The organism is Streptomyces sp. NPDC001219, from assembly GCF_053597915.1.
Map to the genome: position 1 here is coordinate 1 of NZ_JBSFJF010000048.1, position 56,889 is coordinate 56,889.

Annotated in this window: 50 protein-coding genes (1 of these 50 only partly in view); 39 read left to right on the plus strand and 11 right to left on the minus strand. The window is 72.8% G+C overall.

Features of this window, described 5'->3' with window-relative positions; translation table 11 throughout:
* The 13 genes from ACWC9R_RS26275 to ACWC9R_RS26335 all read left to right on the plus strand — a co-directional run.
* Positions 1–528: Hsp70 family protein (locus tag ACWC9R_RS26275; protein WP_450735083.1), on the plus strand; the 528-nt coding region annotated here is incomplete at its 5' end.
* Positions 525–1,160, plus strand: coding sequence for a nucleotide exchange factor GrpE (grpE, locus tag ACWC9R_RS26280; protein WP_450735084.1), 636 nt, complete (start codon positions 525–527; stop codon positions 1,158–1,160). The genes ACWC9R_RS26275 and grpE, both read left to right, overlap by 4 nt.
* Before the next feature lie 282 nt (positions 1,161–1,442).
* Positions 1,443–1,751 (plus strand): gas vesicle protein GvpO, encoded by a 309-nt coding sequence (locus ACWC9R_RS26285; protein ID WP_450735086.1) that lies wholly within the window; start codon positions 1,443–1,445, stop codon positions 1,749–1,751.
* Between the two features lie 78 nt (positions 1,752–1,829).
* Positions 1,830–2,270, plus strand: a complete 441-nt coding sequence (locus tag ACWC9R_RS26290) for a gas vesicle structural protein GvpA (protein ID WP_362615050.1) — start codon at positions 1,830–1,832, stop codon at positions 2,268–2,270.
* 3 nt (positions 2,271–2,273) lie between these two features.
* A complete protein-coding gene (locus tag ACWC9R_RS26295) occupies positions 2,274–2,987 on the plus strand; it encodes a GvpL/GvpF family gas vesicle protein (protein WP_450735088.1) in 714 nt (237 codons plus the stop codon).
* Between the two features lie 51 nt (positions 2,988–3,038).
* Positions 3,039–3,296 carry a gas vesicle protein GvpG gene (locus ACWC9R_RS26300; protein ID WP_450735089.1) on the plus strand — a complete coding sequence of 86 codons (258 nt, stop codon included), beginning with the start codon at positions 3,039–3,041 and terminating at the stop codon, positions 3,294–3,296.
* Positions 3,297–3,325: 29 nt separating this feature from the next.
* Positions 3,326–3,958, plus strand: a complete 633-nt coding sequence (locus tag ACWC9R_RS26305; protein ID WP_450735091.1) for a hypothetical protein — start codon at positions 3,326–3,328, stop codon at positions 3,956–3,958.
* Complete coding sequence (locus tag ACWC9R_RS26310) at positions 3,951–5,165, plus strand: SRPBCC family protein (RefSeq protein ID WP_450735093.1); 1,215 nt, start codon at positions 3,951–3,953, stop codon at positions 5,163–5,165. The genes ACWC9R_RS26305 and ACWC9R_RS26310 overlap by 8 nt, the downstream gene beginning before the upstream one ends.
* 30 nt (positions 5,166–5,195) lie before the next feature.
* A complete protein-coding gene (locus ACWC9R_RS26315; protein ID WP_450735094.1) occupies positions 5,196–5,621 on the plus strand; it encodes a gas vesicle protein in 426 nt (141 codons plus the stop codon).
* Positions 5,618–6,529, plus strand: a complete 912-nt coding sequence (locus ACWC9R_RS26320; RefSeq protein ID WP_450735096.1) for a GvpL/GvpF family gas vesicle protein — start codon at positions 5,618–5,620, stop codon at positions 6,527–6,529. Before ACWC9R_RS26315 ends, ACWC9R_RS26320 begins: the two co-directional genes overlap by 4 nt.
* A complete protein-coding gene (locus ACWC9R_RS26325; protein WP_450735098.1) occupies positions 6,519–6,758 on the plus strand; it encodes a gas vesicle protein in 240 nt (79 codons plus the stop codon). The genes ACWC9R_RS26320 and ACWC9R_RS26325 overlap by 11 nt, the downstream gene beginning before the upstream one ends.
* 114 nt (positions 6,759–6,872) lie before the next feature.
* Positions 6,873–7,307: a gas vesicle protein K gene (locus tag ACWC9R_RS26330; RefSeq protein WP_450735099.1), complete on the plus strand. Its 435-nt coding sequence runs from the start codon at positions 6,873–6,875 to the stop codon at positions 7,305–7,307.
* Positions 7,308–7,491: 184 nt separating this feature from the next.
* Positions 7,492–9,195: a cholesterol oxidase substrate-binding domain-containing protein gene (locus tag ACWC9R_RS26335; protein WP_450735101.1), complete on the plus strand. Its 1,704-nt coding sequence runs from the start codon at positions 7,492–7,494 to the stop codon at positions 9,193–9,195.
* Between the two features lie 117 nt (positions 9,196–9,312).
* Here ACWC9R_RS26335 and ACWC9R_RS26340 read toward each other — a convergent pair whose 3' ends face one another.
* A complete protein-coding gene (locus ACWC9R_RS26340) occupies positions 9,313–10,428 on the minus strand; it encodes a CapA family protein (protein WP_450735102.1) in 1,116 nt (371 codons plus the stop codon).
* 155 nt (positions 10,429–10,583) lie between these two features.
* Positions 10,584–11,600, minus strand: a complete 1,017-nt coding sequence (locus tag ACWC9R_RS26345) for an EamA family transporter (protein WP_450735104.1) — start codon at positions 11,598–11,600, stop codon at positions 10,584–10,586.
* Positions 11,601–11,670: 70 nt separating this feature from the next.
* Here ACWC9R_RS26345 and ACWC9R_RS26350 point away from each other — a divergent pair, with 70 nt between their 5' ends.
* Both ACWC9R_RS26350 and ACWC9R_RS26355 read left to right on the plus strand, forming a co-directional pair.
* The gene (locus ACWC9R_RS26350; protein ID WP_450735105.1) at positions 11,671–12,522 is read left to right on the plus strand and encodes a LysR family transcriptional regulator; all 852 of its coding nucleotides are present in this window, start codon (positions 11,671–11,673) and stop codon (positions 12,520–12,522) included.
* Positions 12,523–12,571: 49 nt separating this feature from the next.
* Positions 12,572–13,342, plus strand: a complete 771-nt coding sequence (locus tag ACWC9R_RS26355; protein ID WP_450735107.1) for a (2Fe-2S)-binding protein — start codon at positions 12,572–12,574, stop codon at positions 13,340–13,342.
* Positions 13,343–13,388: 46 nt separating this feature from the next.
* On the opposite strand, the gene ACWC9R_RS26360 is transcribed toward ACWC9R_RS26355, so the two are convergent.
* Both ACWC9R_RS26360 and ACWC9R_RS26365 read right to left on the minus strand, forming a co-directional pair.
* The gene (locus ACWC9R_RS26360) at positions 13,389–15,353 is read right to left on the minus strand and encodes an amino acid transporter (RefSeq protein ID WP_450735109.1); all 1,965 of its coding nucleotides are present in this window, start codon (positions 15,351–15,353) and stop codon (positions 13,389–13,391) included.
* Between the two features lie 139 nt (positions 15,354–15,492).
* Positions 15,493–16,269 carry a GNAT family N-acetyltransferase gene (locus ACWC9R_RS26365; protein WP_450735111.1) on the minus strand — a complete coding sequence of 259 codons (777 nt, stop codon included), beginning with the start codon at positions 16,267–16,269 and terminating at the stop codon, positions 15,493–15,495.
* 328 nt (positions 16,270–16,597) lie between these two features.
* Here ACWC9R_RS26365 and ACWC9R_RS26370 point away from each other — a divergent pair, with 328 nt between their 5' ends.
* The 3 genes from ACWC9R_RS26370 to ACWC9R_RS26380 all read left to right on the plus strand — a co-directional run bounded on the left by ACWC9R_RS26370 (position 16,598) and on the right by ACWC9R_RS26380 (position 21,129).
* A complete protein-coding gene (locus ACWC9R_RS26370; protein ID WP_450735113.1) occupies positions 16,598–18,781 on the plus strand; it encodes a SpoIIE family protein phosphatase in 2,184 nt (727 codons plus the stop codon).
* A gap of 105 nt (positions 18,782–18,886) precedes the next feature.
* Entirely contained in the window at positions 18,887–20,065 is a 1,179-nt protein-coding gene (locus ACWC9R_RS26375; RefSeq protein ID WP_450735115.1) for a MalY/PatB family protein, read from the plus strand.
* A 248-nt stretch (positions 20,066–20,313) separates the two neighbouring features.
* On the plus strand, positions 20,314–21,129 hold the full coding sequence (locus tag ACWC9R_RS26380) for an IclR family transcriptional regulator (RefSeq protein ID WP_450735117.1): 816 nt from the start codon (positions 20,314–20,316) through the stop codon (positions 21,127–21,129).
* Here the strand turns inward: ACWC9R_RS26380 and ACWC9R_RS26385 are convergent.
* Positions 21,108–21,983: a fumarylacetoacetate hydrolase family protein gene (locus ACWC9R_RS26385; protein WP_450735119.1), complete on the minus strand. Its 876-nt coding sequence runs from the start codon at positions 21,981–21,983 to the stop codon at positions 21,108–21,110. The genes ACWC9R_RS26380 and ACWC9R_RS26385 overlap by 22 nt on opposite strands.
* 478 nt (positions 21,984–22,461) lie before the next feature.
* Between ACWC9R_RS26385 and ACWC9R_RS26390 the strand changes: the two genes are divergently transcribed.
* On the plus strand, positions 22,462–23,736 hold the full coding sequence (locus ACWC9R_RS26390; protein ID WP_450735121.1) for a VWA domain-containing protein: 1,275 nt from the start codon (positions 22,462–22,464) through the stop codon (positions 23,734–23,736).
* The gene (locus ACWC9R_RS26395) at positions 23,736–24,557 is read left to right on the plus strand and encodes a hypothetical protein (RefSeq protein WP_450735123.1); all 822 of its coding nucleotides are present in this window, start codon (positions 23,736–23,738) and stop codon (positions 24,555–24,557) included. The genes ACWC9R_RS26390 and ACWC9R_RS26395 overlap by 1 nt, the downstream gene beginning before the upstream one ends.
* Positions 24,558–24,661: 104 nt before the next feature.
* On the opposite strand, the gene ACWC9R_RS26400 is transcribed toward ACWC9R_RS26395, so the two are convergent.
* The 3 genes from ACWC9R_RS26400 to ACWC9R_RS26410 all read right to left on the minus strand — a co-directional run bounded on the left by ACWC9R_RS26400 (position 24,662) and on the right by ACWC9R_RS26410 (position 28,617).
* Positions 24,662–25,996: a DUF5685 family protein gene (locus ACWC9R_RS26400; protein ID WP_450735125.1), complete on the minus strand. Its 1,335-nt coding sequence runs from the start codon at positions 25,994–25,996 to the stop codon at positions 24,662–24,664.
* Between the two features lie 351 nt (positions 25,997–26,347).
* Positions 26,348–27,643 (minus strand): PP2C family protein-serine/threonine phosphatase, encoded by a 1,296-nt coding sequence (locus ACWC9R_RS26405; protein WP_450735127.1) that lies wholly within the window; start codon positions 27,641–27,643, stop codon positions 26,348–26,350.
* Between the two features lie 140 nt (positions 27,644–27,783).
* Complete coding sequence (locus ACWC9R_RS26410; protein ID WP_450735128.1) at positions 27,784–28,617, minus strand: undecaprenyl-diphosphate phosphatase; 834 nt, start codon at positions 28,615–28,617, stop codon at positions 27,784–27,786.
* 438 nt (positions 28,618–29,055) lie between these two features.
* Here ACWC9R_RS26410 and ACWC9R_RS26415 point away from each other — a divergent pair, with 438 nt between their 5' ends.
* From ACWC9R_RS26415 to ACWC9R_RS26425, 3 genes are all read left to right on the plus strand, one after another.
* A complete protein-coding gene (locus ACWC9R_RS26415; protein WP_450735165.1) occupies positions 29,056–30,249 on the plus strand; it encodes an acyltransferase family protein in 1,194 nt (397 codons plus the stop codon).
* 216 nt (positions 30,250–30,465) lie between these two features.
* On the plus strand, positions 30,466–32,097 hold the full coding sequence (locus tag ACWC9R_RS26420) for a helix-turn-helix domain-containing protein (protein WP_450735129.1): 1,632 nt from the start codon (positions 30,466–30,468) through the stop codon (positions 32,095–32,097).
* A 160-nt stretch (positions 32,098–32,257) separates the two neighbouring features.
* Positions 32,258–34,735 carry a SpoIIE family protein phosphatase gene (locus tag ACWC9R_RS26425; RefSeq protein WP_450735131.1) on the plus strand — a complete coding sequence of 826 codons (2,478 nt, stop codon included), beginning with the start codon at positions 32,258–32,260 and terminating at the stop codon, positions 34,733–34,735.
* Positions 34,736–34,831: 96 nt separating this feature from the next.
* Here ACWC9R_RS26425 and ACWC9R_RS26430 read toward each other — a convergent pair whose 3' ends face one another.
* Positions 34,832–36,433, minus strand: coding sequence for an NAD-binding protein (locus tag ACWC9R_RS26430; protein ID WP_450735132.1), 1,602 nt, complete (start codon positions 36,431–36,433; stop codon positions 34,832–34,834).
* A gap of 562 nt (positions 36,434–36,995) precedes the next feature.
* Here ACWC9R_RS26430 and ACWC9R_RS26435 point away from each other — a divergent pair.
* The 15 genes from ACWC9R_RS26435 (at position 36,996) to ppk2 (ending at position 53,442) form a co-directional block, all read left to right on the plus strand.
* Entirely contained in the window at positions 36,996–38,459 is a 1,464-nt protein-coding gene (locus ACWC9R_RS26435) for an amino acid permease (protein WP_450735133.1), read from the plus strand.
* A gap of 127 nt (positions 38,460–38,586) precedes the next feature.
* Complete coding sequence (locus ACWC9R_RS26440; protein ID WP_450735135.1) at positions 38,587–39,561, plus strand: hypothetical protein; 975 nt, start codon at positions 38,587–38,589, stop codon at positions 39,559–39,561.
* Between the two features lie 176 nt (positions 39,562–39,737).
* Positions 39,738–40,178: a hypothetical protein gene (locus tag ACWC9R_RS26445; RefSeq protein ID WP_450735137.1), complete on the plus strand. Its 441-nt coding sequence runs from the start codon at positions 39,738–39,740 to the stop codon at positions 40,176–40,178.
* A gap of 104 nt (positions 40,179–40,282) precedes the next feature.
* A complete protein-coding gene (locus tag ACWC9R_RS26450) occupies positions 40,283–40,516 on the plus strand; it encodes a hypothetical protein (RefSeq protein ID WP_450735139.1) in 234 nt (77 codons plus the stop codon).
* A 119-nt stretch (positions 40,517–40,635) separates the two neighbouring features.
* Positions 40,636–41,664: a zinc-dependent alcohol dehydrogenase family protein gene (locus tag ACWC9R_RS26455; RefSeq protein WP_450735141.1), complete on the plus strand. Its 1,029-nt coding sequence runs from the start codon at positions 40,636–40,638 to the stop codon at positions 41,662–41,664.
* 193 nt (positions 41,665–41,857) lie between these two features.
* Positions 41,858–43,522 (plus strand): FAD-dependent oxidoreductase, encoded by a 1,665-nt coding sequence (locus tag ACWC9R_RS26460; RefSeq protein WP_450735142.1) that lies wholly within the window; start codon positions 41,858–41,860, stop codon positions 43,520–43,522.
* Positions 43,523–43,653: 131 nt separating this feature from the next.
* Positions 43,654–43,791, plus strand: a complete 138-nt coding sequence (locus ACWC9R_RS26465; RefSeq protein WP_450735143.1) for a hypothetical protein — start codon at positions 43,654–43,656, stop codon at positions 43,789–43,791.
* A gap of 264 nt (positions 43,792–44,055) precedes the next feature.
* On the plus strand, positions 44,056–46,461 hold the full coding sequence (locus ACWC9R_RS26470) for a SpoIIE family protein phosphatase (protein ID WP_450735167.1): 2,406 nt from the start codon (positions 44,056–44,058) through the stop codon (positions 46,459–46,461).
* 1 nt (position 46,462) lies between these two features.
* Positions 46,463–47,560, plus strand: coding sequence for a substrate-binding domain-containing protein (locus tag ACWC9R_RS26475; RefSeq protein WP_450735145.1), 1,098 nt, complete (start codon positions 46,463–46,465; stop codon positions 47,558–47,560).
* A gap of 11 nt (positions 47,561–47,571) precedes the next feature.
* Entirely contained in the window at positions 47,572–48,381 is an 810-nt protein-coding gene (locus ACWC9R_RS26480; protein ID WP_450735147.1) for an ATP-binding cassette domain-containing protein, read from the plus strand.
* Positions 48,378–49,646: a sugar ABC transporter permease gene (locus ACWC9R_RS26485; RefSeq protein ID WP_450735149.1), complete on the plus strand. Its 1,269-nt coding sequence runs from the start codon at positions 48,378–48,380 to the stop codon at positions 49,644–49,646. The genes ACWC9R_RS26480 and ACWC9R_RS26485 overlap by 4 nt, the downstream gene beginning before the upstream one ends.
* Before the next feature lie 159 nt (positions 49,647–49,805).
* Positions 49,806–50,681 (plus strand): universal stress protein, encoded by an 876-nt coding sequence (locus tag ACWC9R_RS26490; protein ID WP_450735151.1) that lies wholly within the window; start codon positions 49,806–49,808, stop codon positions 50,679–50,681.
* A 188-nt stretch (positions 50,682–50,869) separates the two neighbouring features.
* Positions 50,870–51,169, plus strand: a complete 300-nt coding sequence (locus tag ACWC9R_RS26495; protein WP_362609262.1) for a dsRBD fold-containing protein — start codon at positions 50,870–50,872, stop codon at positions 51,167–51,169.
* 62 nt (positions 51,170–51,231) lie between these two features.
* The gene (locus tag ACWC9R_RS26500; RefSeq protein ID WP_450735153.1) at positions 51,232–52,578 is read left to right on the plus strand and encodes a nicotinate phosphoribosyltransferase; all 1,347 of its coding nucleotides are present in this window, start codon (positions 51,232–51,234) and stop codon (positions 52,576–52,578) included.
* A gap of 42 nt (positions 52,579–52,620) precedes the next feature.
* A complete protein-coding gene (gene ppk2, locus ACWC9R_RS26505; RefSeq protein ID WP_450735155.1) occupies positions 52,621–53,442 on the plus strand; it encodes a polyphosphate kinase 2 in 822 nt (273 codons plus the stop codon).
* 18 nt (positions 53,443–53,460) lie between these two features.
* On the opposite strand, the gene ACWC9R_RS26510 is transcribed toward ppk2, so the two are convergent.
* Positions 53,461–54,336 (minus strand): universal stress protein, encoded by an 876-nt coding sequence (locus tag ACWC9R_RS26510; RefSeq protein ID WP_450735156.1) that lies wholly within the window; start codon positions 54,334–54,336, stop codon positions 53,461–53,463.
* A 220-nt stretch (positions 54,337–54,556) separates the two neighbouring features.
* Between ACWC9R_RS26510 and ACWC9R_RS26515 the strand changes: the two genes are divergently transcribed.
* Positions 54,557–56,281: a sensor histidine kinase gene (locus ACWC9R_RS26515; protein ID WP_450735158.1), complete on the plus strand. Its 1,725-nt coding sequence runs from the start codon at positions 54,557–54,559 to the stop codon at positions 56,279–56,281.
* Between the two features lie 8 nt (positions 56,282–56,289).
* On the opposite strand, the gene ACWC9R_RS26520 is transcribed toward ACWC9R_RS26515, so the two are convergent.
* Positions 56,290–56,889: the 3' portion of a response regulator gene (locus tag ACWC9R_RS26520; protein WP_450735160.1), read on the minus strand. Its footprint extends 105 nt past the window's final position; the window shows 600 of its 705 coding nt (coding positions 106–705); its start codon lies off the right edge, out of view; it ends in the stop codon at positions 56,290–56,292.

The following is a 56,889-nucleotide window of genomic DNA, read 5'->3' on the forward strand; positions in this document are numbered from 1 at the left end:
GCCAACGGCATCATGCACGTGACCGCGAAGGACCTGGGCACGGGCAAGGAGCAGAAGATGACCGTCACCGGCGGCTCCTCGCTGCCGAAGGACGACATCGACCGGATGGTCCGTGACGCCGAGCACCATGCCGAGGAGGACCGCCGCAGGCGGGAGGCCGCCGAGACCCGTAACCAGGGCGAGCAGCTCGTCTACCAGACCGAGAAGTTCCTCCAGGACAACGGGGACAAGCTCCCCGCCGAGGTCAAGACCGAGGTCGAGGAAGCGGCCACCGAGCTGAAGGAGAAGCTCAAGAACCAGTCCTCCGACGGCGACAACACCGCGGAGATCCGCACCGCCACCGAGAAGCTCGCGGCCGTCTCCCAGAAGATGGGCCAGGCCATGTACGCCGACACCCAGGGCGCCCAGACCACCCCGGGAGCCGAGGGCACGGCTGCCGGTGAGGGGACCGCTGCCGACGGCGGCGAGGACGAGGTCGTCGACGCGGAGATCGTCGACGACGACAAGCAGGAGGGCAGCGCACGATGAACCGCCCGACCAACGTCCACGGCTCCCCCCACCCGCCACTGTCCCTCGTCGGACACGGGCCGGCGGAGAACGCCCCGCCCGGCCCGCCGGAGACCGCGGGCCACCCGGAGGAACGGACCGGCCAGGGCACCGGCAGGCCGTCCGGCCCCGACGAGTCCACCGGCCGGCCGACGTCGCCGGAGGCCGTGCTGCACGCCGAACTCCGGGAGCGCACGGCCGATCTGCAACGGCTGAAGGCCGAGTACGACAGCTACCGCAAGCGGGTCCACCGTGACCGGCTGGCGGTCGGTGAGATCGCGGTGGCCAATGTGCTCAACCGGCTGCTGCCCGTGCTCGACTCGCTCGCCGAGGCCACCGTGCAGGGCGAGGTGACCGGTGGTTTCGAGCGCGTCGCCGAGTCACTGCACACCGAGCTGGCCACGCTGGGCCTGGAGACCTTCGGCGCGGTGGGCGACCCCTTCGACCCGCTGATCCACGAGGCCGTCACCTTCACGCCGACCGACCGGCTGGGGGAGCCCGTGTGCACCGAGGTGCTCCGCCAGGGCTACCGGGTCGGCGACCGTCTGCTGCGCCCCGCACAGGTGGCGGTCGCGGGCGAACCACCCGCGGCAGGCGTCACCACCGGTACCTGAATTACCTTTCCGCACCCCGGAATTGATCTGCCCGTCCTGTTTTCGGCTTGCCTTCTTGCGCCCGCGTGCGCCAAAGGGCTGCCCGTAGGTGCGTTGACCTGTCCGATTGCTGTCCGGTGAGCCCTGCGTCGCGGGGCGAGGCCGGACTTCCGTGTGAAGGAAATCGCCGAACCGTGTGCGCGTCTACGCATACGTTCGAGTCGCAGGGGCACCCGACTTCTACCGCCGCCAGCGGCCTCCGTACTGCGACAGAAGACCTACGACGCACCGACAGGCGGGATCATGGCGACCGAGGAAAACACGGAACGCGAGAAAACGCACGGCGACGGACCGAAGCGGATCGCCGCCGCCACGGCAATAGGCCACGCCTCCGGGCAACTTGCACAACTGCTGCAATGCGAGCCCGGCTCGGTGTCGGCGCTCAAGCCCACCGATGACGGCTGGCAGGCGAACGTGGAAGTGGTGGAGATCGAAAGGGTGCCGGACACCGCGAGCGTGATGGCGTCCTACCGCGTCCACCTCGACGAACAGGGCCAACTCGTGGGATACGAACGGACCCGCCGCTACGGGCGGGGCCAGATCGACCGCTAGGCCGTCCGACACCGGCCGCCCCACGACCCCACACGGTGCCATGACCCGCTCCAGTCAACTGGGAAGGGACGATCGACCGTGACTGCCGTTCAGCAATCCAGCACAGCGACCAGCGGAAGTGGTTCGGGAAATCTCTATGACGTTCTCGAGCTGATCCTCGACCGAGGACTGGTGATCGACGCCTTTGTGCGGGTCTCCCTCGTCGGCATCGAAATCCTCAAGATTGATGTGCGTGTCGTCGTCGCGAGCGTGGACACCTATCTGCGCTTCGCCGAGGCGTGCAACCGACTCGATCTGGAATCCGGCCGCAAGGCACCGAGCCAGCTCACCGATCTGGTCGGGGAGGCGACCGAGAGCGGCGCCAAAGGAAAGTCAAAAGGGGCGCTGACCGGTGCCGTTGAGGCATTCAGCGAATCCCTGCAAAAGGGCCAGGAGGACTCCGCCGAAGAGGAAGAACGCCCGGCCCGCAAATCCTCCTCGACCGGAAACCGCCGTACCGCGCGCCGCCGGGAGGACTGAATCATGGGCACCTATCTCTACGCCATCACCGCGGCCGGCCACCCCTTGCGGCTGTCCGGCCTCGGCGGGGTCGGCGACCCCGCGGCGCAGCTGCGCACCGTCAGCACCAAGGACCTGTGCGCGGTGGTCAGCGACGCACCGCCGGGGCTCCGGGCCAAGCGCCGCGATGTGGCGGCCCACCAGGGCGTGCAGGAAAGGCTGTTGGCCGACGGTGCCGTCCTGCCGATGCGCTTCGGTCTGGTCGGTGCCGATGACGCGGAGGTGACCGCCGCGCTGGAGCAGGACCGCGACAGCTATCTCCGGCGGCTCGCCGAGACCGACGGCTGCCGTGAGTACCACCTCAAGGTGGCGCGCGACGAGGACGATCTGCTGCGGGAGGTCATGCGGGAGTCCGCCGAGGTCCGGCGGCTGAACGACCACACCCGGCAGAACCCCGGCGCGTACGACGACAAGATGGCGCTCGGCGAGCTGATCGCGCAGGAGGTGCAGGCCCGGCAGGAACGGGGCCGGTCGGACATCGTGGCCCGGCTCGGCCAGGCCGTGGTACGCACCGCGGAATCCCCGCCGACGAAGCAGCACTTCCTCACCGTCTCCTTCCTCGTCGAGAGGAGGAACGCCGCGGCCTTCGCGGAGGCGGTCCATGAGGAGGCCGAACGGCTCGGTGACTCCTACACGTTCAGCCTGCACGGTCCGCTGCCGCCGTACAGCTTCGTCTGAGCGCGATGCGGCCGGCCGCCGATCGCGGGACCGCAGAGGGGAGAACGGGCCATGGGCCTCCTCACACAGCTCCTGACCCTGCCGGTGGCCCCGGTGCGGGGCACGGTCTGGGTGCTGGACCAGGTGCTGCTCACCGCCGAGCGCGAGTACTACGACCCGGCGCCGGTCCGGGAGGAACTGGCCGCGCTGGAACAGCAGTTGCTGGACGGCAGCATCGGCCCCGACGAGTTCGACCGCCGCGAGGACGAGCTGCTGGACCTGCTGGAGTGGCGGGAAGCCCAGCAACGACGACTCCGTACCGACTCCTGATCAGGGGAGATTGAGGTGTACGACAGATGATGAGCAACGCCAAGATAGGGGTGGCCCTTGTCGGGGGCTACCTCCTGGGGCGCACGAAGAAGGCGAAGCTGGCCATCGGCCTGGGCATGTTCCTGGCCGGCAAGAAGCTGAACCTGGATGCGAGGCAGCTGGGCGCGCTGGTGGCCAACTCGCCGGTTCTGGGCCCCCTCAACGACCAGGTGCGCAAGGAACTGGTGGACGCCACGAAGGCGGCGGCCGGCACCGCGCTCACCCAGCGGATGTCCGGCCTCGCCGACACCCTGCACGAGCGGACCGCGGCCCTCAACGAGGGTCAGGGCGCGACCGGCGACGAAACCCGGGACGCGACCGGCGAGGCCGAGCGGACCGGGGACGACGAACACGGCGAGGAGGAGACGGCGCCCGCGAAACCCGCCAAGAAGTCGGGCGAGGGCGGGCGGTCCACCACCGCGCGTCGCTCCGCCAAGAGGACGTCGAGCGCATCGAGCACGTCAGGTGCAGCGAAAACGTCGAAGGCATCGGGCAAGGGCGCTGCCGCCTCGTCCCGCGCGCGACCGGCCACCACCTCCGGGCGGAAGGCCGCCGCCGGGGCCCGTAAGAAGGCGTCGGGTGCCGCGCGCACGGCCGCCGACCGTGGAGGCAGCCATGGCTGAGTCCACTCTCCGCAAGGTGACACACGAGGTGACCAGGAGCCCGGCGGCCGAACACCTCAAGGAGGAGGCGCAGCAGTACCTCCAGGCGCGGGCACAGCACGCCGTCACCATGCTCGGCCACAAGCTGGGCGAGGGCGTCGGCAGGCTCGCGGAACCCGGCCAGGGCGCCGGGAACCTGGTGGGTAGCCTCCGAAAGGGCGGTGCGGCTCTCGCCTCGGGCGAGTCGCCGCAGCGGGCGGCGCTGACCGCCGGCGCCGCCCATCTCAAGGACACCGTCAAGGACAAGGTCAAGGGACTGTTCGGCAAGGGCCGCAAGGGCGGCGGCGGGAAGTCCAGGAGCGTGACCATCGTCGAGGACATCGATGTGGGCGTGCCCGTACGCGAGGCGTACGACCAGTGGACGCAGTTCCAGGAGTTCAGCACCTTCGCCAAGGGCGTCGTCAGTGTCGACAGGTCCGATGACACCACCAGCAACTGGAAGGTGAAGGTCGCCAAGTCCACCCGCAGTTGGCGGGCCAATGTCACCGAGCAGGTGCCCGACGAGCGCATCACCTGGACCACCGAGGGCGCGAAGGGCACGGTCAAGGGTGTGGTGACCTTTCACCGCCTCACCGACAACCTGACGCGGGTGCTGCTGGTTCTGGAGTACTTCCCCAAGGGGCTCTTCGAGAAGACCGGCAACATCTGGCGCGCCCAGGGCCGCCGGGCCCGCCTGGACCTCAAGCTCTACCGCAAGTTCATCATGCTGCGCGGCGAGGCCACCGACGGCTGGCGGGGCGAGATCCGGGACGGCGAGGTCGTGGTCGAGCACGCCGAGGCCGTCGAGGCGGAGCAGGACGGGACGGACCAGGACAAGGCGGAGCGGGACGAGGCCGGTGAGGACGAGGCAGCCGACGACGAGGGTGCCGAGCCCGAGGACCTCGCCGACGAGGACGAGTTCGCGGCGGAGGACGGCGAGGGCGACCTCGACGAGGCCGTCGACGAGGAGGAAGACCTCGACGAGCCGCTCGACGACGAAGACGACCTCGTGGACGACGAGGACCGCGCGGGCGACGAGGACGCCCCGGACGACGACGGCGAGGACGCGTTCGCGGAGCCCGTCGACGAGGACGACGACCTCCCTCCGGACGAGGGCGACACCTACGACGACGAGGACGAGCCGACGCCGCCCTCCCGGCGCCGCCGCCGTACCGCCACCGTCCGCTGACCCGCCCCGACCGCACAGACGAGGCTGATCATGTCCGATTCACTGGCCGCCCGTATGGGGCCGTCCTCCGGTCCGTCCCCCTACGGCGGGCAAGGCTCTTCCGCCAACCTGGCCGACATCCTGGAACGCGTCCTCGACAAGGGCGTGGTGATCGCGGGCGACATCCAGATCAATCTGCTGGACATCGAGCTGCTGACCATCAAACTGCGCCTGCTGGTCGCCTCGGTGGACAAGGCCAAGGAGATGGGCATCGACTGGTGGGAGCACGACCCCTCGCTCTCGTCCCGTGCCCGCCCGCCGCAGCAGGTGTCCGCCGGGCACCCGCCGCAGGCCGGCCACGACGCCGTGGCCGAGGAGAACCAGCGGCTGCGTGCCGAACTCGCCGAGCTGCGGGCGGCGATCGGCGCGCCCCAGGGGACCGGCGGGCAGCGGACGGAGCAGGAGGAGGAGCAGTGAGGGGAGCAGTGCACGGCCACCAGGAGGGAGCAGCGGAGACCGCCGCATCGCCACGGCAGCCGCTCCCCCGCCCCACCGGGCCGGTGGATTCCGGTCAGCCCCGGAGTTCGTACGTCTACGCCATCGGCCGGGCGGACAGCGGTCTCGACGCGACGGCGCCCCGGCTCACCGGGCTGCGGTCCGGGCACCTGCGGACGGTCACCGCCGGCCGCCTCACCGCGCTCGTCTCCTCCGTCCCGGCCGACGACTTCAGCACGGAGGGCATGAAGGCACAGCTGGAGAACCTGACGGAGCTGGAGGAGATCGCCCGCACCCACCACGCGGTCGTCGAGGGCGCCCACCGCGCCGGGACGGTACTGCCGATGCGGCTGGCCACCGTGTATCTGGACGATGCCCGGGTGCGGGCGGTGCTGCGGGAGCGCGGGGCGGAGTTCGCCGCGCTGCTCTCCCGGCTCGAAGGCCATGCCGAGCTGGGCGTGAAGGTGTACGCGGACCCGCGTGCCGCGGCAGCGGAGCCGCCTCCCGGCCCCGGGGGCCCGGACCCCGCCGCGTCCGAGGTCCGCCCCGGCCGGGCCTACTTGCAGCGGCGCCGGGCCCAGCGCCGGACGCAGCGCGATGCCTACCGTGCGGCGGGCGCCGTGGCCGAGGAGGTGCGGTCCCGGGCCACCGCTCTGGCCCAGGACCTGGTGGTCCATCGCCCGCAGCAGGGTGAGCTGGCGTCCGGCGCCGGGGAGAACATCGCCAATGAGGCCTATCTGGTGCCCACGGACCGTATCCGGGAGTTCCACCGGGCACTGACGCGGCTGACCGACGAGGTCCCCGGCGTACGCGTCGAGGTCACCGGGCCCTGGGCCCCGTACTCCTTCGCGACGCCGCCCGCGGGAGCCGGAGTGCGCGATGACGGGTGACCTGTACGAGGCCGCGGGTGCCGGGGTCGCGTACCCGGATGACCTCTCCATCGAGGAGTCGCTCGCGGGGCGGCAGATCGCGCTCATCGACCTCTTGGACCGGCTGCTGAACGGGGGCGCGGTGCTCACCGGAGACGTGGTGCTGTCGATCGCCGATGTGGATCTGGTGCATATCAATCTGCGGGCCGTCATCCGCTCGATCACCCCCGATGAGCCGGCGCCGTGGTGAGACCGCCATCGACGCGTGACGCCCCCGGCCGCCGCCCGAACGACGCCCTTCGGTCCGGTGACGGATGCCTGCCACCGCTCCCCCGACGAGAACCGATCAGCACAGGGATGTCCCATGACGCATGAACCGGTGACGGATGAACCGGCCGCCCCCGTGGAGCCGGCCTTCGCGGAGGTGGCACGGGCCGCGGCCCGCGCCTTCGACCTGACACCGGCCCCGGCCCCGGCCCCGGCCGATGAGCAGGCGCAAGGACAGGGCAGCGCTCTCGCCCAACGGCTGCGGACCGATCCGGAGACGGTGGAACGCGATCTCATCAAGCTGGTGCTGACGATTGTGGAGCTGCTGCGGCAGCTCATGGAGCGGACCGCGGTGCACCGCGTCGACCAGGGAGACCTGAGCGAGGAACAGGAGGAACGGGTCGGGCTGACGCTGATGATTCTCCAGGACCGGATGACCGAACTCTGCGCGCGCTACGGGCTCACGATGCAGGATCTGAATCTCGATCTCGGCCCACTGGGCTCTCTGCTGCCCCGCCACGACACCGACTGATCCGCGGGGCCCGACGGCCGCAACAGGCTTTCACCGTCCGGCCGCCGCACGGGCATTGCAACTGACGAACCGTCACCCTACTCTTCCGGCACACCCCCACCGCACCGGGGCGCTCGTACGGTCTCACCCCTTCGACCCGTGCGCGGTGCAACGGGGCGGCGCGCCGCGTGCCGGAAGGACAGCCATGTCCGACGACAGCGCTCGCAGAACCTCCCTCACCCGCCGCGCGTTACTGACCGGGGCCGCCGCAGCGGGACTCGCGGCGGCGGCCGGGCTGCAACCCGCGTACCGCATCCCCGCGGACAGCGCCGCGGCCACTCTCACCCCGCCACCCGACTTTCCCGCCGGCATTCCGCTCTCCCAGCAGGCCTTCCGGAACTGGTCCCTGGAGATCGTCGTCGAGGGCGTCTGGACCGCGTCGGCCCGTACGCCCGACGATGTGGTCACCCTCGCCAACTGGGCCCATCAGCACGGCTACCGGCTACGGGCCCGGGGCAAGGGCCACACCTGGTCACCGCTGGTGGTGCCCGCCGGGGCCGACACCTCCCGTACGGTCATCGTCGACACCACCTCCCATCTCACCGCGGTCAGTGTGCGCGGCGGCAATCCGGGGAGCGTCACCGCGCAGGCGGGCGCGACCCTCGACCGCATCCTCGCCCGCCTGGAGGAGGCGGGGCTGGGCCTCGCCACCACCACGGCGCCCGGTGACCTCACCATCGGCGGGGTGCTCGCCATCGGCGGACATGGCACCGGGGTGCCCACCGCCACCGAGAACCCTCCCCCCGGCTCCGGCTTCGGCACCCTCAGTTCGCTGGTCACCTCGCTCACCGCGGTGGTCTGGAGCGCGGCGGAAGGCCGCTATGTGCTCCGGACGTTCTCCCGCTCCGACCCGGACATCCGGGCCTTCCTCGTCCACCTGGGCCGCGCGTTCGTCACCGAGGTGACCATGACCGCAGCGGCCAACACCCGGATACGCTGCCAGAACTGGTACGACGTGAACGTGGGCACGGTCTTCGGCCCGCCCGGTACGGGCGGCCGCACGATCAGCTCCTACCTGGACCGCACCGGGCGCATCGAGGCGATCTGGTTCCCGTTCACCGATGTGCCGTGGCTGAAGGTGTGGAGTCTGGCACCCACCAAGCCGCTGTTCGCCCGGCAGATCGACGGCCCGTACGCCTACACCTTCGCCAACCGGGTCACCGAGGAGATGTCCCGGCTGCTCGGGGAGATCGCCGCGGGCGGGGGCGACAAGACGCCCGCCTTCGCCAAGCTCGCCATGTCCATCGTCGGCTCCGGTCTCATCGTCACCGGTACCTGGGATGTCTGGGGCTGGTCGAAGAACACCCTGCTGTATGTCGAGCCCACGACGCTGCGGATCGTGGAGGCGGGGTGGGCGGTGCTGACCTCGCGGGCGAATGTGCAGCGCGTGGTGAGTGACTTCTACTCCCGCTACCAGCAGGTGCTCTCGGCCCATCAGGCGCGCGGCTCCTATCCGGTGAACGGCCCGATCGAACTGCGTATCACCGGCACGGACCCGCTCGACGGTCCCCTGCTGTCCCCGGCACGGGCACGTCCGGACCGGCCGGAGTGGGACACCGTGGTGTGGCTGGACTTCGCCACGTATCCCGGTACGCCGGGCTCCGCCCCGTTCTTCCGTGAGCTGGAGCAGTGGATCTGGCAGACCTACACCGGCTCGTATGCGACCGTGCGTCCCGAGTGGTCCAAGGGCTGGGCCTATACGGACAGCGGCCCGTGGCGGGACTCCGCCACACTGGGCGGCAGCGTCCCGGCCGCCTTCGAGGGCTGGCGCACCGCCCGGGACATCCTGAACTCCTATGACCCGGCGAGGGTGTTCTCCAATACGTTCCTCGACACCCTGCTGCCCTGAGCCCTCTCCCCCGGGGACGCACGGAATACCGCGCGTCCCCTTCGGGCATCACCGGGCGTGCGTCGCCACCGGTCGTCAGCACCGGTCGTCAGCACGGCGGACCGCGAGAGCCGGTGTTCAGGGAGACGGCCGGAGGATGAGCGTCCCCTCCGGCTCGGTGGCGCGGCAGGGCCGGAAGCCGGAGGCGATCCGGTCGAGGAGCCCTTGGAGCCAGTGGGAGTCCTGGCGCGAGGCATGCCGCAGCCGCATGCGCCAGGCCTGCAGCGGAACGATCCGCACCTCGTGGAGCCGGCCGGTGTCCGGGGCCACCGTGACGAGGAAGAGCAGCCGCAGGTCGTCCCGGTACGCCTCGTAGCCGGTGATGCCCTCGTAGTCATCGATGAAGTCGCCGCACCCGTGGATCACGAGCTTTCCCCGGTACGCCTCCAGGGCGCGGGGGTGGTGCGAGGAGTGGCCGTGGAAGACGTCCACTCCGCCCTCCAGGAGGTCATGGGCGAAGGCGGCCTCGTCACGGGACACGTGGTAGCCCCAGTTGGCGCCCCAGTGGACGGAGGCGACCACGAGGTCCCCCGGCCGTTTCACCTGTCGTACCCGCCCGGTGATTTCGCCCGCGGCGGCCGGTGAGGGCCCGGCCACGAAGTCGACCCCGGAGCGGCCCCCGCCCGCCGCCCAGGCCCGCGGGATACCGCTGGAGGGCATCCCGAACGAGAAGACCAAGATCCGGCCGCCGTCCGCGACGGGAACGACCGCCGGACGGCGCGCCGCCTCCTGGTCCGCCCCCGCCCCCGCCGTGGGCAGCCCCGCGTCCGCCAGCGTGTCCAGGGTGTCCGCCAGTCCCTGGCGGCCGAAGTCCAGGACGTGGTTGTTGGCCAGTACGCAGACGTCGGGGCGGGCGGCGGCCAGGCAGGGCAGGTTCGCCGGGTTCATCCGGTAGTGGATCTCCTTCTCGGGGGCGAATCCGGGGTACCGCGTGATGCTGGTCTCCAGGTTCAGCACCCGGGCGGCGGGCGCCGCGTCGTCGAGCACCTCCAGCGCCTCACCCCACGGCCAGGGGAAGCCGGCCGGGCACGGGAGGGGCCCGTTCCGCGCGGCCGCCAGCTCGACATAGGCGCGGGCGTCCCGGAGGTATCCCTCCCGCAGCTCAGGGTCTCCGGGGTGCGGCAGGATCTGGTCGACTCCGCGGCCGAGCATGACGTCACCGCAGAGGAACAGTGTGCGCAAGTCACCGCCCATTCCCCCAGGTTAGAGCCGGTTCCCCGAGGTTTCGCGGCGGGCGGCCCGCTGCCGCGTCCCATGGCGTCCCGGCGCCGCGAAGTCCCGGCCAGCGGCACCGTTCCCGCCCCCGCATGCTCGGAGCCGCGTCGGCACCGGCGTACGGGTGGGGCGGCTCAGCAGGCTTCGCACCGCACCGGCGGACCGGGCGGCGGGGTGGAGTCCGCCGCCGGCCCGGGGAGCGCCGCCGGGGCGGGGGCGCCGCCGCGCACCGGGGGCGGGGGCGCCGGGCGGGGACCGGACAGGATGCTGACGGCGTTGGCGAGCACGATCGCGGCGACGGCCAGCCACTCGGTCCCCCGCAGCGTCTGGTCCAGGACGACCAGGCCGACCAGTGCCGCGAGGACGGGGTTGACGCTCATGAAGATCCCGAAGAACCGTGCGGGCACCCGGCGCAGGGCGAGCAGGTCGGCGAGGAACGGCACGGCCGAGGAGAGGACGCCCGCGGCGGCCGCGTACCCCAGGGTGCGCACGGACGGCGGATGGTGGGCGAGCACGGTGATCCCGACGGGCAGGTAGAGCAGGGCGGAGACACCGGCGGCCGCGGCCGACCCCTCGACGCCGGGCAGCCGGGCGCCGACCAGGCGGTTGAGCAGGATGTAGGACGCCCAGCACACGGCGGCGACCAGACCGAGGGCGAGGCCCGCGTAGTCGGTGGTGGGCTGGGGACGGGTCAGCACGACCACCGCCGCCCCGGCGACCAGGCCGCACAACAGGTCCACCAGGCGGCGGGAGGCGGCCAGGGCCACAGCCAGCGGGCCGAGGAACTCCAGGGTCACCGCCAGCCCCAGACCGATGCGGTCGATGGCCGTGTAGAGGGACAGGTTCATGGTGGCGAACACCATCGCCAGGCACAGCACCGGCCACCACTGCCGCCAGGTGAAGGCGCGCAGCCGGGGCCGGCCCACCGCCAGCAGGACGAGCCCGGCCACCCACTGCCGTACGGCCACCACCCCGGCCGGTCCGATCTCCGGAAAGGCCAGCGCGCCCGTCGCGGCGCCCGTCTGGTTGGCGAGTCCGCTGCCGCACATCATCGCCACGCCCGCCGACCGGCCCGAGCGGACCCTCGCTCGCCCACCGGCGGCCCCGGGCCGCGGCGGCCCCTGCGTGCTTCGTGTCATGCCCCGCAGCATCCGCCCGCGGACGGCCCTCCCTAAAATGCATGCCCGTACTCATCAATGCGCTGTGGTTATGGATGTGGGGATGGAACTGCGACATCTGCGCTGCCTGGTGGCGATCGTCGATGCCGGTGGCTTCACCGACGCCGCGATCGATCTCGGGATCTCGCAGGCGGCGGTGTCCAGGACGCTCGGTTCGCTGGAGGAGTCCCTCGGCGTACGGCTGTTGCACCGCACGAGCAGAAGCGTCCTGCCCACCACCGCGGGTGTTCAGGTGCTGGCGCGGGCCCGGAAGGTGCTGGCCGAGGCCGACACCCTCATCCGCGAGGCCACCACCGGCCACACCCGGCTGCGTATCGGCCACGCCTGGTCGGCCATGGGCCGGCACACCGCCGAGTACCAGCGCCGCTGGGCGGCCCGCCACCCCGGCATCGAGCTGCATCTGGTCCGCACCAACTCCGCCACGGGTGGCCTGGCGGAGGGGCTGTGCGACCTCGCCGTGGTCCGTACGGCCTTCGACGACGCGCGCTTCGCCGGCGCCGTCGTCGGCCGGGAACGCCGCTACTGCGCCATGGCCGCCGACGACCCGTGGGCCACCCGCCGCGCCATCCCCCTGGCCGACATCCGTACCCGCACCCTCCTCATCGACCGGCGCACCGGCACCACCACCGCCGATCTGTGGCCCCCCGAGGCGCGTCCGGTCGTCGAGTACACCCAGGACATCGACGACTGGCTCGCGGAGATCGCCACCGGCCGCAGCGTCGGCATCACCCCGGAGAGCACCGCCAACCAGTACCGGCGCGACGGCATCGTCTTCCGGCGGCTGCGGGACGCCGCGCCCGTCGCGGTGCGTCTCCTCTGGCGGCGCCATGACCCGCACCCGGCGACCGATGCCGCCGTCGCCCTGCTGACCGACCTCTACCAGCAGCGCACGTGACCGACCGCCCCTCCCTGCCACCGCCCCTTCGAGGAATCGGACGCACCACATGACGGAAGAACCTCCGGCCGCGTCGTCGCTCCGTCTGGCGGCACTCGGGCCCTTCTGTGCCTTCGAGACACATGCCGCGGGGTCGGAACCCGGCGCGCCCTGGCGTCCGTTGAGTGAGGTGGCGGAGGAAGGGAGCGGTGTGCTGCGCGAGCGGGTCGCCGCGGTACGGGCCTCCCTCGCGGCCACCGGCGGCGGACCGCCCGAGGCCGTTGAACTCCGGGTGGCGGCCTCGGTGGCGCATCTGGGCCTGGTGGCCCGGGTGCTCTCACCGTTCCTCGGCCTGGCCGCTGTGCACGGCCTGCCGTCCCGGCCGCTCGCGCTCGGCGACCTGCGGTGGGGTTCCGCCCTCGGCGGCGCGTTCCGGCTGTCGCTGCCCCGGGAGACGGTGACCCCGGCCGCCGGTGGCGTCACCCGGCCGGTCAGCGCCCTCGCCGACGACCTGCTGGAGGGACCGGTCCGCGAGCTGGTGGACGCCTTCGCCCCCTTCTCGGTGTCCCGGCACATCCTGTGGGGCAATGTGGCCTCGGCCGTGAACGGCGCGGTCACCGGCATCACCACGGCGTCCCCGCCCCTGGCCCGGCCCGTACGCACCGCGGCCCTGACCTTCCTCCAACGGCCCCCACTGCGCGGCACGTACACCCTGCACCCCCGCAACGGGCGCTTCACCCGCCGGAGTTGCTGTCTGATCTACCGGGCCGCGCCGGGTGGCGCGGGCGCGCTGTGCGGCGACTGCGTCCTGAGGCACGGCCGGACGAAGGCACGCCCATAGGGGCCACGGGAGAGCTCCGCGAATCCGCGAAGTGATCAGCAGTCCTTCAGCCGACGTGGACGCCGGGGCGGCGGGCGCGGTCCGGTTCGGCCTCGCGGAGGACTTCGCGGGTGACGGGGGCGACCTCGCCCTGGCCGAAGAGGAAGAAGCGGAGGAACTGGGCGAAGGGGCTGCCCTCGGTCCACTCGAAGTAGATGTGCGGCCGGGCGCCGGTCAGGTCCCGTGCGTGCAACAGCAGCGCGGCCAGTGCGTTGGAGATGGTGGAGCTGTCCAGGCAGAGCACCCGGTAGCGGCCGTGCAGGACCTCACCGCGGACCCGCAGTTCGCTCTCGAACTCCGAGGGGTCGCCGACGGTGACCTCGACGAAGATGAAGTCGTCGTCGACCGGGAGGTCGTTGTCGGTGCGGATCTGTTCCAGCTTGTCGCGGTACTCGGCCAGATCGCGCCGGTCGGGTTCGTTGGCGATGAAGCGGATCTTGCGGTGGGCGATGTCGCGGATGAACCGCTCGGCCATCTCGTCGAGCACGACGCTGGTGACGCGCAGTTCGAAGGCGCGGGCGAGGCGGGAGAGGAAGGACACCAGGATGATCCCGGCGATGAAGCAGGCACCGATCTTCACACCGTCGGGGCGCTCGATGACGTTCGCGATGGTGGTGTAGAGGAACACCACGGAGATCACGGCGAATCCGATGGTCCAGCCGCGCTCCCGGGCCCGTCGTGCGGCGATGGTCACGGCGATCGCGGCGGAGCTGATCAGGACCAGGACGCCGGTGGCGTAGGCGCCGCCCTGGGCGTCCACGTCGGCGTTGAAGATCCAGGTGACCAGGAAGGCGACCAGGGTGAAGACCAGCACCATCGGGCGCACCGCCCGTGCCCAGTGCGGCGCCATGCCGTAGCGCGGCAGGTACTGGGGCATCAGATTCAGCAGGCCGGCCATGGCCGAGGCGCCGGCGAACCAGAGGATGGCGATGGTGGAGGCGTCGTAGACCGTGCCGAAGGCCGAGCCCAGGTACTCATGGGCCAGATAGGCCAGGGCGCGGCCGTTGGCCGGTCCGCCGGGCCGGAACGCCGGCTCCGGGATGAGCACGGTGGTGAGGAAGCTGGTGACGATGAGGAAGACGCTCATGATCACGGCGGAGGTGGTGAGCAGCTTCTTGGCACCCCGGATGCGCCCGGTGGGGCGTTCCTCGGTGTCGCCGGGGTCGCCCTCGATGTGCGGCATCACCGCCACCCCGGCCTCGAACCCGGACAGGCCCAGCGCCAGCTTCGGGAAGACCAGCAGGGCCAGCCCGATCATGGCCAGGGGGCTGCCGTGCTCGGCGGTCAGGGCGTGCGACCAGTCGGGGACGACATGCGCCGCGGTCACCACGTGCCACACTCCGGCGACGACCACGGCCACGTTCAGGGCGAGGTAGAGGCCCACGAGGACGACCGCCACCCCGATCGCCTCCAGGAAGCCCTTGAGGAACACCGCGCCGAGCAGCGCGATCAGCAGGAGGGTGATGACCATCTGGCCGTTGTGCAGGGCGCTGGTGAGGTGCGGGTTCTCCACCAGGTGGGTCGCGGCGTCGGCCGCCGACAGGGTGATGGTGATGAGGAAGTCGGTGGCGGCGAAGCCCAGCAGGGTCAGGACGAACAGCTTGCCCTTCCAGAACGACAGCAGCCGCTCCAGCATGGCGATCGAGCCCTGGCCGTGCGGGCTCTCCTTCGCCACCCGCCGGTAGACGGGCAGCGCCCCGGCGAGCGTCACGATGACCAGGACGATGGTGGCGATCGGTGACAGCAGCCCGGCCGCCAGGGCGGCGATGCCCGGCTGGTAGCCGAGGGTGGAGAAGTAGTCCACACCGGTCAGGCACATCACCCGCCACCACCGCTGTCCCCGGTGCGCGCTCACCGGGCCGGCGTGCGGCCCTTTCTGATGCCTGGCCATGTCGGCCAGGCCCTCCAGCATCCAGGCGCGCAGGCGCTGCCGTGCGGTGGCCCCGGAGGGAGGACCGGCAGTGGCGGCCATCGTGTGCTCCTGTCGTACCGCGGACAGCGTCCCGTCCTCGACGGGACGGCCTGGTCAGCGTACGGAGTCCGGGCGCCGCCACCGCGTTGTCCGGTGGTGCGGCGCCGCGTGTCCCGGCAGCGCGACGGCAGCCGGGTGATCAGACGGTGAACCCGGCGCGGCGCCGCGCCGGTTGTCCGGTGAGGTAGTGCACATACTCGCGCTCCAGGCGGAAGCCGGCGGTCCAGGCGAGGAGCCGGCTGGGGCGGTTGTCGCGGGAGCAGCTCCAGCTGGGGGTGCGGCCGCGCGCGGCGACGTCCTGGCACAGGGCGGTCACACAGGCCAGCGCGAGGCGCCGGCGGCGGTGGGCGGGGCCGGTGTAGCAGGCGATGTCCTCGTAGGCGGTGCCGTGGAAGTACGTACAGGCGGCGGCGAGGATCTCGTCCTGCCGGACGGCCGCCCAGCCGCGTCCGGAGGCGGCGAGGCCGGCCGCGCCGCCCCAGCTGGCGTGCAGCCATGCCGCGTCCGGACCGAGGGCGGACAGCGCCGGGGCGTCCTCGGGCACCAGGCGGCGTACGGTCACGCCGTCGGGCGGGCACGGCGCCGCGACGGGCACCTGGTGCACGTAGAGCATCCGCTCCCACGGCACGAGCCGGTCGAAGGTGCGGCCCAGGACCGGCAGGAAGCGGGCGGGGGCCTGCACATAGTGCGCGTCGAAGACGGTGAGGGCGTGCGGTGCCAGGGCGCCCGGGTCGCCGCGGAGCAGCACATGGCCGGCGCAGGCGACGGCGAGGGTGCGTGGCGCGTGCGCGCGGTCGGCCCACCAGCGGCCGGTTCCGGAGACCGGCACATGTTCGGCCAGTGCCGCCGTCCCCGGCCCTCCGGCGGCGAACCAGCGGGCGAGCGGCGGGAGTTGGTCCGGGGCGAGTTCGATCACTGCGGTTCCTTGGGGTGATCGCGGGTCGGCCGCCCGTACGGAGCCGGGGCCGCCCGCTCGGCTCCTGAGGCGTCTCGATCGCCAGGACGATACGGGAGGAAAGATCACATACGGGCGTGATCGCCTCGCCCCGTGCGCCGTGTCGTCCCTCCTCCGCGCCGCGCGGCCCTCCGCCCGCCTCGCCGGCCCGTCTCCTCCCCTCGGCTCGCCCTGTCGCCGGGCAGATCCGCTCCGTGACCGTTGCGCCGGTGGCCTCGGAGTCCGCGGGGCGGTGTGCCAGAGTGGGAGGTGCACGGACCGTGCATCGGTGCGTGCGGGAAGAGCGGCCATGTCCCTTTCACCGGATCGCCTCGGCGCGGTCAGTACGCACCCCAGGTCCCCGCCCCGCCGGAGCGAGGAGTACGAGGACCTCTTCGAACAGGCACCGGTGATCTTCGCTGCGCTGAGCGGCCCGGACCACCTGCTGGAGGCCGCGAATCCGGCGTTCTTCGCGGCCTTCGGCGGCGACTGCGGACGTTTCGGCCTGCCGCTCGGGGAGCTGATCCCCGAGCTGGTCCCGCAGGGCGTCCTCGACCGGCTCGACGCGGTGTACCGCAGCGGGGCCGCGTACCGGGCCCGCGGGGGCCGGCTGGTGCTCGGGCCGCCAGGGGCGCAGCGGGAGGGCTTCTTCGACTTCACCTACGAGCCCCGCCGGGACGCCCTGGGCGAGGTCGACGGGGTGGTCGTGATCGCGGTGGAGACCACCGCGTTCCAGCACGCCCAGCTTCTCGCGGCCGAGCAGCGCCTCCTGCTGGAGCAGATCGCGAGCGACGCCCCGCTGGGCGACAGCCTGACCGGCATGGCGCGGGCGATCGAGGAACTGTCACCGGACCTGATCGTCTCGGTGCTGCTCGCCGATCCCGGGGGCACCCGGCTGCTGCACGGCACCGGCCCGAGCCTGCCCGACTTCTACAACGACGCCATCGACGGGACCGCCATCGGTCCGGACGTCGGCTCCTGCGGTACGGCCGCCCATCTCCGCGAGCCGGTGATCGTCACCGACATCGCCACCGACGCCCGCTGGCGGGACTACCGTGACGTGGCCGCACGGGCCGGGCTCGCGGCGTGCTGGTCCACCCCGATCATGGGGACGGACGACCGGCTGCTGGGCACCTTCGCCATCTACCACCGCACCCCCAAGGCCCCCACCGACAAGGACATGGCCCTCAGCGGCGCGTTCGCCCGTATCGCCGCGCTGGCCATCGAACGCCATCAGGCCCTGGAGGCGGGGCACGCCGCCCAGGAGCGGGAGGAGGCGGTCCGCGACGACCTGGCCTTCGTGCTGGAGGCGAGCACGGCCATCACCCGCGAGCTGCACTTCGCCGACTGCCTCCAGTGCCTGGCCCGGCTGACCGTGCCGACCCTGGCGCCGCTGTGCACGGTGCATGTGCGGGAGGACGGCGGGACCCGGCGGATCGCCGTGGCCGCCGCCACCCCGGCCGACGAGGAACTGCTCGCCGCTCCGGGCATGCCCGGCGAGATCGGCCGGGCGGTGGCCCGGGTCCTGGCGTCCGGCAGGACGGAGACGGACCACGCCGATGTCGCCCGCGGCGGCCGCCCCGCGCTGCCCGGCGTCACCGGCTATGTCTCCGTACCGCTGGGCGCCCGCGGCCGCACCTTCGGGGTGCTGACCCTGCTGGCCACCGGCCCGCCCCTGGACGGCCACACCGTCGCCCTGGCCGAGGAGCTGGCCAGCCGGGCCGCGGCCGGCGCCGACAACGCCCACCAGTTCTCCGACCGCGTCCAGCTGGCCCGCGATCTGCAGGCCGGTCTGCTGCCTCCCGAGCTGCCCAGGATTCCCGGCGTCGATCTGGCGGCGTCCTACCACCCGGCCGGCGAAGGGCTCGACGTCGGCGGCGACTTCTACGACGTCTTCCCGCTCCCCGGCGACCGCTGGGCGTTCATGATCGGCGATGTCTGCGGGCGCGGCGCGCGGGCCGCCACCACCACCGGCATGGTCCGCCACACCGCCCGTGCCGCCGCGCGGCTGCTGGACGACCCGATGTCCGTGGTCGCCGCCATCAACGACGCGCTGACCGGCGGCTGCGTCGAGGAGGACGTCTTCGTCTCGCTCGTCTACGGCGAACTGCGGCACACCGCGACCGGTCTCACCGTGGACCTGATCCGCGCCGGCCATGTGCCCCCGCTCGTCCGCCGCGCCGACGGCACCATCGAGCAACTCGCCCAGTCCGGGCTGCTGCTGGGCGTCGCCCCGGCGTTCGACGGCTCCCCGTGCCGGCTCGTGCTGCCTCCGGGCGACAGTCTGGTCCTGGTGACCGACGGCATCACCGAGGCCCGTTCCGCCGACGGCGAGTTCTTCGACGAACACCGGCTGGCCGAGGCCCTCCGCCCGACGCGCGGCGCACCGCCCGACGCCGCCGGGCTCATCGCCTCCATCCATGCCGCGGTGACCGCCTTCGCCGGCCGGTCCACCCCCGACGACCAGGCCGCCCTGGTCCTCACCGCCACCTGACCCCACGGCGCACCGCGCCCTCCCGGCCCGGCCCGCCCGCGCCCGGGTTCGCCCGATGGGCCCGCCCCCCTGCCCTTCGCCGGGGAACCTGCCTATTTTGGCCTCATGGACAGCGCGCCGCGTGACACCCCCGACGACCCCAACCCGCTGCACCGGCTCTCCCTCGACGCACTGCGCCGGCGTACCAGCATGAAGTGGCGCACCTACCCGGAGGACGTGCTGCCGCTGTGGGTGGCGGAGATGGACGTACCGCTCGCCGCCCCGGTCGCCCGCGCGATCACCGACGCGGTCGCGCTCGGCGACACCGGCTACCCGGCGGGCACCGCGTACGCCACGGCGCTGGCCGACTTCGCCCGCATGCGATGGGGCTGGGACGGGCTGGCCGTGGAGCGCACGGCGATCGTGCCGGACGTGATGCTCGGCATCGTCGAGATGCTCAAGCTGATCACCGGTCCGGGCGACCCGGTGGTCGTCAACTGCCCGGTATATCCGCCGTTCTACCAGTTCGTCACGCATATGGACCGCCGCGTGGTGGAGGCTCCGCTGGGCGATGACCTGCGGATCGACTTCGTCGCGCTGGAGGAGGCCTTCCGGCGCGCCGCGGCGGGCGGCGGCCGGGCCGCGTATCTGCTGTGCAGCCCGCACAATCCCACCGGCGTGGTGCACGGCGCCGAGGAGCTGACCGCCGTCGCGGCACTGGCCGACCGGCATGGCGTACGGGTCGTCTCCGACGAGATCCACGCGCCCGTGGTGGCCCGGGGCGCGGCCTTCGTGCCGTATCTGAGCGTGCCCGGGGCGGAGAACGGACTGGCGCTGATGTCGGCGTCCAAGGCGTGGAACCTGGCCGGGCTCAAGGCGGCGCTCGCCGTCGCCGGGCCCGCCGCGGCCGGCGATCTGGCCCGCCTCCCGGAAGAGGTCAGCCACGGCCCCAGCCACCTCGGCATCATCGCCCACACCGCCGCCCTGCGCGACGGCCGCGACTGGCTCGACGCGGTGTGCGCAGGTATCGACGACAACCGCCGCCTGCTCGCGGGCCTGCTGGACGAGCGGCTCCCCCGGATCGGCTACCGCCCCGCCGCCGGGACCTATCTCGCCTGGCTCGACTGCCGTCCGCTGGGCCTCGGCGACGACCCCGCCGCGGTCTTCCTCGCCCGCGGCAGGGTGGCCCTCAGCCCGGGTCCCGGCTTCGGCACCGGCGGCGCCGGGCACGTACGGCTCAACCTGGCGACCTCGCCCGGCGTGCTCACCGAGGCGGTCCGGCGGATGGCCGCGGCGCTGGACTGACCACGACACCGGGGCCGCTCGCCCGGTGGCCGGCCAGCCCCCGGCCCCTCGGGCACCGAACGCCCGCCCCGTCGGCGTGCCTTGCGGGAGTCCCATTCGTTAGGACATGATCTCGTTCGGCGCGGGACACGGGGCGCGGTGACGGCCGCACGGCACGCACCAGTCCCCGTGACAGCCACCGGAACCGGGTCGTAGTGTCACGCGACCGACCCGATCCGCAGCGCGTACCGGAAGGACCGAGGGCGACGATGAGCGAGTCAGTGGCGCCGGGGACCGGCCGGACGTCCGGCGGGAGTCCGGGTGAGCGGGCGGCGGGCGCGCTGGACCGGGGCCTGGCCATCCTGACCCATGTGGCGGGGCACCGCGGGGTCTCGACTCCGGAGCTGGCCCAGGCGCTGGGGCTGACCCGGAGCACCGCCTACCGCCTCGTCGACCGCCTGGAGGAGCAGGGCTGGCTGACCCACGCCCCGGCCGCCGGGCAATGGCAGTTGGGGCCCACGGCGGTACGGCTGGCGTCCGCCGCGGTGGCCTCGACCACGCTCCGCGACACCGCGGCGCCCGCGCTGCGCAAGCTCGCCGACCTCACCCAGGAGACCGTCAGCCTCGGTGTGCCCAACGGTCTGACGATGGTGTTCGTCCACCGCGAGCGCGGCACCCGGCCGTCGGTGGTGACCGCCGAGCCGGGCGGCTCCCGTCCGCTGCACTCCAGCTCGCTGGGCCGCGCCTATCTGGCGGCGCTGCCGCGGCAGAAGCTGGAGGACACCCTGATCGAGCTGGTCCGCGACCCGGCGTCCCCGGTGTCCGCGGCCACGGTCTCGGAGGTGCATGCCGAGATCGAGCGCACCCGGGAGCGCGGCTGGTCCCAGGATCTGCGGGACTTCGACGAGTCGAGCTGCTGCTGTGGCGCCGCGGTCTACGACCACACCGGGATGCCGGTCGCCTGCATCAGCGTGGCCGGGGTGGCCGACCGTATGGAGCCGCTGGTGCCGGCGTACGGCCCGGTGGTGGCCGAGGTGTGCCGTGAACTCTCCTCTTCTCTGGGCTACCTGCCGCCCGGTCCCTGAGGTACGGCGACGCGCTCACCGGCACCGTCGGGCACGCTGCTGCGCACCGGGTTGGCCAGCCGCCCGATCCCCTCGATCTCCGACTCCAGCAGGTCGCCCGGCCGCAGGGCCCGCCGCGGCCGCATGAAGTCGCCGCAGCCCGCCGGGGTTCCGGTCAGCACCACGTCTCCGGGCCGCAGGGTGAAGAAGCGGCTGAGATAGGCGATCAGCTCGGAGACCCGGAAGACCATGTCGGCCGTCGAACCGTCCTGCACCGTCTCGCCGTTGACCTTGGTACGGATGCGCAGCCGCTGCGGGTCCGGTACCTCGTCGGCCGTGACCAGCACCGGCCCGAGGGGGCAGAAGGTGTCCAGGCCCTTGCCGCGCAGCCACTGCCCGTCGCGCTCCTGCAGGTCGCGGGCGCTGACGTCGTTGGCGACGGTGTAGCCGAAGACGTACCGCAGCGCGTCCGCCTCGGAGACCCGCCGGGCCTCGGTGCCGATGACGACGGCCAGCTCCGTTTCCCAGTCGACGCGCTGGGTGAGTTCCGGGTCGATGACGACCGCCTCACCGCTGCCGATGACGCTGGAGGCGAGCTTGGGGAAGAGGCAGGGCTCGGCGGGGCGCTCCCCGCCGCGCTCCGTGATGGAGTCCCGGTAGTTCATCGCGACGCCGTACAGCGCGCCCGGCCGGTACGGCAGGGCCGGTACCAGGTCGGCCCCGGTGGGCAGTTGGCCCCACGACCACGGCAGGGTGCCGCCGGTGATCACGTCCGCGAGGGAGACGGAGGCCGGTGCCAGCCGCCAGGGGTCCTGCGGGGCGAGCCGGCCGGCGAGCCGGTCGCGCCCCTGATGGGTGAGGGTGGCCAGATACATGGGCTCTCCAGGGCGGTACGGCGCCCCGTCGCGGTGCGGCGGGGCGCTCGGCAGCTGCGGTCCGGACGGCTCCGGGCCGGTGTCGCATGAGGTCCTGTGCGGGCCGCCGCCTGTCGGCGGAGACCGGCACCGCCCGGTCACCTGCTCCCGGCGGCTTTCCCAACTCGGCCCCGTCCCCGGGTCGTCCATGACATGATTTACTCCTCAACAACATGGCGTGTCCCAGTAATTGGGACTCTGCACCAGCCAGTGAGACGCGGTGTGCCGACCGTACGGGAGACGACCCGTCGGCCGCAATGACCGGATCTGATCGGAGGGTTGGGGGAAACCGAGCGCGCGGCAGGAGACGCCGCGACGGAAGGCGGAAGGGCAGCCCCGGGCCGTTCGGCGGTGGCCTCGCCCGTCGCCCACCGGCCGTTCCCCGCACCGCTCCTGACACCGTTTTGGCCTGCGGGGCGTTTCTCCATACGATCCGGCAATGATCACAAGAAAACGGCTGGCGGCCGGGGTGTGCGGCCTGCTCGCCGCGATGACCGTCGCGCTGCTCCCCACACCTGCCGTCGCCGGCGAACCGGCGGCGAAGTCCTCCCCCAAGGTCGAGTTGACGCTCGATGTCAGCGGCTCGATGCGGGCCCGGGACATCGACGGGCAGAGCCGGATGGCCGCCGCGAAGCAGGCGTTCAACGAGGTGCTGGACGCCGTGCCGGAGGACGTCCAGCTCGGCATACGCACCCTGGGCGCCAACTACCACGGCGAGGACCGGAAGGTCGGCTGCAAGGACACCCGGCAGCTCTACCCGGTCGGGCCGCTCGACCGGACCGAGGCGAAGACCGCGGTGGCCACCCTCGCCCCCACCGGCTGGACGCCCATCGGTCCCGCCCTGCTGGGCGCGGCCGACGACCTCAAGGGCGGTGACGGGTCCCGCCGGATCGTCCTCATCACGGACGGCGAGGACACCTGCGCCCCGCTCGACCCCTGCCAGGTGGCGCGGGACATCGCCGCCAAGGGCATCCACCTCACCGTCGACACCCTCGGACTGCTGCCGAACGCCAAGACCCGCAACCAGCTCAGCTGTATCGCGGAGGCCACCGGCGGCACCTACACCTCGGTCGAGCACACCAAGCAACTCCGGGACCGCGTACACCAGTTGGTGGACCGTGCGGCCCGGCCCGTGGTCACCCCGAAACCGGCTGAGGGCGCCGGGCAGTGCGACGGCGCGCCGGAGCTCAAGCCCGGTGTCTACACCGACCGTGAGAAGTTCGCCGAGCACCGCTGGTACCGGGTGGCGGTCCGGCCCGGCCAGGAGCTCCGGGCTTCGGTGAGCGTCGCCGCCGACCGCGCGGTCAACAACGACTACGGGGTGCTGCTGCGCGCCTCGACCGTGCACGGGCGGGAGATCGTCCGGGGTGCGGAGGCCGGCGACGGCCGTACGGATGTGATCTCGTCCGGGCTGCGCTACCCGAAGGCGCCGCTCGCGTCCTCCGAGGACACGGACGAGCCGTCGGCGGAGACGGTCTGCCTGCAGGTCAGCAACTCCTTCTCGGCGCCCGCTTCGGTCAAGACCGACCCGGGCCTGCCGGTCGAGCTGTCCGTCGACCTGGTGGACGGTCCCGACGACGCCGGCGACGCGGCGTTCCTGGGCCTCGGCCACGGCTGGTGGTTCCTGATCGCGATGCTGCTCACGGGACTGGTCGCCGGTCTGCTGTGGGGCTGGATCTCCCGCTGGCGTGTCACCGTCTGGAGGACCAACTGATGCGCGTCATACCCACCTTGCTGTCCGCCGCGCTCGCGGGCGCGGGACTTCTCGGCCTCGCGGGCACCGCGGCCGCCGACAGCCCCTCCCCCAGCGCGAGCAGCGATGCGGAGGCGGCCGCGCCGACCGAGGCCGGCACCTCGTTCCGTACCGCGACCGCCATCAGGCCGGAGCAGCGGGCCACGGCCAGCGCCTCCACCGGCGACTACCTCTACTGGGTACTGCCCGTGGACGCGGGACAGCGCGCCACCGTGAAGGCCAAGGTGACGCTCCCGCAGGCCGCCCGGCACGGCGCGGCCACCTGGCGGCTCGATGTCTACGACGGGCTGCGCCGCCGCCAGGCGTGCACCTACGGCGCGCAGACGAGGACGGCGGAGCGGGACGCCGGGTCCGTCGAGCTGTCCTGCACCCTGCGTACGGTCCGCGCCTGGGCGGAACCCTGGGCGAACGACCCGCTGCCGGGCAGCTACTACCTCCGGCTGACCGTCAGCGACGTACGCAAGGACGACCTCGGCCTGCCGGTACGCGCCGAGGTCGACGCCACCACGGCCGACACGGGCGGTGCGCACGCGGTGGACGGCAGCCTCGCCGCGCCCCTGGTGCCCGGCGCCGGCACCGCGACACCGGAGGCCGGGGAGAGCGCCGCTCCCGGGACGAGTGCGGCCCTCGGCGAACCGGATGGCGGCTGGTCCTCCGGCTGGTGGTCCGACCGCTGGATCTGGACCGCGGTGGGCGGGCTGCTCGCGGCCCTCGGCGGTATCGCCGGCTACCGCTTCACCCGGGGCACGGGCCGCCCGGCGCATCTGCCGCCGGGCGCCTGACCGGACGGGGCGGCCAGGGCATAGGGCCCCGGCCGCCCCGCGTACCGCGTATCACCCCGCCCGGCCGCGGAAACCCGCCACGGCCGGCAAGAGACCGTCGGCGCTCAGCAGTTGCAGCAGGTCAGGCATTCACAGCAGCCGAGGCACTCGCAGCCGCAGCCGTTGCAGTCGCAGTCGCACTTGTGGCAGCACCCCTCGCGCTTCTTGCGCGACCACGGACCCTCGAACTCCTCGGCGCAGCAGAACTGGCAGGTGCAGCACAGCCCGATGGCGGCCGCGCACCCGGCGAGGAGACCACGGGGCTTCTTGGGCGGCTGCGGAAACTGCGGCACCCCGCCGCCTCCGCCACCCGGACCGCCGCCGTCGCCGCCACCCGGACCGCCGGGAGGTGTCTGGCCGCCGTGGTAGGGGTTCTGCGGCCCGTTCAGATACGGCCCGCCCTGGGCGTACGGGCCGCCGGCCGGCATCTGCCCGTACGCCGGGGGCGGGCCGTACGCGCCGGGCTGACCTGCGCCGTTCGCGTACGGGTTGCCGCCCTGGCCGCCGTACGGGCCCGGCGCTCCGTGTCCCTGGTGGGAGCAGGTGGCGGTGCCGAAGGCGCGGTCCACCGAGCGGCGCAGCTCGTGCACGAGGAGCACATGCACCAGGGCGGAGTCGGTGAACTCCACGTCGCGCAGGGCGAGACGGATGCCGTGCAGGGCGTCGTCGCACAGCCGGCGGGCCTGGGCGGGGGTGGCGCCCGTGGCGGTGAGCGGGTTCCAGGCGCCCTCGGCGGCGTCCGCGGTGCGGTCCTCCACCGCGTCGAGGAGGTGGGCCAGCCGGCCGAAGAGCCGCCCGGCCTCGGCCAGCGGCGCGGCGTTGCCCGGCCGGCCCGCCAGCACCGCGGTGTGCGCGAAGGCCGCGGCGGTCGCCGTCTCGGTCGGTTCGGTGATCACCGTCAACGGAGTGCCGGGGCCGGCCAGTTGCTCGATGCCCACCTGCCGGTCGACCGCGTCGACCAGCACCGTGGTGTCGAAGCCGAGGGTGGCGCCGGTGCGCGCACCGGCCCGGTCCCATCCCGCGGCGACCTTGCGCGCGGCGGCGGCCACCGGCCGACGGCGCAACATCCCGTTCCGGTCGGCGACATGGTCACGTATCTTCGCCGAGGCGAGCACCAGGGACACCGAGGCCGCCAGCCGTGCGCCCTCCCCCTTCGCCACCGGGGCGGTCCGCATCCCGCGCAGCGGACAGGGTCCGGCGGTCCGGCGGCGGGCCTCCACGCGGCCCGACTGAGCGTCCGTCAGCGCCGAGACGATCAGCCCGTCGTAGTTCGTGACGACCCGGGCGAACTGCCCGTGGTCGCCGCGCAGCGCGAGACAGAGGCCACACAGATGGGCCATCCACTCCGCCTTGAGCCCTTCGGTCAGGCGATGGGTGCAGGGCCTGACGATTCCGAACATAAGGAAACCCCGTAAGAAGTCGGCATGGGCCGGCCTGGACAGGGCGCGGCCGGCAGCGCGGAAAGAGCGTATCGACTGTGCCGCTGACCTGGACACATACCCCTCGGCCGGGGTTCCCGGCGGACCGTCATCGGGGCCGGCGCGGGGCGGAGTTGGGCGGCCGCCCCGGCCCCTGCCAGGGGGTAGCAGGGGCGGGGCGACCGCACGGCCCGGGTCCACAGGCAAGACCGGGGCCGAACCGGGAATCGGGGAAAATCCCTCGGCTCACCCTGAGATACGCACCGCCCGTCAGGATCATTCAGCCGGTTCCCGAATTCTTCTCCGCACCGGCCGTGACGCCCCGGCTGGGCGTCAGCCCTCCACCGGTTCGGCGGGTTCCGCAGGCTCCGCGCCCGGGTGGTGGCGCATGCGGGCGGCGAGGACGGCGACATCGTCCTCGGCGTGCAGCCCGTCGAGGTGGAGCAGCACCTCGTCGAGGGTCCGCTCCACCCCCGCCCCGGCGGGCAGCCGCAGCTTCGCCAGCCGGGACAGCGAGGCGTCGATGTCCTCGCCGCGCCGCTCGATGAGCCCGTCGGTGAACATCAGCAGGGTTTCCGCGGGGGTGACGGTGCGGGTGACGAGTTCGTAGCCGCCCACGCCGGTCCCCAGAGGCGGGCCGACGGGGACATCGACCAGGCAGGTGGTGCCGTCGGGGCCGATGACCGCCGGAGGGAGATGACCGGCGCTGGCGAACGCGGCGAGACCGCGCGCCGGATCGACCCTGGCCAGCAGGCAGGTCGCCGGGCGGCGGGACTCCTCCCCGGCCACGGCGGCGTCGAGTTGCCGCAGGACGCGATGGGGCGGCAGGTCGGTCGAGGCGACATAGCGGAGGTGGGAGCGGTAGGCGTTCATGTCGACCGCCGCGTCGAGCCCGTGCCCCATGACGTCGCCCATGACGAGCAGGGTGCGCCCGTAGTGGAGCCGTACCGTCTCGAACCAGTCGCCGCCGACCAGGGCGCTGGTGCCGGACGGCAGGTAACGGGTGGCCAGGTCCAGGTTGGGGTGCGGCCGGCCGGGCTCCGCGAGGAGCGCCCGCTGCAGGTCCGTCGCGGTGCGCTGCACCGCCGCGTACCGGCGGGCGTGGGTGAGGCGGGTGGCGGTGAGGTGGGCCAGGTGGTGCAGGGTGGCGGTCTCGTGCGCGGTGAAGGCGCCGCCCGCGCGCAGGGCGAGCAGCACACCGTGCCGGCGGCCGTACGCCAGCAGCGGCGCGGCCACGGCCTCGGCGGAACGGCCGCCCGGCAGCACCGCCGCCGCGGTGACCGGGCGCTCCTCGTGCAGCGCCCGCAGCGAGGGGGAGGCGTCGTCGGGCCGTTCCGGTCCCTCGTCCGGGAAGCGGGCCTCCAGGACCCTGACCAGGCCTGCGGTCGCGACGCGGGTGAGCGCCGGCGGGGAGGGGAGCCTCGCCCCGGAGCGCTGCTCGGTGACCAGGTCCACCGCCGCGGCGTCACACAGGTGGCGGCACAGGAAGCGGGCCAGCTCGGCGCAGATGGTCTGCTCGTCCAGGACCGTGCCGATCTGCTCGGCGGCCTCTTCCACCGTGTGCAGTCGGGCCAGTACGCCGGCCTGGTCGGCGTCCCGGTCCGCCGCCGCGCCGTCGCGGTTCGACAAGGCCACCTCCAGGGCACTGCGGCCCGCCGGGCGCGGGGCGCTCCCCCATCCCATCAGCAAGCCGGCGGCGCGGCCCGCCGCGGCGCCGGGCCGGTCCTCCGTGCGGCGCAGAGCGGCGCGTCCCGGGCCCCGGGTGGCCGTCAGCCGAGGACGCCCGCGCCCAGCAGCCCGAAGAGCAGTGCGCCGACGAGGACGCGGTAGACGACAAAGGAGTTGAAGGTGTGCTTGGCCACGAACTTCAGCAGCCAGGCGATCGAGGCGTAGGCGACGCCGAAGGAGACGACGGTGCCGATGACGAGCGGCGCGACGGCCGCGCCGGTGCCGATGGCGTCCTTCAGCTCGTAGATGCCGGCGCCGGTGAGTGCGGGGATGCCGAGGAAGAAGGACAGCCGGGTGGCCGCGACCCGCTCCAGGCCGAGCATGAGGCCGGTGGACATGGTCGCGCCGGAGCGGGAGAAGCCGGGGAAGAGGAGGGCGAGGATCTGTGAGCAGCCGACCCACATGGCGTCCTTGAGCGAGGTGTCGTCCTCACCGCGCTTGTGACGGCCCATCCGGTCCGCTGCCCACATCACGCCACTGCCGATGATCAGTGAGCCGGCCACCACCCAGAGCGAGGCGAGCGGGCCCTCGATCAGCGGCTTGGCGGCCAGGCCGACGGCGACGATCGGGAGCGTCGCGTAGATCACCCACCAGGCGAACTTGTAGTCGTGGTGGTACCGCTCCTCAGGGTCACGCAGACCGCGGAACCAGGCGCCCATGATGCGCACGATGTCCTTGAGGAAGTAGACGAGCGCCGCGGCGATCGCGCCGACCTGGATGACCGCGGAGAAGGCGACGACCGTCCTGTCGTTGACGGGGATGCCCATCAGACCTTCGGTGATCTTGAGATGGCCGGTGGAGGAGACCGGCAGGAATTCCGTCACCCCCTCGACGGCTCCGAGGACGATGGCCTGGCCGATGCTGATCGCGCTCATGGGGTCCATTCCGGGTGGTCGGGGTGGCGACTGTACCGGTGCGGTCACGGTCCGGCCGAAGGGGCGCGGCCGGGGAGAGATGGATCACGACCGCGGCATCGGGTGGCGGCGCGCCGCCGGGATCGGATACGCATGAACGCAGCCGTGGCCAACGGTGAACTGGGCGCGGGCGGGCGGGCCTTGAGGCGGAGCGCCCGTTGCCTCCCGCGCGTCCTGGGGTGCGCCCCGCGCGTCCCGGCGTCTACAGTTCACGATGGTCTACAGCACTGTAGACAACCAAGGGGAGGAAGGGGCACACCCGCAGGACGCCTCACCCGCCCCGCAGCAGCCCACCCGAGGAGCCGGTATGCCGCTCACCGTGAGTGCCCTGGTCATCGCCCCCGCCGGCACGGCAAGAGAGCCACGGCGGCCGACGGACCGCTGGGAGGCCGTCTCGTGATCCCCGCTCCCCGGTCCGCCACACGGCGGGACGACGACCGGTCCGCCACCGCCGGACCGTCCGCGGGCACGAAGGGCAAACCGGCCGGCGCCACCGGCGAACCGGCGCCGCCCGCCCCGCCCAAGCAGCGCGACGCGTTCTTCGACAACGCCAAATACCTGGCCATCGTGCTGGTGGCGGTCGGGCACGCCTGGGAGCCGTACTACCACGGCAGCCGGAGCGCCGCGTCCCTCTACCTCTTCGTCTACGCCTTCCACATGCCGGCGTTCACCGTCATCTCCGGCTACTTCTCGCGCAGTTTCGACATGCGCCGCGACCGGCTGCAGCGGCTGGTCACCGGCGTCGCCGTCCCGTTCGTGGTCTTCCAGGTCGCCTTCGCGGTGTTCCGGTACTGGGCCGGTGACATTCCGAGTCTCACGGTCAACCTGCTCGACCCGTGGTTCCTCACCTGGTTCCTGGCGGCGCTGTTCATCTGGCGGCTCACCGCGCCGGTATGGCGGATCGTGCGCTGGCCGGTGCCGGTGGCCCTGGCGATCGCCGTCGCGGCGTCCGCCTCCCCCGACGTCGGCACCGAGCTGGACCTCCAGCGGGTCCTGCAGTTCCTGCCGTTCTTCGTCGTCGGGATGTGCCTGAAGCCGGAGCACTTCAGCCTGGTGCGCCGTTGGCCGGTGCGGATCGCCGCGGTGCCGGTTCTCGCGGTGGCGCTGGTCTTCGCGTACTGGGCGGTGCCCCGTATGAACGACGCGTGGTTCTACCACACCGACAGCGCCGAGAAGCTGGGCGCTCCCTGGTGGATCGGTGCGCTGATGCAGCTGGCCATGTTCGGCTGCTCGATGGTGCTGACGGTGTGCTTCCTGGCCTGGGTGCCGGGCCGCCGGATGTGGTGCACCGCGCTGGGCGCCGGCACGCTCTACGGCTATCTGCTGCACGGCTTCCTCGCCAAGGGCTCCCGCTGGTGGGACTGGTACGACACCGGCTGGGTCCGCACCCCGTGGGGCGCCGTCGCCGTCACCTTCCTCGCCGCGGCGGTCGTGACCCTGCTGTGCACCTCGCCGGTGCAGCGGGTCTTCCGCTTCGCGATGGAGCCGAAGATGACCTGGGCGTTCAGAAAGGAGCCCCGCACCGGCACGAAGGAGTCCGGGACCGACACGGCGAAGGCCCCCGCCGGGAAGCAGCCGTCTGCGTCGCCCTAGGACCTGTCCGGGACGAGGGTGAGGCGCGGCCGCGGATTCCGCACCGTCCCGATTGCCGCCGCGGGGCGCAGCAGTACTGTTGGCGTGGCTCATACCTGCGGTGACGGCTCCGTCTCGGGCCGGTCGAGTGCGTGACACCACATGATCGGAAAGACCTGCGAGAGGGTCGGCAGCGCGATGGGCCCCGGCCATCCGACCCCTCCAGAGGCGCCGACCATGGACCCAGCCGCCGCGGCACCACCACCCCGTACGGGCATCAGCCTGCGCCAGCTGCTGATGTCACTGGGCGAGCCCCTGGTGGAGCTGCAGGCCGCGCCCGACGGGCTGGACGTCGAGATCCGCAGCGTCTCGCTGCTCGACCCCGAGGACCCGCCGATGGCCCACCCCGGCGAGCTGATCCTCGCCATAGGCGCACGGGGACGCGCGGCGTTTCCCGCACTGCGGGCCGGCGGACGGGACGGAGCCGCCGCGGTGGCGGTCAAGCTGGACGCCCCCGGGCAGGCCGCCGCGCTCAGTGCGACCGCCGTCGAGGCCGGGATCGCGCTGCTGTCCGTACGGAGCGAAGCGCGCTGGGAGCAGGTGGACGCGCTGGCGCGGGCGGCGCTGGAGAGCGCACCGCAGGGGCGGCCCGGCGAGGGGGCCGAGGAGGGCGATCTGTTCTCGCTCGCCCAGACCACCGCCATCCTCACCGGCGGCATCGTCAGCATCGAGGACACCGCCAACCGTGTGCTGGCCTACTCCCGGTCCGCCGACGACGACGAGGTCGACGACCTGCGGCGGCGGTCGATCCTGGGCTGGCACGGCCCGGAGGCGTATCTGTCGCGGCTGCGCGAGTGGGGGGTGTTCCAGCGGCTGCGCACCTCCGACGACGTGATCAACATCGACGCGCACCCCGAGCTGGGCATCCGCCGGCGGCTCGCGGTGGCCATCCGGTCCGGGGAACGGCAGCTGGGCGTCATCTGGGTGCAGGAGGGCTCCGCGCCGCTGACCGAGCGCGCGGACCAGGCGCTGCGGGGCGCGGCCCGGGTCGCGGCCCTGCACCTGGTACGCCGCCGCCGGGAGCTGTCCGCCGATCTGACGCTGACCCGTACGCTCGCGGCCGGGCTGCTGGAGGGCAGCACCGGGCCCCAGCCGCTGGCCAGCCATCTGTCCCTGGACGCCGCCCGTCCGGCCGCCGTCCTGGGCTTCTCGTACGGGACGGCCGAGGCCACCCCGCCGGAGCTGGCCCGCGGCGAGGTCAGCAACCTGATCTCGGTGCACACCGCGGCCCGGCACAGCAGCGCCGTGGTCACCCAGGTCGATGCGCGGATCTATGTACTGCTGCCGCAGCTGCCGCGCAGCATCGACACCGGGACACTGCGCGGCTGGGGACAGGAGATCACCGATGCGGCCGGCCGTCACCTGGGCCTGTCGCTGCGCGGTTCGGTCGGCTGCATCGTGCCGGCGCTCGGGGAGATCCCCGAATCGCGGCGGGAGGCGGACCGGATTCTCGACGCCATGCTGAGCGTCGGCGTCGCCACCACGGTCGCCGCGCTGCCGGACATCCAGGCGGAGGTGCTTGTCAGCGAGGTACTGGCGCTGCTGTCCGCGCACCCCGAGATGCGCGACCCCCGACTGACCGCCCTGGTCGCCCACGACAGCCGCAACCAGGGGCAGTTGGCGGAGACCGTGCTGGCCTACCTGAACGCCTTCGGCGACGTACGGGCCGCCGCCGCCGAGCTGCATGTGCACCCCAACACCCTGCGCTACCGCATCCGCCGGGCCGAGGATCTGACCGGTCTCGACCTCGGGCGCCCGGACCAGCGGCTGCTGGCCATGCTCCAGCTGCGTCTGCCGCCCGCCGACTGAACCGGGACGCGGTGGCACCACGACGGTCCGCCAGGGGCGCCGCGCCGGGCATCCGTCGCTCCGTGGAACCCCGGGCGCCCGCACCCGTGCCCCATACCGCCGATAGTCCACAATTCTCCTAAGATGGGCGATATTGCTCCATTGAGCTGACGGGCTGGCGATGATGAGTGCGGAGAATGCCCTGCCGGGCGGCTCGGACCGCGCCTGCGATATCGCGAGGGCGGCCACGGCCGAACTGGACGGAGAGGGGCGGATCATCGCCTGGACCCGGGCGGCGGAGCGGCTGCTCGGCTATCCGGCCGGGGAGATCCTGCACCGCCCCGCGACGGAGCTGCTGGCGATACCCGGTGACGAGGTACGGGTGGCCGCCGTCGCGCGCTGGTGCCGTGCGGGGAGCGGCTGGGGCGGCTCGGTCGCGGCGCGCCACCGGGACGGCCGGGAGGTGCAGCTGGCACTGCAGGTCACGCCCGTTCTCGACGGTGCGGACCGGGAGCGCTGGTCCGTCCTCGCCATGGAGGAGTGGCGGGTGCCGGGCGGCGGGGTGAACCAGCTGATGCTCGAACCGTTCCTGGCGCACGCGCCGGTCGGCATGGCCGTGCTCGACACCGGTCTGCGCTACGTCTGGGTGAACGACGTACTGGAGCGTCTGATCCCCCTGGAACAGCGGCTCGGGAAGCAGGTGAACGAGATACTGCCGAGGCTGGAGGCCGAGGCGTTCGAGGAGCGGATGCTGCGGGTCCTGCGGACCGGGTCGCCGGTGATGGACTACGAATTCCGCAGCCCCACCTATGCGGACCCCAACCAGGAGCGCGCCTACTCGGCGTCCTTCTTCGGGCTGTCGGACCCCCAGGGCCGGCGGATCGGCCTCTGGTACATGGTCATCGACGTCACCGAACGCTGGCGGGCGCAGGAACGCCTGGCCCTGCTGAACGACGCCAGCGTCCGTATCGGCAGCACCCTCGACGTCACCCGGACCGCACAGGAACTGGCGGAGGTCGCGGTACCGGCGCTCGCCGACTTCGTCGCCGTCGATCTGCTGGACTCGGTGCTCAGGGGCGCGGAACCGGTCCCCGGGCCGGTCGACAGCACACCCGTCATGCGCCGCTGCGGTCAGCAGTCGGTCCACGAGGGCTGCCCGGAGGCCGGCCTGGCCGTGGGAGAGACCGTCCAGCGGTCCCCCACCTCACCGGTCGCCCGCTGTCTGCTCAAGGGCGAGTCCCTGGTGGAACCGGTCCTGGACCTCACCACCAGCGCCTGGGTCACCGAGGACCCGGTACGGGCCGCCGTCATCCGGGAGTTCGGGTTCCGTTCGGTGATGGTGGCACCGGTGCAGGCCCGTGGCATCACCCTGGGCGCGGCGACCTTCTTCCGGTCCCGGCGTCTGGGGCCCTTCGTGGCGGACGACGTACGGCTGGCCGAGGAGCTGGTCGCGCGGGCCGCGGTGTGTGTCGACAACGCGCGCCGCTTCGCCCGCGAGCGCACCGCGGCCCGGGTGATGCAGCAGAACCTGCTGCCGCACGAGCTGACCGGCGGGTCCGCGCTGGAGGTGGCGTCGTGGTACTTCCCGGCGGACGCGCCGAGCGGGGTGGGCGGCGACTGGTTCGACGTGATTCCGTTGTCCGGGGCGCGGGTCGCCCTGGTCGTCGGGGACGTGGTCGGACACGGCATCAACGCCGCGGCCACCATGGGGCGGCTGCGCACCGCCGTCCGCACGCTGGCGAACCTGGACCTGCCACCCGATGAACTGCTGGCCCGCCTGGACGACCTGGTCATCGGCCTGGTCAAGACGCACCGCGCCGATCCGGCGGCGGACGCCGGGGACCCGAGCGTGGCCTCGACCTTCATGGGCGCCACCTGTCTGTACGCCGTCTACGACCCGGTCAGCCGGCGGTGCAGCGTCGCACGGGCCGGCCATCTGCCGCCGCTGATCGTCGGCCCCGACGGCACCGTGGACTGCCCCGACCTGCCCGCGGGGCCACCGCTCGGCCTGGGGTCGCTGCCCTTCGAGGCCGTGGAGCTGGAGCCCGCCGAGGGCAGCCTGATCGCGCTCTACACCAACGGGCTGATCGAGACCCGCGACCGGGACATCGAGGTCGGGCTGGCCCGGCTGAGCGAGGCCCTCGCGGTGCCCGGGGAGACGCTGAAGGACATCGGCGCGCATGTGGTCAAGACCCTGCTGACCGGCCCGCCGTCCGACGACGCCGCGCTGCTCCTCGCCCGGACCCATGCCCTGGACGACCGGCAGGTCGCCTCCTGGGAACTGACCTGTGACCCGGCCGAAGTGGGCACCGCCCGTGGCCTCGCCGGCCGGCAGCTGGCGGAGTGGGGGATGGACGATCTGCTGTTCACCACGGAACTGATCGTCAGCGAACTGGTCACCAACGCCATCCGCCACGCCACCGCGCCGATCACCCTGCGTCTGATCCGGCAGGACGCCCTGATCTGCGAGGTCTCCGACACCAGCAGCACCTCGCCGCGGCTGCGCCATGCCCGGACCACCGACGAGGGCGGACGCGGACTGTTCATCGTCGCGCAGCTGACCTCGCGATGGGGCACCCGTTACACCCCGACGGGCAAGATCATCTGGACCGAGCAGAGCATGCCGTCCGAGGCGGGCGCCTACGACGAGACGGACTGAACCGCGCTCACCGGAAGGGCGCGGCGGGCGCTCGCGGCGCACCCCGGACCGGGGGCGGGTCCCGGTGACGCCACCGAGGCCCCGGCGACGCCGCGCTCACCCCGCCCCGAGCACGCTCCGGACGTCGTCGTGTTCACCCCCGCCGGGCACATGGCCGCAGTCGTCCCCGGCCGGGACGGGCCAGCCGACGAGACCGCGTCCGGGCAGCTCGACATGGTCGTGGTCGGCACCGGCCACCACGCGGCGCGGCGCCGCGCCGGCCCCCTCGGCCGTCAGATGGGCGGTCACGAAGGCCGCGCTCGTCCGGACGATGTCGCGGGTCAGCCCGAGGGGAAGCAGCGAACGGGTCTCGGCGATCGCCTCGTCCTCGCCGGCCCGCAGCACCACCCGGACGTCCGGTGCCACTCCGTGGGCGGCGACCGCGACGGCGATGTTGTCCAGCTCATGGGAGCCGACGGCGGCGAGCGCGCGGGCCCGCCCGAGGCCGAGCCGGGCCAGCACCGCACGGTCCTCGCCGTGCGCCAGCACCACGGGTATCCCCATCGAGCGCGCGAGGCGCAGGTTCGGGGCGGCGGGCTCGCGTTCGACCCCGACGACCGGGACCCCCAGCTGCCGCAGGGTCTGGCAGAGCCGCAGACCGACCTGCCCCAGTCCCACCACGATGACGTGACCGGCCCGGGGAAGCACCCGCGGCCCCAGGACGCCGACCAGCCGCGGGCCGGACATCCGGTCCACGATGCCTGCGGTCAGCAGCGCGGTGAACCCCACCGTCACCAGCATCGCCACGCCGGACACCACCTCGTACCCGGGATGCCCGGCGTGCGGCGCGGCCGGCCCCACCCCCGCCACGACCCGGGCGGCTTCCAGGAACCCGGTGCTGACCGGCCGGTGGAACACCCCGACCAGCCAGGCCCAGTCCAGGACCAGGACGGCGACGATGCCCAGCAGCCCGATGAGCAGCAGCCGGGCGTCCGCGTCATGGGGCTGGAACTGCCCCCGCAGCCGTCCCAGCAGCGCCCGCCGCCGGGCTCCCGCGCTCGCCCGCCAGGCCGTCTCCGCCAGGCGGCCCTCCCGCGGGCGGACCGCGACCGCACCGTTCCCGTCGTCCCATACGGCCAGCGCGTCGGGGTCGACACAGAGACCGGCCAGCGTCGGCGCCAGGAGGTCGGCGGGCGAGACCGGCACACAGTCGTGCAGCAGCAGCCGGAGCTGCTGGGCCACGGTGCGGTCGAAGACGGTGACGACGATCCGGACGGGGTCGCGGACATGGCGTACGGCGAGGGCGTAGCGCAGCGCGGACAGATCGTCGCCCACCAGGACGGCGACAGCGGCCGGGCGGGCGGCGAGTGCCCGGCGGAGGTCCTGGTCGTCCGGGGCCGCGAGATGGTCGACGGGGTGTCCGCCCTCCCCCAGGGAGGCGCAGACCCGGCGCGCCAGCGTCGTCGCGCCGATCACCACGATCCCGGCGCCCCGGTCCGCCGGGCCCGCCGGATGCGTCCCGGTCTCCTCGACTTCGCCCGCCGGCTCCGGTGGCTGCCCTGCCCGGTGCGCCGCCGGGTGCCGTGTGGGAGACGCACCGCGCCGTTCATCCGGCATTCCGTCCCCCGTCCCGCTGCGGCCGCCCTCCCCTGGTGGGGTGGGTGACGGAGCGGTCGTCGGAGCGGTGCGGTTCTGTCGGGCGGTGGGAAGGGTGGCCATGGAGTCCCCTTGCTCGTCGGCCGGCGGCAGGACCTGTCGGCAGGCCCCAGGGCCGAACTCACGCTAGGGCGCGGGCGGTCCGGGGCATCTGTTCCGTCGGCCAAGGCTTCGCCGACGCGGTTGTCCGCCCGCACCACCCCCGTTCCGGAGCGCTGCGGGACGGGACGGGAAGCCGCCGACGCCCTCGGTCCGCCCGCACGCGCCCGGGGCGCGAGCCCTCCGTTCCGGCTCTCCGCATTAGCCGACCGGACAGCTATCCGGAACGAATTTGTCCGCTCTCACAAATACGCCGCCGCGCACCGCCACATACGCTTACGCAAATCCCAATCCGGACGTGATGCGGCTCACCTCTCACGAGGAGGACGGGCAGTAGCGCGGAGGCGCAACGAAGCGCTCCCCCACCCGCGCAGACATCCGAAGGCCACGACGACGCGTCACGCCTTCGAACCACGTCAGGGCCGTGATCGCCACCACCTTCACCGGGTCCTTTCGTGCGTCCACACCGAGGCGACCCAGCCGTCACCCCGTGCATGACCCCTCCAACCCTCAATGGATGTCGAAGATGACTACACCTCCCCCCAGCCCCGTGGCCGCTCCGCCCACCCCTCCGGGGAACGGGCAGGCTCCCGAGCAGTCCGGTCTGCAGTCGGGCCTCAAGAACCGCCATCTGTCCATGATCGCCGTGGGTGGGGTCATCGGCGCCGGCCTCTTCGTGGGTTCCGCCTCCGGCATCACCGCGGCCGGCCCCGGCATCCTGCTGTCGTACGCCCTGGTCGGCGCGCTGGTCGTGTTCGTGATGCGGATGCTCGGCGAGATGGCGGCCGCCAACCCGACCTCCGGCTCGTTCTCCGCCTATGCGGACCGGGCGCTCGGCCGCTGGGCCGGTTTCTCGATCGGCTGGCTGTACTGGTTCTTCTGGGTCGTGGTGCTCGCCGTGGAGGCGACCGCCGGCGCCGCCATCCTCACGAGCTGGGTCCCGGCCGTCCCGCAGTGGGCCTGGGCGCTGATCGTGATGGTCGTCCTCACCGCCACCAACCTCGCCTCGGTGGCCTCGTTCGGTGAGTTCGAGTTCTGGTTCGCGGGCATCAAGGTCGTCGCCATCGCGGCCTTCATCGCCGTCGGCGGCCTGGCGATCTTCGGTGTGCTGCCCGGCTCCGAGAACGCGGCCACCGGCTTCGCCAACCTCACCTCCCACGGCGGCTTCCTGCCGAACGGACCCACCGCGATCCTCACCGGTGTGCTGATGGTCGTCTTCTCCTTCATGGGCAGCGAGATCGTCACGCTCGCCGCCGGTGAGTCCGAGGACCCGCAGCGCGCGGTCACCAAGGCCACCAAGAGCGTCATCTGGCGGGTCGGCATCTTCTACCTCGGCTCGATCCTCGTGGTCGTCTCCCTGCTGCCGTGGAACGACCCGTCGATCGCCAAGAAGGGCTCGTACGTCGCGGCCCTCGACTCCATAGGCATCCCGCACGCCGGCCAGATCATGAACGTGATCGTGCTGACCGCGGTCCTCTCCTGTCTCAACTCCGGCCTGTACACCGCCTCCCGGATGGCCTTCTCCCTCGGCCAGCGCGGCGACGCCCCGAAGGCCTTCGCCCGGACGAACTCACGAGGCGTCCCGCAGGCCGCGATCCTGGCCTCCGTCCTCTTCGGCTTCATCGCGGTCGGCTTCAACTACCTGTGGCCGGACACGGTCTTCCAGTTCCTGCTGAACTCCTCGGGCGCGGTCGCGCTCTTCGTCTGGCTGGTCATCTGCTTCTCCCAGCTGCGGATGCGCGGGATCATCCTCCGCGAGAACCCGGACAAGCTGATCGTCCGGATGTGGCTCTTCCCGTACCTGACCTGGGCGACGATCGCGATGATCTCGTTCGTGCTGGTCTACATGCTCACTGACGACAGCGAGGGCGGCGGCCGTATCCAGGTCCTGCTGTCGGTGCTGCTCGCCGCCGCCGTGGTCGCCGTCTCCCTGGTCCGCGACCGGCTCGGCCGCGGCACCGCCGAGAAGGACGCCGTCACCACCGGCTGAACCGGGCGAAGTGCCGTAAGGGCAGGGGTGTGCCACAGCACACCCCTGCCCTTACGCTCACCAGAACCGTTCGCCACTACGCTCGAATCCGCATCCGACACCACCACCGGAAGGCCCACCCGAAGACATGCCCGCCTTCAGACGCCGCAAAGGCAGCCTTCCCCGCCTGGTCCCCGAGCTCGACGACCGCACACTGGGGCAGGTCCGGCGCCGCGTCGAGACGTGCTGGTCCCGTGGGTCGCTCGACACCGCCGTGATGGCCTCGATGGCGGACGTGCTCCACGAGACCGGCCAGGACTGGGACCGCAAGGCCCACCGGCTCGCGGTGCTCGCCCGGTCCGCGGGACGGTCGCTGCCCGGCATCTGGCGCCAGCACAGCCCGCATGACCCGCACGCCCTGATGCTGCACGCCTGGTCCGACCTGATCCAGGCCCGGCAGCCGGGCTCCGGCATCGACCTGAACGGCACCCGTGAGACCTGCCGGCTCGCGGCCGAGCTGCTGCCGGCCGACCCCACACCGTGGACCCTGCACCTGGCCACGCTCCGCCTGGAGCAGCGCCCCTCCACGGAACTGTCGGCGATCTGGCGGGAGATCAAGGCCCGCGACCCGTGGAACCGCGAGGCGCATCTGCAGGCTCTGGGCTATCTGTCACCGGACGAGTGCGGCTCCAGCGCCCTGGTCCTGGATCTGCTCGACGGGGTCCGCGCCGCCATGCCGGCCCAGGCCCCCGCCGCCGGTCTGGAGCTCACCGCGCTCGTCGCCAACCACCAGCGTGCGGTGTCCGGCGGCGGCCTGATGGCTGTCGGCGCCGCCGAGATCTGGCGGCGCCCCGACGCCGCCAAGGCCCTCGACCACGCCGCGCACTACTGGCCGAGCCCGGAGTTCCTCACCCACGCCGCGGCCCTGGCCGATCTCAACCTGCTGGCCTACGCCCTGATCAAGGCCGGCCGGACGACCGAGGCCGGTGCCGCGCTGCGCGCCACCGGAGGCGTGGTGACGCCCTGGCCGTGGAGCCTGGACGGCGAGGCGCTGGAGCGCTTCTCGCACTTCCACAGCCGCTATGCGACCGCCGACGACGGCGCCCGGGGCCGACGGCGCTGAACGGCGGCAGCCGCGCCGTCACCTCACCACGCCCGTAGTGGGCAGGCGTACGAGGGACGGCGCGCGCGTGCGAGCACATAGCCGGAACGGGTGGTTTTGTCGCCCCTTGAGGTGTATTTGGCGTGCCCTGCCCCTTTCCAGGGGATTCCCTCCTGGAAGAGGGTTGGGAGATTCGCATGCGCGACACCGTCAGCACCGGCCGCTCCGCGGCATCTGGCGGCCGGCGCGTGCTGATGTTGCTCGTGTTACTGGCCCTGCTGCACGCCGCGCTCAGCGCCGGCTGCTGTGAAGCGCCGCTGCCCGGCGCCGGCGACTGCGCTCCCCGCGCCGGCACTCTCGCCGTGTCCACCCCGGCCGAACGGCTCTGCATCCCGCCGGCGCCGGTACTGGCGTCCGCCGAGGGCGACGGAAAGCACCCCGGCAGCGGCGTCCGCCGCAAGTGCGACGCAACGGCCTGCCATCTCCGCCATCAGGTCCCCACGGGCGCCGGCGGCAAGGCGCTCGGGGACTCGCTCCTGGAGGAGACCCTCACCGCGTCGGGGAGCACCTCCGTCGCGGCCGTCGTCACGGCCGCCCTCCCCGCGTCGCCGAAGCGTGTGACCGTCCTGCGCTGCTGAGCGCGCCCGGCCGCACTCGCCCACCCCTCCCCCGCACCGGGGCCCGGGGCGACCGCGGCCTGCCGTCATCAGCTCTCCGGAACCACCACCGCAGGAGATTCGGCATGCCCCTCGACGTCTTTGCCGCTCTTGGCGCGCTCGTCCGCGCCGAGGCCGCACGCACCCGCACGAAGTCCGTGAAGCCCCCCATGAACCAGCCGCCGGCGCAGCGCCAGAGCAGCCCGGAACCCTCGCCGGCCGAACCGCCGGACGCCGCCCCCGCTCCCGCTCCCCCTCCGCCCGCCAGGAAACACTGGCTCGCCAGGCTGCTGCGGAAGCTGACCGCGTTCCTCCGCTGAGGCGGGCCCGGAACCCGGGCGGACGTCCGCCCGGGGACGCCGTGCGGCGCGGCGGCGGAGCGGGGCAGGCCCGGCGCGCACCGTTTGTCCGGCTCCCCGGCGGGCGCCATCCTGGAACCATGGCCCCCGATGCCGGCCCGGACACACTGTCCGGCTGGGCCGTCCGGCACCCCGGCCCGGTTGCCTCCGGGCCGCTGGCGGCGGTCCGTCGCCCCGCTCCCGAGCCGGGCCCCGATGACCTGGTGCTCCGGGTGGAGGCCTGCGGTGTCTGCCGTACGGATCTGCACCTGGCGGAGGGTGATCTGCCCCCGCACCGCCCGTCGACCATGCCGGGCCACGAGATCGTCGGCCGCGTCACGGCCACCGGCGAGGCGGTCACGCGCTTCCGGCCCGGGGACCGGGCCGGCGGGGCGTGGCTGCGCGGGACCTGCGGCACCTGCCGCTACTGCCGCGCGGGCCACGAGAACCTCTGCCCGGCCTCCGTGTACACCGGCTGGGACGCCGACGGCGGCTTCGCCGAAGCCGCCGTCGTGCCCGCGGACTTCGCCTATCCGCTCCCGGACGCCGAGGACGCCACGCTGCTGGCACCGCTGTTGTGCGCCGGGATCATCGGCTACCGCGCGCTGCGCCGCAGTGCGCTGCCCGCCGGCGGGCGGCTCGGGATCTACGGTTTCGGCGCCTCGGCGCACCTGGCCGCGCAGGTCGCGCTGGCCGAAGGGGCCACCGTCCATGTGCTGACCCGGTCCGCGCAGGCCCGTGAACTCGCCCTGGAACTGGGCGCGTCCTCGGCCGGCGAGGCCTACGGCCGACCGCCCGAGCCACTGGACTCGGCGATCCTCTTCGCGCCGGTGGGTGATCTGGTGCCGGTGGCGCTGGAGGCACTGGACCGCTCCGGCACTCTCGCCCTGGCCGGCATCCACCTCACCGACATCCCGCCGCTCACCTACCAGCGCCATCTCTTCTACGAGCGGAACCTGCGCAGCGTGACCTCCAACACCCGGGAGGACGGCCGGGAGTTCCTGGCGACCGCGGCGCGGATCGGCATCCATGTCACCGTCAGCCCCTACCCGTTGAGCCGTGCACCGGAGGCGCTCGCCGACCTGGCCGCCGACCGGGTGCACGGGGCCGCCGTGCTGACGCCCGGCTGACCGGAGGGGCGACGGCCACCGGGCCATGAGCCGCCGGTGGCGCGGACGTCAACTCCGTTCCACGAGCTGACGCCTTTCGGGTACTCGCACACCCCTCCATCGTCACGGATAGTAGCCAATGACAGCTACTGGTAACGCAGCGCGTTCGGATCGCGCGCATCGCATGTACCGCATGTGAGGACGAGGGAGTCATATGACCGTCGATCAGATCCAGGCCGGCACCGAGTGCGGGGTGGAGGTGGGGCCGGGCGACGCCCGCTACCCGGCCCTGCGGAGGGGGTTCAACCAGCGCTTCATCGCGACACCCGACTATGTCTCGGTGGTCAGCTCGACGAGCGAGGTGGTCGCCGCGGTCAACAAGTACCTGGCGAGCCACCGTCCCGACGAGGATCTCCACCGGCGGCTCACGGTCCGGTCGGGCGGCCACTGCTACGAGAACTTCGTCTGCGGTGACGACGTGGGCGTGATCATCGACATGGGACAGCTGGACGGGGCCTATCTGGACCAGGAACACGGCGCGTACTGCGTGGAGTCGGGGGCGAACAACTGGCATGTCGCCACCCATCTCTACGCGCCGTTCGGGGTGGCCCTGCCCGGCGGCTCCTGCTACTCCGTGGGCGCCGGCGGCCATGTGGTCGGCGGCGGGTACGGGCTGCTGTCCCGGCAGCACGGGCTGACCGTCGACTACCTCTACGCGGTGGAGGTCGTCGTGGTCCGCGACGGGCAGCACGCTGAGGTCGTGATCGCCCGCCGTGACTCGCCCGAACCGGAGCTGCGGGACCTGTGGTGGGCCCACACCGGCGGGGGCGGCGGGAACTTCGGCGTGGTCACCCGGTACTGGTTCAAGGGACTGCCCCAGCCCCCCTCCCAGGTCCTACTGCACGCGGTGGCCTGGCCGTGGGAGGAGCTGGCGGACCACCCGGACCGTCTGAAGTCGCTGGTGCGCAACTACGGGCTGTTCTTCGAGTACGAGAACACCAAGGAACTCCCGGCGTCTCTCCGCGGCGACTACAGCGACATGTTCACCCTGCTGAAGCTGAACCAGCGCGCCAACGGCAAGATCGGGCTGATCACCCAGCTCGACGCCACCCGGCCGGACAGCGCGGAGCGGCTCAACGCCTTCCTTGACTGGATCACCCAGGACCTGGACGTCGAGATCACACCGCTGGACCGGCGGATGGGCGAACACGCGCCGATGGGCGGCCTGGAGGTGCCGACGCGGCTGCCGTGGCTCACCGCCACCCAGACGCTCAACGGCTCCGGCGACAACCAGTGCGGCAAGTACAAGTCGGCCTACATGCGGCGTGGTTTCACCGAACACCAACTGGACGCCATCCACCGCTACCTGACGTGTGAGAACTACCAGAACCCCCAGGCGCTGCTCCAGGTCGACTCCTACGGCGGCGCGATCAACCTGCCCGACAGCGGCGACACCGCGGTCTACCAACGGAGTTCGGTACTCAAGCTCCAGTACCAGACGTACTGGAGCTGGCAGCGGGACGCCAACGACGACGGTGTCGCCGACCAGCACGACGCCGAGGCCGATCCCTCGATCGCGGCGCCTCATCTGCGCTGGATTCGCGAGTTCTACCGCGAGGTCTACCAGGACACCGGCGGGGTGCCGATTCTGGCGCCGACCGGCGGCGCGGCGGCCGGGGAGCCCGACCCGGTGACCGACGGGTGCTACATCAACTACCCCGACACCGACCTCGACGACCCGGAGTGGAACCGTTCGGGCCAGTCCTCGCACCGCCTCTACTACGGCGAGAACTATCCGCGTCTCCAGGCGGTCAAGGCGTACTGGGACCCGCGCAACGTGTTCCGTCACGCCCAGTCCGTCCAGCCGCGCACCTGCTGACCGAACTAACCCGGCGCGGTTACCCGGAGCCGGCGGAGCGGGCCGCGCTCGCGGTCACCAGCCTCCCCGGGCCGGGCCGGCCGGTCCGGCGGGACGACTTCGCCGAGCAGTTCCGCGGCCATCGGGGCGGGATGGCCTTCACCCCCTTCGGCTACCGCCTCGACAGCCGGCGCGACATCGCTCTCGCCCGGATGCGGTCCCGTACGCAGGTCGCGTTCCTCGACCTGGCCGCGCTGCCGGCGGAGGACTTCCCCGGTCACACACCGTGATCCCCGCGCCGACTCGCTCCCTGCTCCCTGCGTGCCGCACCATGGAGAGAAGACGGTAATTCACGACATATCCGATGAGGCGGTGGCGCGGGGTGGACGCCCTGGCCCCCGAGGGCGGATACGGCGACCGTGGCTTATGACGACGGCTTCCGGCGTACGGAGGCGGTGCAGGCAGTGACCGCACGAGTCCTTGGGTCTACCGGGGCTGAGCTGACCGCCGTCTATGTGCCGGCCGAAGGGGACGGCGTTCTTCAGCTGGCCGAGATGGTCGGAGGCTCCGGCGTCCCCTACGGTCTGCCGACGCGCTACCCGCTGTCCGGCAACTCTCCGGTCGCCGCGGCCTTCCGCAGCGGCGACCCGCTGTGGCTGGGCCCGGCGGAGCTGGCGGAGTACGACCTCACCGGTGCCCCGGACAGCCCCGGCGCCGACCCCTGGGACGGTGCCGGGAAGCCCCCCGCGGATGTGTCGTTGGGGGTGCTGCCCCTGGGTGGGAGTGTCCGGCGGCTGGGGTGCCTGGTGGTCATGGACAAGGCCACCGACGCCTTCGACGCGGACCGCCGCCACCTCCTGGAGCTGCACGCCGATCAGGTCACCGCGGGGCTGGAGGCGGTGGCGGCCCGGTTCATGGCACAGGCGGAGCGGCGCTCGCTGCTGGGGCCGGGGCTGGACACCCTCCGGGGCGGCGCCTTCACGCTGACCCTGCGCACCGGGCGGATGGACGCGGACGCCCAGGTGCTGGAGCTGTTCGGGATCGTTCCGGAGGAGTTCGACCGGCGGGTGGAGACGCTGCTGGCGCGCACCGTGCCGGACGACGTTCCGGCGCTGATGTCGATCGTGGAGCCGGGCGGGCTGCCCGAGACGGGCCAGCAGCTGTCGATCCGCATCCGCCGGCCCAACGGCGAGCTGCACTGGCTGAGCCTGCGCTGCCGGGTACTGGCCGACGCCGACGGCACGCCGGAGCGGATGCTGGGGGTGGTCGCCGACGCCGCCTATCTGCGTCCCACCGCCGACGAGGTCTCCATCGTGCAGCGGCTGTCGGCCTCGCTGGCCGGTGCCACCACGATCCGGGACGTCAGCCGGGTGGTGGTCGCCGGGCTGCGGGCACCCCTGGAGGCCGACCGGGTGGCGGTGGCCGAGCTGGAGGCCGACCGGTTCGTGGTGTCCGTCCTCGATCCCCCGGAGCCCGGTGCCTGGCCCGCCGCGTGGCGGTCCGAGTGGCGTTCCGAGTGGCCCGACGCGGCCTGCCACTCGATGCCCACGCTGGAGAGCGTGCTGCGCGCCGGACAGGTCGCCCTGTGGCCACCGGGCGCGTCCCTGGAACCCGACCTCGCGGGCATCGGGCCCGGCGGGCTCGCCGTGCTGCCGCTGCCGGCCGACGGGCGGATCGTCGGGGTGTGCCTGGTCGGATGGGACGCGGAGCACCACTTCGGGCCGGAGGAGCGGTCGCTGCTGACCGCGACCGCGGGGCTGGTGGGGCAGGCCCTGGTGCGCGCCCATGCGATGGACGCCGGGCACGAGCTCGCCACGATGCTGCAGCGCAGTCTGCTGCCCCGCAAGCTGCCGTCGCTGCCCGGCGGGGTGGCCGTCGCCCGCTATCTGCCCGCCACGATGGGGCTCGAGGTGGGGGGCGACTGGTACGACGTCATTCCGCTCTCCGACGGCCATGTCGCGCTCGTTATCGGCGATGTGGAGGGGCACAGCGCCGGCGCCGCCACGATCATGGGCCAGATGCGCACGGCGATCCGGGCCTACGCGGTGGAGGGCCACCCGCCCGACGTGGTGATCTCCCATGCCAACCGGCTGCTGCTGGGCATGGAGACCGACCTGTTCGCCACCTGCTGCTATGTGGACCTGGACATGGAGGAGGGCATCGCCTGGTTCGTGCGGGCCGGGCATCTGCCGCCGCTGCTGCGGCTCCCGGACGGCAGCACCGAGGAACTGCCGGTCGAGGGCGGGCCTCCGCTGGGGGTGGCCGAGGACGGCGAGTTCCCGCTGACCGAGGTGGGGCTGGCCCCCGGCACCGTGCTCGCGCTGCTCACGGACGGTCTGGCCGAGTCGGCGACGCTTCCCCTGGACGACGGCCTCCGCCGGGTGCGGGCGGCGCTCTCGGCGGCCGATCCGGCCGATGCCGGTCAGCTCGCCGACGCACTGCTCGGGGGCGCGAAGCGGCGCGACGACGACGTGGCCCTGCTGGTACTGCGCTACGACGGGATGCGGGTCCGCCCGACCCGGGTGCGGTGGACGGTGTGGCGGCTCCCGGACGCCGTGATGCACGCCCGTCGCTTCACCGGGCGCACCCTGCGCTCCTGGGGCGTGACGGCGGAGCAGGACGTGGCCCTGCTGGTGGTGTCCGAGCTGGTCACCAACGCCATCGCGCACACCCAGGGGGAGGTACGGCTGGATCTGACGCTGGCCGCCGACCGGCTGCGGATCGGGGTGAACGACGCCTCGCCCCGCTCCCCCGTCAAGCCGGCGAGCGTGGACTGGGAGTCGACCGGTGGGCGTGGGCTGCTGCTGGTCGAGGCGATGTCGGCGTCCTGGGGGTCGGTGCCGCTGAGCGGCGGCAAGCAGGTGTGGAGCGAGATCGGTCTGGAGCCGGGCGAGCGGCTCGGCGCGGCGGAGACGCCGGCCGGCCCGACAGGCCGGCACCACGGTGAGGGGGTGCGCTGAGGTGCGGGCCCGGCTGCGGGGTGCCGCCATGGTCCTGGCGGGGGTGTGTCTGATGGGCGGTGCGGCCGCCTGCGGCGAGGCCGGCGGAGCACGCGAACCGAACGGGTCCGCCTCCGGCGGCGCCCCGAAGATCGGCGTGCTGCTCCCGGACAACACCTCGCGCCTCTACCACTTCGACAAGCCCCTGATCGAGAAGAAGATCCGGGAGCTGTGCCCCAAGTGCACCGTGGAGACCGTCAGCGCGCAGCACGATGTGGCCACCCAGCAGCAGCAGATGGACGCGATGATCACCAAGCGGGTGCAGGTGCTGATCCTGGACTCGGTCGATTCCAAGTCGCTCCGCTCGTCGGTCGAGAGCGCCCGGCGGGCCGGTATCCCGGTGGTCGCCTACGACCGCCTCGTGGAGGGACCGGTGTCCGCCTATGTCTCCTTCAACGGGAAGACGGTCGGCAGGATGCAGGGCGAGGCGCTGCTGAAGGCGCTCGGCCCCAGGGCGCGCGAGTCGCAGATCGTGATGATGAACGGTGCGTCGACGGACCCCAACTCCGCCTGGTTCCGGCAGGGTGCGCTGGCCGCGCTCAAGGGCAAGGTGAAGATCGGGAAGGCCTACGAGACCGGCGACTGGCGCCCGGAGAACGCCAACCGCAACATGTCCGCCGCCATCTCGGCCCTGGGTGCGGAGAACATCGACGGCGTCTACTCCGCCAACGACGGGCTCGCCGCCGGCATCATCGCCGCGCTGCACGCCGCCAAGGTCTCCCCGCTGCCGCCCATCACCGGTCAGGACGCCGAACTCGCCGCGATCCAACGGCTTGTGATGGGTGATCAGCTCATGACGGTCTACAAGCCGTTCGCGCCCGAGGCCGGTACCGCCGCCGCCATGGCGGTCGCGCTGGGACGCGGCGAGAAGCTCACCGGCATCACGACGCACACCGTCAACAGCCCCACCCACCGCGGCATCCCGGCCGTGCTGCTCACCCCGGTCGCCGTGGACGTGCACAACATCAGGAACACCGTGATCAAGGACGGCATGTACACGGTCGACCAGATCTGCACCCCCAAGTTCGAGTCCGCCTGTAAGAAGGCGGGGCTCAGGTAAGGCAGGTATCCATGGAGTCCGGTGCGGCCCTCCGGCGAACCGGCCCGGCCCCGCCCCTGCTGGCGCTGCGCGGCATCTTCAAGCGGTACGGCGCCGTCCAGGCCCTGGCCGATGTCGACCTGGAGGTCCGCGCCGGTCAGGTCGTCGCGCTCGTGGGTGACAACGGCGCCGGCAAGTCCACGCTGATCAGGGTGATCGCCGGGGTCGATCCCGCCGATGAGGGCGTGGTCGAGTGGGACGGCCGGGCGGTCCACCTCTCCCGCCCGCACGACGCCCAGGACCTCGGCATCGCCACCGTCTACCAGGACCTCGCGCTGTGCGACAACCTCGACGTGGTCGGCAATCTCTTCCTCGGCCGCGAGATCCACCGGGCCGGTGTCCTCGACGAGGTGGAGATGGAGCGCCTCACCCTGGACCTGCTGGACATGCTGGCCATCCGGATGCCCGACGTCCGGCTCCCGGTCGCCTCGCTCTCCGGCGGCCAGCGCCAGACCGTGGCGATCTCCCGGTCGCTCCTCGGCGAACCCCGGCTGGTGCTCCTCGACGAGCCCACCGCGTCCCTGGGCATCGAACAGACCGCCCAGGTCCTCGACCTCGTCGACCAGCTGCGGGAACGCGGCCTCGGCGTGCTTCTCATCAGCCACAACATGGGGGACATCAAGGCCGTCGCGGACTGGATCGCCGTCCTGCGGCTCGGCCGGAACAACGGGTTCTTCGATGTGACGACCACGTCCCACGAGCAGATCATCTCCTCGATCACCGGCGCCACCGACAACGCCGTGACCCGCCGCAAGGCACCGGACTGGGAAGGGGAGCCGTGAGCCGGGCCTGGCCGCTCAGGAAGCAGAAGTCGGCCGGCAGCGCGGTGACCGCCGCCGACCGGCGCCGGCTCGCGCCCGAACTCGGCACCCAGAACCCCCTGGAGATACTCAAGCGCCGGTTCCACAGCGGTGAGCTGGGCTCGGTCCCGGTCGCCCTCGGTCTGGTCGTGGTCTGGATCATCTTCGAGAGCCTCAACGAGAACTTCCTCTCGCCGCGCAACCTGTCCAATCTGAGCGTGGACATCGTCGGCACCGGCATGATCTCGGTGGGCGTCGTCTTCGTGCTGCTGCTGGGCGAGATCGACCTCTCGGTCGGCTCGGTGAGCGGACTGGCCGCGGCCGCCTTCGCGGTGCTCAACGTGAGCCACGGTGTGCCGGAGGGGATCGCGCTGCTGATCGCGGTGCTCGGCGGCACCGCGATCGGCGCCGTACAGGGCTTCTTCCTCGCCAAGGTCGGGGTACCGGCCTTCGTCGTCACCCTGGCCGGACTGCTGGGCTGGAACGGCCTGATGCTCTACATCCTGGGCGCCAACGGCACGATCAACATCGACGACAAGGGCCTGCTCGCGATGCTGACCGGCTACTACTTCCACAACGTGGCCGCCGCCTACGGGCTGGCGGCGCTGGGCACCGCCGGGTACTTCCTCGCCTCGTACCACGACGCGCGCCGCCGCCGGACCGCCGGTGTGCCCGCCCGGACGCTGAGCGAGATCCTGCTGCGCACCGGCGTGCTGGCGGCGATCGCGATGGCCTCGGCGTTCGTCCTCAACCAGTTCCTGGGGCTGCCCCTGGCCCTGCTGATCTTCCTGGTGCTGCTGGTCGGCCTCGACTACGTGCTGCGCCGTACGCGCTACGGCCGCATGATCTTCGCGCTCGGCGGCAGCGTCGAGGCCTCCCGCCGTACCGGCCTCAACGTCGACCTGGTCCGCATCTCGGTCTTCATGATGTCCGGGACCATGGCGGCGGTCGGCGGTCTGTTCCTGGCCTCGCGCGTCACCTCGGCCAGTCAGACCTCGGGGGCGGGCCTGCTGCTGATGGACGTCATCGCCGCGGCGGTCATCGGCGGCACCAGTCTGTTCGGCGGCCGGGGCCGGACCTGGTCGGCCCTGCTCGGCGTCCTGGTGATCCAGTCGATCGCCTCGGGGGTGGCGCTCATGGGCATCCAGACGGCGGTGCAGTTCATGATCACGGGCGGGGTGCTGCTCATCGCCGTGGTCATCGACTCCCTCTCGCGGCGGGCGCAGCGGGCGCACGGACGGGTCTGACGCATGCCCCGCGGAACGGGCGGCGGCCCGGGGGGCGCGTGCCGTACCGACCTCTGCCGGCGGGATGGGGGCCGAAAGGCTCATGCCCGAGCGGACCGGGCCGAGCACCCTTGAGATGTGGGCGCGAACGCGCCGAGCGCGCCAGGAACGGAGCGAGCCATGAAGGATGTCATCACCGCCGGCGTGGACGGTACGCCCGAGTCCTTGTCCGCGATCCTCTGGGCGGCCGAGGAAGCCCGGCTGCGCCGTGCCCGGCTGCGGCTGCTGCACGCCTGGGTGCTGCTCGCGCCGGAGCCGGCGTCGCATCCCGAGGCCGGACGGGAGCAGAACTACTGGGCGCACCGGATGATGGACGACGCCGCGACGGCGGTCCGTACCCGTGTCCCGGACCTTCCGGTGGACGAGTCCCTGGTGGCCCGGGACCCGTTGGAGGCCCTCCAGGAGGCCGCGGAGGAGTCGGATCTGCTGATCCTCGGCTGCCGGGATCTGGGCCCGGTGGCCCGCTACGCCCTCGGGGAGACCGGTCTGCAGCTGGTGGCGCACACCGCCTCCCCCACCGTCCTGGTACGCGCCCGGCAGGCCCCCGGAGCGAGCGGCGGGAACGGCGAGGTGATGGTGGCTCTGAGCCTCCACGAGCCGTGCGAGGCGCTGCTCGCCTTCGCCTTCGAGAGCGCCGCCCGGCGGGAGGTCGCCCTGCGTGCCGTCCACGGCAGGCATCTGCCCTCGTACGCGTACAACCGCGGCGGCGGGGTGGAGCCGGTCGTCGCCGAGGAGGCGGCGCGGGACGCCCGGCAGGAGCTGGCCGCCGCCCTGGAACCCTGGCAGGAGAAGTTCCCTGACGTCCCGGTCGATGACCGGGTGGTGCTGGAGAGTCCCGCGCCGGCGCTGCTGCACAGCGCCGCGGACGCCGGGCTGCTCGTCGTCGGCCGCCGGCACCGGCAGCGGCACCGCTTGCCGGTGCCGCGGATCGGCCATGTCGTGCAGGCGGTCGTCCATCACGCGCCCTGTCCGGTGGCCGTCGTACCCCATGAGTGACCGCGCGGCAGCGGGCGCCACGGTCCGTGACGGCCCGGCGGCCGTACCAGGACGGGCCACGGCGGAAGGCGGATGATGACGGGGAGGGGGCATTCAGCGGGACCGGCCGGCGGCGGCGCGGCGGCCCCGGTCGCGGCCCGGGTCGTGGCCTCCGGCGGCAGTCCCCGGTAAGGAAGCGGAGGCAAGCCATGGCAAAGACAGTCGAGTGGCCCGTCCGGCTGTACCTCGTCGAGGAGGACGGGACGACCAGGGCGCGTGTGGAGCTCCGTACCGGAACCACCACCCTGACCGGGCACGGCACGGCCCGGTGCAGCCCGGAGGACCGGGACGTACCGGAGATCGGCGACGAGATCGCCGCCGGGCGTGCGGTGCGGGACCTCGCCGGGCAGCTGCTGCGGGTGGCCGACCGGGACCTGGAGGGTGTCGGTGCCGGGCCGCCCCGGCGGGAGCGCCGCATGGCCTACGGCTGGACGGACGCCATGGCGTGAGCCCCGTGCCGGCGGCGGCCACCGCCGGCCGGTGGCCCGGCCGTCCGTGGAAGGAGTCGGCCATGTCGGATGCCACGACCACCGACCTGTACGAAGTCACCATGGCCCTGTCGTATCTCCACGAGGGCATGACGCAACCGGCGACCTTCAGCTGCTTTGTGCGGGCGCTGCCACCGGAGCGGGGTTTCCTGATCGCGGCGGGCGCCGAGACCGTCCTCGACTTCCTGGCCGGCTTCACGGTCGGACACGACGATGTCGAGGTGTTCGCCGAGGCGTTGCAACGGCCCGCGCGGGACCTGGCGCCGCTGCGGGGCATGCGCTTCACCGGTGAGGTCCGGGCGGTGCCGGAGGGGCGGGTGGTGCTGGCCGGCGAGCCGCTGCTGGAGATCACCGCCCCGCTGCCGCAGGCGCAGCTGGTGGAGTCCTTCGTGCTGAACCACCTCACCCACCAGACGGCCATCGCCTCCAAGTGCGTGCGCTGTGTGCTCGCCGCACGGGGGCGCCCCGTCGTGGACTTCTCGCTGCGGCGCACCCATGGCACGGCCGCCGCCCGCCAGGTGGCCCGGCTCGGTGCCATGACCGGCTTCACGGGCACCAGCAACGTGGCGGCGGCGCACGCCGAGGATCTGACGGCCGTCGGCACCATGGCGCACTCCTACATCGAGGCGTTCGAGGACGAGGAGGCGGCCTTCACCGCGTTCGCGCTCTGCCACCCGGGACCGGTGACGCTGCTGGTCGACACCTACGACACCGAGTCGGGTGTCGCGGCGGCGGCGCGGGTGCTCAACGGGCTGGGCCGCGGTGACGGGTCCGCGATCCGTCTGGACAGCGGTGATCTGGCGGAGCTGGCCACGCGGGCCCGTTCGATCCTGGACAACGCGGGGCTGCCGCAGGTGCGGATCGTCGCCAGCGGCGGGCTGGACGAGTTCGCCGTGCACGACCTGGCGCGCGCGGGGGCCCCGATCGACGTCTACGCCGTGGGCACACGGGTCGGGGTGAGCGCCGACGCCCCCTCCCTGGACTCCGCGTACAAGCTCGTCGCCTACGACGGCCGGCCGGTGATGAAGCTGTCGGCGGCGAAGTCGACCGCGCCGGGGCGCAAGCAGGTGTTCCGCCGGCCGGGGTGCCTCGATGTGCTCGGGCTGGCCGACGAGCCGCCGCCGGCGGGGAGCACGCCGCTGCTGGAGACGCTGATGCGCGGGGGTGTGCGCAGTACCCCGCGCGGCCGGCTGCCGGACGCCCGGCTGCGGGTGGCGGCGGATCTCGCGCAGCTGCCCGCGACGGCCCGGTACATCCGGACGCCGCACGCGGTGCGGCCGCAGCTGTCGAAGCGGCTCGCCGTCCTGACCGGCCGGGTCCGGCAGCGGATCGAGCGCGAGGTGCTGGCCCCGTTCGGCTCGCATGCCTGAGGCCGGGAGGCCCGGCGGGGCATTTCTCCGTACCGTCGTCGTATGGCGGACAAACAGGGCGGCAGCGGCTCGGGGAAGCTGCCGCGGTCGGTGTACGAGCCCGAGCTGTACCGGCTCCAGACGGAGCTGGTGAAGCTGCAGGAGTGGGTGCGGACCGAGGGCGCCCGGCTGGTGGTGGTCTTCGAGGGGCGGGACGCGGCCGGCAAGGGGAGCACGATCAAACGCGTCACCCAGTACCTCAACCCCCGGGTGGCGCGGATCGTGGCGCTGCCCCGGCCCACCGAGCGGGAGCGCACCCAGTGGTACTTCCAGCGCTATGCGGAGCACCTGCCCGCGGCGGGCGAGATCGTGCTGTTCGACCGCAGTTGGTACAACCGGGCCGGGGTCGAGCGGGTCATGGGCTTCTGCACACCGGCCGAGCACCAGCGGTTCCTGCGGCAGTGCCCGGTCTTCGAGCGGATGCTGGTGGAGGACGGGATTCTGCTGCGCAAGTACTGGTTCTCGGTGAGTGACGAGATGCAGGAGCAGCGGTTCCGGCGGCGGCTGGAGGACCCGACACGGCGCTGGAAGCTCTCCCCCATGGACCTGGAGTCGCTGACCCGCTGGGAGGAGTACTCGCGGGCCAAGGACGAGATGTTCGTGCACACGGACATCGCGGACTCACCGTGGTACGTCGTCGAGAGCGACGACAAGCGCCGGGCCCGGCTGAACATGATCGCCCATCTGCTGTCGACGGTGCCCTATCGGGAGATCGCCCCGCCGGCGCTCGACATCCCGGTGCGGCCACCGGCCACCGGCTACCAGCGGCCGCCCCGTGATCTGCAGACCTATGTCCCCGATCATGCCGCGGGGCTGCGGCGGTGACGGCGGGGCGGCGCCGCGTCAGACGTGCTGCGGCACCACCGCCACCGGGCAGGTGGCATGACAGAGCGCGGTGTGCGCCACCCGCCCGATCTGGAGGCCGAAGTGGCCCTGACGGTGCTGGGCTCCGGTCACCAGCAGATCCGCGGCGGCCGTGCGGTGCACCAGGACCTTGTGGGCCGGTCCCTCGACCGTGACCCGCCGCACCCGCACCGCCGGATACGCCCCGGACACCTCGTCGAGCGCCTCGTCCAGCAGCGCCGAGGCCTGCTTCTCGTGATGGCGCCGGGCGTCCGCGGCGAGCAGCGGGGCCTCGGTCGCGTCGCGTACCGGCAGCGGCCAGGCGCACACCGCCTCCAGCGTGCAACGGCGTCGCTCCGCCTCACGGAAGGCGAAGCGGATGGCCGCCGACTCCTCGGCCGGGCCGGCGACCCCGAGGAGGACGCGCCCATGGCTGCCCGCCAGTCCGGCCGGGTCCCCCCGCACCACGATCACCGGGCACCGGGCGCGGGCCGACACCGCCAGGCTGACCGACCCCAGCAGCAGGCCGGCGATCTCGCCGCGGCCCCGCGTCCCCACGATCAGCGCCGTCGCATGGAGTCCCTCGTTCAGCAGGGCGGTGACCGCGTCGGTGGGGAGCACCTCGCCCGAGACCTGGAGGTCCGTCTGCCGGCGCCGGGCGAGTTCCACGGCGGCTGCGACGACGGACTCCGCGAGTACCTGCTCGCCGGGGCGTTCCCCGCCGTCCGCCGGGACCGCGCCCTCGTAGCGCTCCCAGCGGGAGGCGTGGACGACCCGCAGCGGAAGGCCGTGGCGTGCCGCCTCGTCCGCCGCCCAGTCGAGCGCCCGGAAGGCGGAATCCGATCCATCGGTCCCCACGACCAGCGGATGCTCCATCGCCCCCACGTCCTTCCTCGCATCGGCGCGGACATGTCCCTACTGCCACCGTGACACCGGGTCCGGGGGGCGTGCAGGTCCGGACGGACACCGGGCGGTGGGCCGCCCGGACCTCCTTTGCGCGCCGGCGGTCCCGCGCCGCCGCGCCAAGCCCCGGGAGAACACCGCGGCTACCGTGGAGGTACGGCCCCGCCCGCGTGTGGGGCCACCAGCGGAGGCCATGGTGGGCGACCACGGAAGCGGCCGGCGCGACACCGCCCGGCGCCGGCTCGACGCGCTGCCGGACGAGCTGCAACAGCGCCTCGACGCGCTGCGGCTGGACCCCGGTGATCCGGCGAACCTGCTGCTGGAGGCCGTGCTGTCGGTGGGCAGGGAGCTGGATCTGCCGCAGGTGCTGCACCGCATCGTGGAGGCGGCGGTGGTGCTCGTGGACGCCGAGTACGGGGCGCTGGGCGTGGTGTCCGAGGGCACCCGGCTCTCCCAGTTCCTGCCGGTCGGGGTCTCCGACGCGCAGCAGGAGGCGATCGGCCGGCTGCCCGAGGGGCACGGGCTGCTGGGTGAGCTGATCCGTCATCCCCAGCCACTGCGGCTCTCGGAGCTGTCCCGGCATCCGTCGTCATACGGCTTTCCGCCGCACCATCCGCCCATGCGCTCCTTCCTCGGGGTGCCCATCCGGGTCCGCGACGAGGTGTTCGGGAATCTCTACCTCACCGAGAAGCGGGGCGGCGGCGAGTTCGACGCCGAGGACGAGACGGTGCTCTCGACACTCGCGGTGGCGGCGGGGGTCGCCATCGAGAACGCGCGGCTGTACGAGGAGGCCCGCTACCGGCAGCGGTGGCAGGAGGCCAACGGTGCGATCGTGGCCAGCCTGCTGCTGCCGGGGTCGGACGAGATGGCGGCGCTGGGGCTGATCGTGGACCAGGCGCGGGAGATCCTCACCGCGGACCTCGGGGTGATCGCGATCCCCGAGCCGGACGGCAAGGCGCTGCATGTCGCCCTGGCGTCGGGGGTCGACGCCGAGGCGCACCGCGGGCTCGTGCTGCCCCTCCGGGGGTCGTTCATGGGCGCGGCGCTCGACCTGCGGGCGCCGCTGATCAGCACCGATGTCGAGCGTGATCCGCGGATCACCACGGGGCCGCCGCGCTGGATGGGGCTGGGGCCCGCGGTCGCCGTCCCGATGATCACCGGCGGCCGGCCCCGTGGGGTGCTGCTGGTGGCGCGGGTGCGGGAGCGGGCCCGGTTCACCGAGCAGGAGACCGGTCCGCTGCTGACGTTCGCGGGGCAGGCGGCGCTCGCCATGGAGCTGGCCGACCGGCGCCGGTCCGCCGAGCAGCTCACCCTGCTGCAGGACCGCGACCGGATCGCCCGCGATCTGCACGACCTGGCGATCCAGCGGCTCTTCGCGACGGGGATGACGCTGCAGAGCGCGGTCCGTTTCGTGGACCATCCGGAGGCCAGTGAGCGGCTGTTGCGCGCGGTGGACGACCTGGACGAGACGATCAAGATCATCAGGTCCACCATCTTCGGGCTCCGGGCCCACACGTCGGGCCGGTCGAGCCACGGGCTGCGGGCCCGCACCGTCACCGCGGCGGAACAGGCCGCCCGCGCCCTGGGGTTCACCCCGTCGCTGCGGATGCAGGGACTCATCGACACCGATGTGCCGGCCGAGATCGCGGAGCATGTGGTGGCGGTGCTGGGCGAGGCGCTGAGCAATGCCGCGCGGCATGCGCACGCCACCGCGGTCGAGGTCTCGCTGTCCGTGGGCGGCGGCGCGCTGCGCCTGAGCGTCACGGACAACGGGGTGGGCGTGCCGCGCGACGGCCGGCGGAGCGGGCTGAGCAACCTCGCCAAGCGGGCGGAGAGCGTGGGCGGCACGATGACGCTGGAGGCTCCGGCGCAGGGTGGCACCCGCCTGGTGTGGCAGGCGCCGCTGCCGTCTTCCTGAGCCGCGGTTCAGGACGGGCACGGTCCGGTGTCACCGCCCGGCGGCGGCCCCTGGGCGGCGAGGACCGCCGCCTGGACCCGGCGTTCCACACCGAGTTTGGCCAGCAGTCGCGAGATGTGGTTCTTGACCGTCTTCTCGGACAGGTAGAGCCGGCGCGCGATCTGACGGTTCGTCAAGCCCTCCCCGACCAGCCCGAGGATCTCCCGCTCCCGCGGCGACAGCCCGGACAGCGCGTCCGCCGCGGGCGCCGCGTCGCCGTCCACCCCCCGGAGGCTGTGCATCAGCCGCGCGGTGGTCGCCGGGTCCAGCATCGAGCGTCCCGCGGCGACCGTACGGACGGCGGCGACCAGGTCCGACCCCTTGATCTCCTTCAGGACATAGCCCGCCGCCCCCGCCATGATCGCGTCGAGCAGCGCCTCGTCGTCGTCGAACGAGGTGAGCATCAGACAGGCGAGTCCGGGCAGCCGCGACCGCAACTCCCGGCAGACGCTGATCCCGTCGCCGTCGGGCAGCCGCACATCGAGTACCGCGACGTCCGGGCCGAGCGCCGGACCGCGGGCCAGCGCCCGCCCCGCGGTGCCGGCGTCGCCGACCACCTCGATATCGGC

What these genes read in the sequence shown, in the direction of transcription:
- ACWC9R_RS26300 (WP_450735089.1), top strand. Translation starts at nt 3,039, where the DNA reads ATGGGCCTCCTCACACAGCTCCTGACCCTGCCGGTGGCCCCGGTGCGG.
- ACWC9R_RS26425 (WP_450735131.1), top strand. Translation starts at nt 32,258, where the DNA reads ATGATGAGTGCGGAGAATGCCCTGCCGGGCGGCTCGGACCGCGCCTGC.
- ACWC9R_RS26360 (WP_450735109.1), bottom strand. Translation starts at nt 15,353, where the DNA reads ATGGCCGCCACTGCCGGTCCTCCCTCCGGGGCCACCGCACGGCAGCGC.
- ACWC9R_RS26385 (WP_450735119.1), bottom strand. Translation starts at nt 21,983, where the DNA reads ATGTATCTGGCCACCCTCACCCATCAGGGGCGCGACCGGCTCGCCGGC.
- ACWC9R_RS26420 (WP_450735129.1), top strand. Translation starts at nt 30,466, where the DNA reads ATGGACCCAGCCGCCGCGGCACCACCACCCCGTACGGGCATCAGCCTG.
- grpE (WP_450735084.1), top strand. Translation starts at nt 525, where the DNA reads ATGAACCGCCCGACCAACGTCCACGGCTCCCCCCACCCGCCACTGTCC.
- ACWC9R_RS26515 (WP_450735158.1), top strand. Translation starts at nt 54,557, where the DNA reads ATGGTGGGCGACCACGGAAGCGGCCGGCGCGACACCGCCCGGCGCCGG.
- ACWC9R_RS26355 (WP_450735107.1), top strand. Translation starts at nt 12,572, where the DNA reads ATGACGGAAGAACCTCCGGCCGCGTCGTCGCTCCGTCTGGCGGCACTC.
- ACWC9R_RS26295 (WP_450735088.1), top strand. Translation starts at nt 2,274, where the DNA reads ATGGGCACCTATCTCTACGCCATCACCGCGGCCGGCCACCCCTTGCGG.
- ACWC9R_RS26330 (WP_450735099.1), top strand. Translation starts at nt 6,873, where the DNA reads ATGACGCATGAACCGGTGACGGATGAACCGGCCGCCCCCGTGGAGCCG.
- ACWC9R_RS26455 (WP_450735141.1), top strand. Translation starts at nt 40,636, where the DNA reads ATGGCCCCCGATGCCGGCCCGGACACACTGTCCGGCTGGGCCGTCCGG.
- ACWC9R_RS26390 (WP_450735121.1), top strand. Translation starts at nt 22,462, where the DNA reads ATGATCACAAGAAAACGGCTGGCGGCCGGGGTGTGCGGCCTGCTCGCC.
- ACWC9R_RS26335 (WP_450735101.1), top strand. Translation starts at nt 7,492, where the DNA reads ATGTCCGACGACAGCGCTCGCAGAACCTCCCTCACCCGCCGCGCGTTA.
- ACWC9R_RS26345 (WP_450735104.1), bottom strand. Translation starts at nt 11,600, where the DNA reads ATGCTGCGGGGCATGACACGAAGCACGCAGGGGCCGCCGCGGCCCGGG.
- ACWC9R_RS26480 (WP_450735147.1), top strand. Translation starts at nt 47,572, where the DNA reads ATGGAGTCCGGTGCGGCCCTCCGGCGAACCGGCCCGGCCCCGCCCCTG.
- ACWC9R_RS26305 (WP_450735091.1), top strand. Translation starts at nt 3,326, where the DNA reads ATGAGCAACGCCAAGATAGGGGTGGCCCTTGTCGGGGGCTACCTCCTG.
- ACWC9R_RS26430 (WP_450735132.1), bottom strand. Translation starts at nt 36,433, where the DNA reads ATGGCCACCCTTCCCACCGCCCGACAGAACCGCACCGCTCCGACGACC.
- ACWC9R_RS26465 (WP_450735143.1), top strand. Translation starts at nt 43,654, where the DNA reads ATGGCCTTCACCCCCTTCGGCTACCGCCTCGACAGCCGGCGCGACATC.
- ACWC9R_RS26325 (WP_450735098.1), top strand. Translation starts at nt 6,519, where the DNA reads ATGACGGGTGACCTGTACGAGGCCGCGGGTGCCGGGGTCGCGTACCCG.
- ACWC9R_RS26285 (WP_450735086.1), top strand. Translation starts at nt 1,443, where the DNA reads ATGGCGACCGAGGAAAACACGGAACGCGAGAAAACGCACGGCGACGGA.
- ACWC9R_RS26440 (WP_450735135.1), top strand. Translation starts at nt 38,587, where the DNA reads ATGCCCGCCTTCAGACGCCGCAAAGGCAGCCTTCCCCGCCTGGTCCCC.
- ACWC9R_RS26395 (WP_450735123.1), top strand. Translation starts at nt 23,736, where the DNA reads ATGCGCGTCATACCCACCTTGCTGTCCGCCGCGCTCGCGGGCGCGGGA.
- ACWC9R_RS26410 (WP_450735128.1), bottom strand. Translation starts at nt 28,617, where the DNA reads ATGAGCGCGATCAGCATCGGCCAGGCCATCGTCCTCGGAGCCGTCGAG.
- ACWC9R_RS26370 (WP_450735113.1), top strand. Translation starts at nt 16,598, where the DNA reads ATGTCCCTTTCACCGGATCGCCTCGGCGCGGTCAGTACGCACCCCAGG.
- ACWC9R_RS26460 (WP_450735142.1), top strand. Translation starts at nt 41,858, where the DNA reads ATGACCGTCGATCAGATCCAGGCCGGCACCGAGTGCGGGGTGGAGGTG.
- ACWC9R_RS26350 (WP_450735105.1), top strand. Translation starts at nt 11,671, where the DNA reads ATGGAACTGCGACATCTGCGCTGCCTGGTGGCGATCGTCGATGCCGGT.
- ppk2 (WP_450735155.1), top strand. Translation starts at nt 52,621, where the DNA reads ATGGCGGACAAACAGGGCGGCAGCGGCTCGGGGAAGCTGCCGCGGTCG.
- ACWC9R_RS26400 (WP_450735125.1), bottom strand. Translation starts at nt 25,996, where the DNA reads ATGTTCGGAATCGTCAGGCCCTGCACCCATCGCCTGACCGAAGGGCTC.
- ACWC9R_RS26445 (WP_450735137.1), top strand. Translation starts at nt 39,738, where the DNA reads ATGCGCGACACCGTCAGCACCGGCCGCTCCGCGGCATCTGGCGGCCGG.
- ACWC9R_RS26310 (WP_450735093.1), top strand. Translation starts at nt 3,951, where the DNA reads ATGGCTGAGTCCACTCTCCGCAAGGTGACACACGAGGTGACCAGGAGC.
- ACWC9R_RS26450 (WP_450735139.1), top strand. Translation starts at nt 40,283, where the DNA reads ATGCCCCTCGACGTCTTTGCCGCTCTTGGCGCGCTCGTCCGCGCCGAG.
- ACWC9R_RS26315 (WP_450735094.1), top strand. Translation starts at nt 5,196, where the DNA reads ATGTCCGATTCACTGGCCGCCCGTATGGGGCCGTCCTCCGGTCCGTCC.
- ACWC9R_RS26495 (WP_362609262.1), top strand. Translation starts at nt 50,870, where the DNA reads ATGGCAAAGACAGTCGAGTGGCCCGTCCGGCTGTACCTCGTCGAGGAG.
- ACWC9R_RS26510 (WP_450735156.1), bottom strand. Translation starts at nt 54,336, where the DNA reads ATGGAGCATCCGCTGGTCGTGGGGACCGATGGATCGGATTCCGCCTTC.
- ACWC9R_RS26375 (WP_450735115.1), top strand. Translation starts at nt 18,887, where the DNA reads ATGGACAGCGCGCCGCGTGACACCCCCGACGACCCCAACCCGCTGCAC.
- ACWC9R_RS26490 (WP_450735151.1), top strand. Translation starts at nt 49,806, where the DNA reads ATGAAGGATGTCATCACCGCCGGCGTGGACGGTACGCCCGAGTCCTTG.
- ACWC9R_RS26500 (WP_450735153.1), top strand. Translation starts at nt 51,232, where the DNA reads ATGTCGGATGCCACGACCACCGACCTGTACGAAGTCACCATGGCCCTG.
- ACWC9R_RS26380 (WP_450735117.1), top strand. Translation starts at nt 20,314, where the DNA reads ATGAGCGAGTCAGTGGCGCCGGGGACCGGCCGGACGTCCGGCGGGAGT.
- ACWC9R_RS26435 (WP_450735133.1), top strand. Translation starts at nt 36,996, where the DNA reads ATGACTACACCTCCCCCCAGCCCCGTGGCCGCTCCGCCCACCCCTCCG.
- ACWC9R_RS26470 (WP_450735167.1), top strand. Translation starts at nt 44,056, where the DNA reads ATGGTCGGAGGCTCCGGCGTCCCCTACGGTCTGCCGACGCGCTACCCG.
- ACWC9R_RS26340 (WP_450735102.1), bottom strand. Translation starts at nt 10,428, where the DNA reads ATGGGCGGTGACTTGCGCACACTGTTCCTCTGCGGTGACGTCATGCTC.